This is a genomic window from Thermithiobacillus tepidarius DSM 3134 (assembly GCF_000423825.1).
Classification (GTDB): Bacteria; Pseudomonadota; Gammaproteobacteria; order Acidithiobacillales; family Thermithiobacillaceae; genus Thermithiobacillus; species Thermithiobacillus tepidarius.
Genome location: NZ_AUIS01000008.1, coordinates 70567 through 126658, shown reverse-complemented (window position 1 = coordinate 126658; position 56092 = coordinate 70567). Strand labels below are relative to the sequence as shown.

Annotated in this window: 55 protein-coding genes (1 of these 55 cut by a window edge); 25 read left to right on the top strand and 30 right to left on the bottom strand. The window is 69.2% G+C overall.

Annotated elements, in window-relative coordinates:
- From G579_RS18160 to G579_RS0106100, 3 genes are all read right to left on the bottom strand, one after another.
- Positions 1-187 carry the 5' end (the start) of a PAS domain S-box protein gene (locus tag G579_RS18160; RefSeq protein WP_051180976.1) on the bottom strand. The gene continues 2240 nt to the left of window position 1, outside the view, so 187 of the gene's 2427 nt are visible here — the first part of the coding sequence; the start codon lies at positions 185-187; its stop codon lies off the left edge, out of view.
- Positions 188-326: 139 nt separating this feature from the next.
- Positions 327-2195, bottom strand: coding sequence for an adenosylcobalamin-dependent ribonucleoside-diphosphate reductase (locus G579_RS16155; protein WP_081662619.1), 1869 nt, complete (start codon positions 2193-2195; stop codon positions 327-329).
- An 81-nt stretch (positions 2196-2276) separates the two neighbouring features.
- Positions 2277-2528 (bottom strand): HypC/HybG/HupF family hydrogenase formation chaperone, encoded by a 252-nt coding sequence (locus G579_RS0106100; RefSeq protein ID WP_028989474.1) that lies wholly within the window; start codon positions 2526-2528, stop codon positions 2277-2279.
- A gap of 157 nt (positions 2529-2685) precedes the next feature.
- Between G579_RS0106100 and G579_RS16150 the strand changes: the two genes are divergently transcribed.
- From G579_RS16150 to G579_RS0106050, 10 genes are all read left to right on the top strand, one after another.
- The gene (locus G579_RS16150; protein WP_211218668.1) at positions 2686-3072 is read left to right on the top strand and encodes a HyaD/HybD family hydrogenase maturation endopeptidase; all 387 of its coding nucleotides are present in this window, start codon (positions 2686-2688) and stop codon (positions 3070-3072) included.
- An 83-nt stretch (positions 3073-3155) separates the two neighbouring features.
- The gene (locus tag G579_RS19465; RefSeq protein WP_230973808.1) at positions 3156-3611 is read left to right on the top strand and encodes a hydrogenase expression/formation C-terminal domain-containing protein; all 456 of its coding nucleotides are present in this window, start codon (positions 3156-3158) and stop codon (positions 3609-3611) included.
- A 21-nt stretch (positions 3612-3632) separates the two neighbouring features.
- Positions 3633-4808, top strand: coding sequence for a nickel-dependent hydrogenase large subunit (locus tag G579_RS18155; RefSeq protein ID WP_051180971.1), 1176 nt, complete (start codon positions 3633-3635; stop codon positions 4806-4808).
- Between the two features lies 1 nt (position 4809).
- Positions 4810-5142: a hydrogenase maturation nickel metallochaperone HypA gene (gene hypA, locus G579_RS0106080; protein ID WP_038018467.1), complete on the top strand. Its 333-nt coding sequence runs from the start codon at positions 4810-4812 to the stop codon at positions 5140-5142.
- A 9-nt stretch (positions 5143-5151) separates the two neighbouring features.
- Entirely contained in the window at positions 5152-6012 is an 861-nt protein-coding gene (hypB, locus tag G579_RS0106075; protein WP_028989472.1) for a hydrogenase nickel incorporation protein HypB, read from the top strand.
- Positions 6013-6099: 87 nt separating this feature from the next.
- Entirely contained in the window at positions 6100-8478 is a 2379-nt protein-coding gene (hypF, locus tag G579_RS0106070; protein WP_051180968.1) for a carbamoyltransferase HypF, read from the top strand.
- A 180-nt stretch (positions 8479-8658) separates the two neighbouring features.
- Complete coding sequence (locus G579_RS0106065) at positions 8659-8886, top strand: HypC/HybG/HupF family hydrogenase formation chaperone (RefSeq protein ID WP_028989470.1); 228 nt, start codon at positions 8659-8661, stop codon at positions 8884-8886.
- 119 nt (positions 8887-9005) lie between these two features.
- Positions 9006-10187 carry a hydrogenase formation protein HypD gene (gene hypD, locus G579_RS0106060; RefSeq protein WP_230973807.1) on the top strand — a complete coding sequence of 394 codons (1182 nt, stop codon included), beginning with the start codon at positions 9006-9008 and terminating at the stop codon, positions 10185-10187.
- Positions 10184-11230, top strand: a complete 1047-nt coding sequence (gene hypE / locus G579_RS0106055) for a hydrogenase expression/formation protein HypE (RefSeq protein WP_028989468.1) — start codon at positions 10184-10186, stop codon at positions 11228-11230. The genes hypD and hypE overlap by 4 nt, the downstream gene beginning before the upstream one ends.
- Before the next feature lie 532 nt (positions 11231-11762).
- On the top strand, positions 11763-14441 hold the full coding sequence (locus tag G579_RS0106050) for a bifunctional acetate--CoA ligase family protein/GNAT family N-acetyltransferase (protein WP_028989467.1): 2679 nt from the start codon (positions 11763-11765) through the stop codon (positions 14439-14441).
- Positions 14442-14445: 4 nt separating this feature from the next.
- Here the strand turns inward: G579_RS0106050 and G579_RS16135 are convergent, their stop codons facing one another.
- From G579_RS16135 to G579_RS0105980, 14 genes are all read right to left on the bottom strand, one after another.
- Positions 14446-14910: a hydrogenase maturation protease gene (locus G579_RS16135; RefSeq protein ID WP_038018452.1), complete on the bottom strand. Its 465-nt coding sequence runs from the start codon at positions 14908-14910 to the stop codon at positions 14446-14448.
- The gene (locus G579_RS0106040) at positions 14907-16193 is read right to left on the bottom strand and encodes a Ni/Fe hydrogenase subunit alpha (RefSeq protein ID WP_028989466.1); all 1287 of its coding nucleotides are present in this window, start codon (positions 16191-16193) and stop codon (positions 14907-14909) included. Before G579_RS0106040 ends, G579_RS16135 begins: the two co-directional genes overlap by 4 nt.
- Entirely contained in the window at positions 16190-16816 is a 627-nt protein-coding gene (locus tag G579_RS16130; protein ID WP_155989751.1) for an endonuclease domain-containing protein, read from the bottom strand. Before G579_RS16130 ends, G579_RS0106040 begins: the two co-directional genes overlap by 4 nt.
- Positions 16813-17670: an NADH-quinone oxidoreductase subunit B family protein gene (locus G579_RS16125; protein WP_230973806.1), complete on the bottom strand. Its 858-nt coding sequence runs from the start codon at positions 17668-17670 to the stop codon at positions 16813-16815. Before G579_RS16125 ends, G579_RS16130 begins: the two co-directional genes overlap by 4 nt.
- 2 nt (positions 17671-17672) lie before the next feature.
- Entirely contained in the window at positions 17673-18521 is an 849-nt protein-coding gene (locus G579_RS0106025) for an FAD/NAD(P)-binding protein (RefSeq protein ID WP_028989465.1), read from the bottom strand.
- On the bottom strand, positions 18518-19633 hold the full coding sequence (locus tag G579_RS0106020; RefSeq protein ID WP_038018450.1) for a 4Fe-4S dicluster domain-containing protein: 1116 nt from the start codon (positions 19631-19633) through the stop codon (positions 18518-18520). The genes G579_RS0106025 and G579_RS0106020 overlap by 4 nt, the downstream gene beginning before the upstream one ends.
- A gap of 78 nt (positions 19634-19711) precedes the next feature.
- Positions 19712-20167: a GFA family protein gene (locus G579_RS0106015; protein ID WP_028989463.1), complete on the bottom strand. Its 456-nt coding sequence runs from the start codon at positions 20165-20167 to the stop codon at positions 19712-19714.
- A gap of 21 nt (positions 20168-20188) precedes the next feature.
- A complete protein-coding gene (locus tag G579_RS0106010) occupies positions 20189-20401 on the bottom strand; it encodes a heavy-metal-associated domain-containing protein (RefSeq protein ID WP_038018448.1) in 213 nt (70 codons plus the stop codon).
- A gap of 837 nt (positions 20402-21238) precedes the next feature.
- Positions 21239-22324: an AmmeMemoRadiSam system radical SAM enzyme gene (gene amrS / locus G579_RS0106005; protein ID WP_028989461.1), complete on the bottom strand. Its 1086-nt coding sequence runs from the start codon at positions 22322-22324 to the stop codon at positions 21239-21241.
- Positions 22317-22901 carry an AmmeMemoRadiSam system protein A gene (gene amrA, locus G579_RS19265; RefSeq protein WP_028989460.1) on the bottom strand — a complete coding sequence of 195 codons (585 nt, stop codon included), beginning with the start codon at positions 22899-22901 and terminating at the stop codon, positions 22317-22319. Before amrA ends, amrS begins: the two co-directional genes overlap by 8 nt.
- Positions 22898-23710: an AmmeMemoRadiSam system protein B gene (amrB, locus tag G579_RS19260; protein ID WP_028989459.1), complete on the bottom strand. Its 813-nt coding sequence runs from the start codon at positions 23708-23710 to the stop codon at positions 22898-22900. The genes amrA and amrB overlap by 4 nt, the downstream gene beginning before the upstream one ends.
- A gap of 77 nt (positions 23711-23787) precedes the next feature.
- Entirely contained in the window at positions 23788-24402 is a 615-nt protein-coding gene (locus tag G579_RS16120; RefSeq protein ID WP_211218667.1) for a hypothetical protein, read from the bottom strand.
- An 87-nt stretch (positions 24403-24489) separates the two neighbouring features.
- The gene (locus tag G579_RS16115; RefSeq protein WP_051180965.1) at positions 24490-26157 is read right to left on the bottom strand and encodes a multicopper oxidase family protein; all 1668 of its coding nucleotides are present in this window, start codon (positions 26155-26157) and stop codon (positions 24490-24492) included.
- Between the two features lie 258 nt (positions 26158-26415).
- Positions 26416-26688, bottom strand: coding sequence for a hypothetical protein (locus tag G579_RS0105980; RefSeq protein WP_028989458.1), 273 nt, complete (start codon positions 26686-26688; stop codon positions 26416-26418).
- Positions 26689-26867: 179 nt separating this feature from the next.
- Between G579_RS0105980 and G579_RS16110 the strand changes: the two genes are divergently transcribed.
- Together G579_RS16110 and G579_RS16105 are read left to right on the top strand one after the other, a co-directional pair.
- Positions 26868-27458 (top strand): DUF502 domain-containing protein, encoded by a 591-nt coding sequence (locus tag G579_RS16110; RefSeq protein ID WP_051180961.1) that lies wholly within the window; start codon positions 26868-26870, stop codon positions 27456-27458.
- Between the two features lie 64 nt (positions 27459-27522).
- The gene (locus tag G579_RS16105; protein WP_051180954.1) at positions 27523-28659 is read left to right on the top strand and encodes a L,D-transpeptidase family protein; all 1137 of its coding nucleotides are present in this window, start codon (positions 27523-27525) and stop codon (positions 28657-28659) included.
- On the opposite strand, the gene G579_RS16100 is transcribed toward G579_RS16105, so the two are convergent.
- The 4 genes from G579_RS16100 to G579_RS0105950 form a co-directional block, all read right to left on the bottom strand.
- Positions 28589-29227: a DUF938 domain-containing protein gene (locus tag G579_RS16100; protein ID WP_051180951.1), complete on the bottom strand. Its 639-nt coding sequence runs from the start codon at positions 29225-29227 to the stop codon at positions 28589-28591. The genes G579_RS16105 and G579_RS16100 overlap by 71 nt on opposite strands.
- A gap of 514 nt (positions 29228-29741) precedes the next feature.
- Positions 29742-31133: an oxygen-independent coproporphyrinogen III oxidase gene (hemN, locus tag G579_RS0105960; RefSeq protein ID WP_038018444.1), complete on the bottom strand. Its 1392-nt coding sequence runs from the start codon at positions 31131-31133 to the stop codon at positions 29742-29744.
- A 133-nt stretch (positions 31134-31266) separates the two neighbouring features.
- Positions 31267-32526, bottom strand: coding sequence for a porin (locus G579_RS0105955; protein ID WP_038018441.1), 1260 nt, complete (start codon positions 32524-32526; stop codon positions 31267-31269).
- A gap of 260 nt (positions 32527-32786) precedes the next feature.
- Positions 32787-33716, bottom strand: a complete 930-nt coding sequence (locus G579_RS0105950; protein WP_211218666.1) for a LysR family transcriptional regulator — start codon at positions 33714-33716, stop codon at positions 32787-32789.
- A gap of 160 nt (positions 33717-33876) precedes the next feature.
- Between G579_RS0105950 and G579_RS0105945 the strand changes: the two genes are divergently transcribed.
- On the top strand, positions 33877-34230 hold the full coding sequence (locus G579_RS0105945; RefSeq protein WP_028989454.1) for a DUF6130 family protein: 354 nt from the start codon (positions 33877-33879) through the stop codon (positions 34228-34230).
- Positions 34231-34232: 2 nt separating this feature from the next.
- Complete coding sequence (locus G579_RS0105940; protein ID WP_028989453.1) at positions 34233-34646, top strand: hypothetical protein; 414 nt, start codon at positions 34233-34235, stop codon at positions 34644-34646.
- Between the two features lie 10 nt (positions 34647-34656).
- On the opposite strand, the gene G579_RS0105935 is transcribed toward G579_RS0105940, so the two are convergent.
- Positions 34657-35856 (bottom strand): FAD-dependent oxidoreductase, encoded by a 1200-nt coding sequence (locus G579_RS0105935; RefSeq protein WP_028989452.1) that lies wholly within the window; start codon positions 35854-35856, stop codon positions 34657-34659.
- Positions 35857-36073: 217 nt separating this feature from the next.
- On the opposite strand from G579_RS0105935, the gene ubiB reads away from it, so the two are divergent.
- Positions 36074-37744, top strand: a complete 1671-nt coding sequence (gene ubiB / locus G579_RS0105930) for a 2-polyprenylphenol 6-hydroxylase (RefSeq protein ID WP_028989451.1) — start codon at positions 36074-36076, stop codon at positions 37742-37744.
- A 444-nt stretch (positions 37745-38188) separates the two neighbouring features.
- On the opposite strand, the gene G579_RS16095 is transcribed toward ubiB, so the two are convergent.
- From G579_RS16095 to G579_RS16085, 7 genes are all read right to left on the bottom strand, one after another.
- Positions 38189-38521, bottom strand: coding sequence for a hypothetical protein (locus G579_RS16095; protein ID WP_211218665.1), 333 nt, complete (start codon positions 38519-38521; stop codon positions 38189-38191).
- Positions 38522-38648: 127 nt separating this feature from the next.
- Positions 38649-38825 carry a CsbD family protein gene (locus G579_RS0105920; protein ID WP_028989450.1) on the bottom strand — a complete coding sequence of 59 codons (177 nt, stop codon included), beginning with the start codon at positions 38823-38825 and terminating at the stop codon, positions 38649-38651.
- A 104-nt stretch (positions 38826-38929) separates the two neighbouring features.
- Positions 38930-40363 carry a nitrogen regulation protein NR(I) gene (ntrC, locus tag G579_RS0105915; protein ID WP_028989449.1) on the bottom strand — a complete coding sequence of 478 codons (1434 nt, stop codon included), beginning with the start codon at positions 40361-40363 and terminating at the stop codon, positions 38930-38932.
- A 69-nt stretch (positions 40364-40432) separates the two neighbouring features.
- A complete protein-coding gene (gene glnL / locus G579_RS0105910; RefSeq protein WP_081662618.1) occupies positions 40433-41548 on the bottom strand; it encodes a nitrogen regulation protein NR(II) in 1116 nt (371 codons plus the stop codon).
- A gap of 145 nt (positions 41549-41693) precedes the next feature.
- Positions 41694-42197, bottom strand: a complete 504-nt coding sequence (locus tag G579_RS16090) for a DUF4124 domain-containing protein (protein WP_051180949.1) — start codon at positions 42195-42197, stop codon at positions 41694-41696.
- Positions 42198-42338: 141 nt separating this feature from the next.
- Complete coding sequence (glnA, locus tag G579_RS0105900) at positions 42339-43754, bottom strand: glutamate--ammonia ligase (protein ID WP_028989447.1); 1416 nt, start codon at positions 43752-43754, stop codon at positions 42339-42341.
- A 195-nt stretch (positions 43755-43949) separates the two neighbouring features.
- The gene (locus G579_RS16085) at positions 43950-45107 is read right to left on the bottom strand and encodes a cation diffusion facilitator family transporter (RefSeq protein ID WP_051180946.1); all 1158 of its coding nucleotides are present in this window, start codon (positions 45105-45107) and stop codon (positions 43950-43952) included.
- Between the two features lie 163 nt (positions 45108-45270).
- Between G579_RS16085 and G579_RS0105890 the strand changes: the two genes are divergently transcribed.
- A complete protein-coding gene (locus tag G579_RS0105890; protein ID WP_028989446.1) occupies positions 45271-45729 on the top strand; it encodes a rhodanese-like domain-containing protein in 459 nt (152 codons plus the stop codon).
- 584 nt (positions 45730-46313) lie between these two features.
- On the opposite strand, the gene G579_RS0105885 is transcribed toward G579_RS0105890, so the two are convergent.
- Positions 46314-47105, bottom strand: a complete 792-nt coding sequence (locus G579_RS0105885; protein ID WP_028989445.1) for a DNA-formamidopyrimidine glycosylase family protein — start codon at positions 47103-47105, stop codon at positions 46314-46316.
- 257 nt (positions 47106-47362) lie between these two features.
- On the opposite strand from G579_RS0105885, the gene leuS reads away from it, so the two are divergent.
- The 9 genes from leuS (at position 47363) to G579_RS0105840 (ending at position 55994) form a co-directional block, all read left to right on the top strand.
- Positions 47363-49915, top strand: a complete 2553-nt coding sequence (gene leuS, locus G579_RS0105880; protein ID WP_230973805.1) for a leucine--tRNA ligase — start codon at positions 47363-47365, stop codon at positions 49913-49915.
- Positions 49916-49962: 47 nt separating this feature from the next.
- Positions 49963-50508 (top strand): LPS-assembly lipoprotein LptE, encoded by a 546-nt coding sequence (locus G579_RS0105875; protein ID WP_162142975.1) that lies wholly within the window; start codon positions 49963-49965, stop codon positions 50506-50508.
- Between the two features lie 67 nt (positions 50509-50575).
- The gene (holA, locus tag G579_RS0105870; RefSeq protein WP_028989442.1) at positions 50576-51595 is read left to right on the top strand and encodes a DNA polymerase III subunit delta; all 1020 of its coding nucleotides are present in this window, start codon (positions 50576-50578) and stop codon (positions 51593-51595) included.
- A gap of 74 nt (positions 51596-51669) precedes the next feature.
- Positions 51670-52938 (top strand): glutamate-5-semialdehyde dehydrogenase, encoded by a 1269-nt coding sequence (locus G579_RS0105865; protein ID WP_028989441.1) that lies wholly within the window; start codon positions 51670-51672, stop codon positions 52936-52938.
- Positions 52939-52963: 25 nt separating this feature from the next.
- Positions 52964-53647 (top strand): nicotinate-nucleotide adenylyltransferase, encoded by a 684-nt coding sequence (gene nadD, locus G579_RS0105860; RefSeq protein ID WP_038018436.1) that lies wholly within the window; start codon positions 52964-52966, stop codon positions 53645-53647.
- A gap of 92 nt (positions 53648-53739) precedes the next feature.
- Complete coding sequence (gene rsfS, locus G579_RS0105855) at positions 53740-54087, top strand: ribosome silencing factor (RefSeq protein ID WP_038018433.1); 348 nt, start codon at positions 53740-53742, stop codon at positions 54085-54087.
- 13 nt (positions 54088-54100) lie between these two features.
- Positions 54101-54577 carry a 23S rRNA (pseudouridine(1915)-N(3))-methyltransferase RlmH gene (gene rlmH, locus G579_RS0105850; RefSeq protein WP_028989438.1) on the top strand — a complete coding sequence of 159 codons (477 nt, stop codon included), beginning with the start codon at positions 54101-54103 and terminating at the stop codon, positions 54575-54577.
- Positions 54578-54661: 84 nt separating this feature from the next.
- Positions 54662-55114 carry a hypothetical protein gene (locus tag G579_RS0105845; RefSeq protein ID WP_028989437.1) on the top strand — a complete coding sequence of 151 codons (453 nt, stop codon included), beginning with the start codon at positions 54662-54664 and terminating at the stop codon, positions 55112-55114.
- A 10-nt stretch (positions 55115-55124) separates the two neighbouring features.
- Positions 55125-55994, top strand: a complete 870-nt coding sequence (locus G579_RS0105840; protein ID WP_028989436.1) for a hypothetical protein — start codon at positions 55125-55127, stop codon at positions 55992-55994.
- The last annotated feature ends 98 nt before the right edge of the window (positions 55995-56092 follow it).

Below are 56092 nucleotides of genomic sequence, written 5' to 3'. Positions count from 1 at the left end.
GCAGGCCCGGCCCCCAACCGCCGAAGAGCGCGCTCAGGAGCACGCCGATCAGGAAGGGCGACAGCAGGGTGTTGGGGGCCAGCAGGGGAGCAAGATAGAAGTTGGGCAGCAGGGCGAGCGCGGTGAGCGCGAACGGCAGGGCATAGCGCCACGCGCTGGTGCTGAGGAGCAGTCTTCGGACGGGCATGAACGCACTCGGCAAACGCGCGCCAGGGCGCCACGGGCGCATGCCGTGCTTCATGCGCTGGTCCCGGGCGCCCTGCCGCAGCTTGTTGTTGGAATTGTGGGCGACAAGGTAAATAGGCGCTTTGCGCGGCCTTGCAAGTTCAGTTGTCCGGATAGACGTCCGGGCCGGCGCAGGCCGGGCAGCGCGGGTTCAGGTGGGCGATGAGGTCGATGGCGTCGCTGGCGGGCGGCGCTTCGTGTTCTTGGCCGGCAACGGCCGGCGCGGCCGCCGACAGCACCGCGCCGGTGATGGGGTTGGGCCGGAAGGTGGCCAGTCCCTTCAAGCCGGCCTGCCAGGCCTGCAGGTAGAGGTCCTTGAAATCCTCGTAGGGATAATCGGCCGGCACGTTGACCGTCTTGCTGACCGCGGCGTCGATGCAGGGGGCGATGGCGGCCACCATGGCCTGGTGGTCGCGCGCCGCGATCTCCAGCGCGGTCACGAAAGCGGGCGGCAGCTGTTCCGTGTCGCCGCCCTGGGCCCGGTACAGGCGCCAGGCGTGGTCCTCCACGATGAATTCCTGCTGGCCGCCGCCGGCGCTGCGCTTCTTGCGGGTGTAGCGCCAGGCGTAGGGCGGCTCGATGCCGTTGCTGACGTTGTCGGCGAAGGCCAGGCTGATGGTGCCGGTGGGCGCGATGCTGAGCAGATGGCTGTTGCGGATGCCGTGCCGGCGGATGGCCTGGCGGATGGGCTCCGGCAGGCGGCGGGTGAAGCCGGCGGCCAGATAGCGCTCGGCGTCGAAGCGCGGGAAGGCGCCCTTTTCGCGGGCCAGTTCGACCGAGGCGCGATAGGCCGTGTCGCGCATGATCCGGCTGAGCTCCGCCGCCTGGCGGCGCGCCGCTTCCGTGTCGTAGCGCAGGCCGAGCATGATCAGGGCGTCGCCGAGGCCGGTGAAGCCGAGTCCCACGCGGCGCTTGGCCAGGGCCTCGCGCTGCTGTTCCGGCAGGGGCCAGACGGTAACGTCCAGCACGTCGTCGAGCATGCGGACGGCGGTCTGCACGACCTGGGCGAAGCCGGCGAAGTCGAAGGCGGCCCGGGGTGAGAAGGCATTATCGACGAAGCGGGTCAGGTCGATGCTGCCCAGACAGCAGCAGCCGTAGTCCGGCAGCGGCTCCTCGGCGCAGGGGTTGGTGGCCTCGATGGTTTCGCAGTACCAGAGATTGTTCTCGCCGTTGATGCGGTCGAGGAAGAGCACGCCCGGCTCGGCGTGGTCGTAGGTGGAGGCCATGATTTGCCCCCACAGCTCGCGGGCGCGGATGCGCCGGTAGACCCACAGCCCGTCCTTGCGCCGGAAGGCGCCGGCCTGCAGCAGATCTTCGCCGGGCGCCGCCCGGTGCACCAGCTCGAAAAAGTCGTCCGCCTGCACCGCGCCCATGAAGGCATCGGTGACGCCGACGGAAATGTTGAAGTTGGTGAGCTGGCCGGGCTGATCCTTGGCACGGACGAAGTCCTCGATGTCCGGATGGTCCACCCGCAGCACGCCCATCTGCGCGCCGCGCCGCGCGCCGGCGGATTCCACCGTCTCGCAGGAGCGGTCGAAGACCTGCATGTAGGAGATGGGGCCGCTGGCGCGCGAGCCGGTGCCCTGCACCAGGGCGCCCTTGGGCCGGATGGCGGAGAAATCATAGCCGACCCCGCCGCCGCGGCGCATGGTCTCGGCGGCCTGCAGGAGGGCGACGTAGATGCCCGGCTTGCCGTCGATGGTTTCGGAGATGCTGTCGCCCACCGGCTGCACGAAGCAGTTGATGAGGGTGGTCTGCAGGCGGGTGCCGGCGGCACTGTTGACCCGCCCGCCGGGGATGAAGCCGGCCTGCTGGGCCTGGAAGAAGGCGGCCTCCCAGCGCGCCGGGTCCTTTTCCGCGGCGGCCAGGGCGCGGGCCACTCGGCGGCGCACGTCGTCGGCGCTGCGCTCCTCGCCCTTGGCGTATTTCTGGCGCAGGACTTCCTGCGAGATTTCCTGTTCGGGCAGCATCGCGGTCTCCTCCGGCAAGAGGAGTCATTCTAACCCAAGTGGGGCGTCGGGGCTGCGTCCGGAGGGCGGAAGGTGCGGCGTTCAGTCCGGCAACGGGCGGGCGGCCGCTGCCGGAAAGGCGAGGATTTCGTCGCAGAGCGCCCAGGCGAGCTGCGCCTCCTCGGTGCTGACCTTGCGCACCGCGTGGTCCAACTGCACCATCACGTAGTCGCCCACCGCCAAATCATCCTCCTGCAGCAGCCACAGGCTCACGGTGCGCTCGCTGCCGCGCGCCGCGCAGCGGGCGCGGTAGCCGCTGATTTCCATGACTTGCATGGGGATGGCGAGACACATGGCCGTTCCTCGTGCGATCGCTTTCCGGGCATTCTAGTACGGCCCGCCCGCCGCGCCCCCCTACCATGGTTGGATTTACCCCGGACCAGTGATTGCCGACAGTGACGGATACGAATCGATAGCGACCTACTGCGGTGGCCTCGGGAAGAATGGAAACATGCCGGACAAGACCTTGGTGCTGGGCCTGGGCAACACGCTGCTGAGCGACGAGGGCGCCGGCGTGCACGCGGTGCATGTCCTGCAAAGCGCCTTGACCGGGCGGCCAGAGGTCGAATGCCTGGACGGCGGCACCCTCAGCTTCACCTTGGCGGTGCCCATCGGCGAGGCCGCCCGCCTGATCGTCATCGACGCGACCGAGCGGCAGGCGCCGCCGGGCACCGTGCGCGTCTTCGAGGACGCGGACATGGACCGTTTTCTCGGCAGCAATCGCAAGCGCAGCGTGCACGAGGTCGGGCTCCTGGACCTCTTGGCGGTGGCCTGCCTGGGCGGGCAACTGCCGGCGCGGCGGGCGCTGATCGGCATCCAACCGGCCGTGCTGGACTAGGGCGACGCCCCCAGCCCGGCGGTGGCGGCGGCCATCCCGCAGGCTTGCGCCATCGCCAAGGCCTTGATCGGGAGGTGGGCGGCATGAGCGGACTGGACGGCATCAAGGTCAAGGTGGTGCCGGCGGACCCGGCGCCGGCCGCGGCGGATGGCCTGTCGGGCAACGGCCTGGCCCTGCTCCACGAGATCGCCGGCGCGCTGCAGGCGCTGCTCGACGGGGGCGGCACGGGGGTCATCGATCTGCGCGGCGTGCCCATGACGCCGGCGGACTACGCATGGCTGCAGGCGGCGCTGGGCCAGGGCGAGGTGGAGGCCAGCATCGAGGCGGCGGGCACCAGCACGGTGCGCGAGACCGCCTACCCGGGCGTGTGGTGGGTGACGCACCGCAACGGCGGCGGCGACATCGCCGCCGAGCTGATCGAGATCACCCATCTGCCCGAGATCCTGCGCACCATCCACAGCTTCGATCCTTGCATCGCCTGCGCCGTACACCTGACCGACCCGGATGGCGAGGAGCTGATCCAGGTCAAGGTCCGCTGACGCGGCCGGCGGCATCGGTCCATGGGAGAGCCGCGCAGCGCCGGCATCGAAGGCCGGCTGCACCTGAACGTGCTTTGGGACGGGCGCCGGGCCGCCGGGGCAGCGGTCCGCTCGACCCGCCCGCTGCACGCCAGCCGCGTGCTGGAGGGCCGGCCGCTGGCCGAGGCCCTGGCGCGGGTGCCGCTGCTCTTCGGCGTCTGCGGACAGGCCCAGAGCGTGGCCGCCGTGCAGGCCGCCGAGGCGGCCCTGGGCGCGGCGCCGAGCCCGTCGGCCCGGCGCGGGCGCACGCTCCTGCTGTTGGCCGAAGTGATGCAGGAGCATCTGTGGCGCCTGTGGCTGGACTGGCCGCCCCTGTACGGCCTGCCGCCGGCCGCGCCGGCCTTTGGCGCGTGGCGCCGGGCCCAGGCCACGGCGGCCGCCGCCCTGCTGGCGGCCCCCGGCTGGCGCGTGCCGGGCGGCGAAGTGCCGGCCGCCGTCTTTGCGCCGTGGGTGGATTTGTGCGATGAATGGGAAGCGCGCCTCGGCGCGCAAGTGCCGGACCCGGCGCTGACGGACCCGGCGGCGTTGGGGCGGTGGCTGCAAACGGCCGATGCGGACAGTACGCGCCTGTTGCGCGCCGTGTGGGCGGACGGGCGCTGGGGCGCGAGCGCGGTGCCGCTCATGCCGCCGATGCACGCCGCGCTGCTGGCCGAGCTGCTGACTGAGTTGGCGGCGGACGAGTCCTTCGCCGCCCACCCCCACCGGCAGGGCCAGCCGCTGGAGACCGGCGCCCTGGCCCGCCGCCAGCGGCATCCGCTGCTGCAGGCCCTGCTGGCGGCGGAGGGCAATACCCTGCGGCTGCGGGTCCTGGCGCGGTGGCTGGAGCTGGCCGCCGCGCTGCGCGCCATGCGGGAGTGCCTGGCCGGCGAGACGGCGGACGACTGGAGTGGGGCGCTGGCCCTGGGCGGCGCCGGCGCGGCCTGGGTGGAGACGGCGCGCGGCCTGCTGCTGCACCGGGTCGCCCTGGACGGCGAGCGCGTCGGTCGTTATTGGATCGTCGCCCCGACCGAGTGGAATTTCCACCCGCACGGCGCCTTCGTGCAGGGCATGGCCGGCCTCGCCGCCGCCGACCGCGACGCGCTGGCGCGCCAGGCCCGCCGGTTGGTACTGGCGCTGGACCCATGCGTGGCCTACGATCTGGAGTTGCAGGATGCATGAGATGTCGCTCGCCGAGCGCGTCGTGCAGATCATCGAGGAGCAGGCGAGCCAGCAGGCTTTCCGGCGGGTCCGCGAGATCCGCCTGGAGATCGGCCGCCTGGCCGGGGTGGAGGTGGAAGCCTTGCGCTTCGCCCTGGAAGTGGTGAGCCGCGGCACCCTGGCCGATGGCGCCCGGATCACCATCATCGACAAGGCGGGAGAAGGCTGGTGCCTGAGCTGCGCCGCTGCCGTGCCCCTGGCTGCGCGCTTCGATCCCTGCCCCCATTGCGGCGGCTACGGCGTGCAGCCCACGGCGGGCACGGAGATGCGGATCAAGGAACTGGACGTGGAATAGGAGCTGGCTATGTGCACGGTATGCGGCTGCGGCGCGGGCGAGGGCCGGATCGCGGGACACGGGCAGGGGCTGATCTTCGGGCCGCTGCAGCGACGCCATGGACAGGCGCCGGGCGGGCAGGGCCACCATCATCTGCACTTCGGCGAAGGCCCCGCCCGCGCCCATGCCCCGGGCCTGAGCCAGGCGCGCATGATCGAGATCGAGCAGGACATCCTGTCCAGGAACGACGCCCTGGCCGCGGAGAACCGCCGCCGGCTGGCCGCGCGCGGCATCTTCGCGGTGAACCTCGTCTCCAGTCCCGGCTCCGGCAAGACCACCCTGCTGACCCGCAGCATCGAGCTACTCAAGGGGCGTCTGCCGGTAGCGGTCATCGAGGGCGACCAGCAGACCAGCTTCGATGCCGAGCGCATCCGCGCCACCGGGGTGCCCGCGGTGCAGATCAACACCGGCAAGGGCTGCCATCTCGACGCCGCCATGGTGGCCAGCGCCCTCGACCGGCTGCGGCCGGCGGACGACAGCGTGCTCTTCATCGAGAACGTGGGCAACCTGGTCTGCCCGGCCGGCTTCGATCTTGGCGAGGCGCACAAGGTGGCGGTGCTCTCGGTCACCGAGGGCGAGGACAAGCCGCTCAAGTACCCGGACATGTTCCACGCAGCCGATCTGATGCTGCTCAACAAGACCGATCTCCTGCCCTATGTGCCCTTCGACGTGGCGCGCTGCATCGATTACGCCCGCCGGGTGAATCCGGACATCCAGGTCATCCAGCTCTCGGCCACGACCGGCGACGGCATGGACGCCTGGCTGGCCTGGATCGAGGCCGGCCGGCGGGCCGCCGCGGCGGCCCGGGAGGGCGCGGATGCGCTGGGCTGAGCGGAGCGGCGGCCGCCCATCCCGACCCATCCGCCTGGAAAGCGCGAGCTGGCACCTGCCACCCTCTCCCGCCGGGAGCCGGCCGGCATGAATCCGGCATCCTTGCCCCAGGCCGAAGCCAGCGCGCCGCTCGTCCGCCGCCATTTGCGCGTGCGCGGCCAGGTGCAGGGCGTGGGCTTCCGGCCTTTCGTCTACCGCCTGGCCGGGGAGCTGGGCCTGAGCGGCTGGGTGCGCAACGACGCCGAAGGGGTGGAACTGGAGGTGCAGGGCACGGCGGCGGCCGTCGCCCGCCTGCACGAGCGCCTGCAACGCGAGGCGCCGGCCCTGGCCCGCATCGCGGCCGTGGAGCAGGCGTCCCGGCCGCCGCGGGCCGGCGAAGCGGGCTTCGCCATCGTCGCCAGCCGCGGCGGCCACGTCACGACGGGCATCGTGCCGGACGCGGCCGTCTGCGCGGACTGCCTGGCCGAGCTCTTCGATCCCGCCGACCGCCGCTACCGCTATCCCTTCATCAATTGCACCCACTGCGGGCCGCGCTACACCATCACCGCCCGCCTGCCCTACGACCGGCCGCAGACCAGCATGGCCGGCTTCGATCTCTGTCCCGCCTGCCGGCGCGAGTACGAAGCCCCCGCCGACCGCCGTTTCCACGCCCAGCCCAACGCCTGTCCGGCCTGCGGACCGCGGCTGGTCCTGCACGGGGCCGACGGCCAGGCGCTGGCGGTGGATGACGTGCCGGCCGAGGCCGCGGCGCGCCTGCGCCGGGGCGAGATCCTGGCCATCAAGGGCCTGGGCGGCTTTCACCTGGCCTGCGACGCGCGCAATACCGAGGCCGTGGCCCGCCTGCGCGCCCGCAAGCGGCGCGGGGAGAAGCCCTTCGCCGTGATGGCGGCCAATCCCGCCTCCGTCGGGCGCTGGGCGGAGTGCACGGCGGCGGAACGCGCGGCCCTGGCATACCCGGAGCGGCCCATCGTGCTGCTGCGCAAGCGCGCCGGTTGCGATGCCGCCTTGGCCGGCGTGGCGCCGGGGATGAATCGGCTGGGCGTGCTGCTGCCCTACACGCCCCTGCACTGCCTGCTTTTCCACGAGGCGGCGGGGCGGCCAGCGGGCACGGAGTGGCTGACGCAGCCGCAGGAGATGATCCTGGTGATGACCAGCGCCAATCCGGGCGGCGAGCCGCTGGTCATCGGCAACGACGAGGCGCTGCAACGGCTGCGCGGCATCGCCGACGCCTTCGTGCTGCACGACCGCCCCATCCTCGCGCGCTGCGACGACAGCGTGGTGCAGCTGCGGGACGATGCGCCGGCCTTCGTGCGCCGCGCCCGCGGCTACACGCCCCGGCCGATCCGGCTCGCCCGCGCCGGTCCGCCGGTGCTGGCCTGCGGCGGCTGGCTCAAGAACGCGGTCTGCCTGACCCGCGGCGACGAGGCCTTCCTGTCCCCGCACATCGGCGACCTGGGCAACGCCGCCGCTTGCGAGGCGCTGGAGGAAGCGGTGGAACACGCCATGCGGGTGCTGGAGGTCGAGCCTGCCGGCGTGGCCCACGACCTGCACCCCGACTTCTTCAGCAGCCGCTTCGCCGCCCGCCTCGCCCGGGAGCGGGGCCTGCCGCTGATCGGCGTGCAGCACCACCACGCCCACATCGCCGCCGTGCTGGCCGAGCACGGTATAGCCGGACCGGTGCTGGGTCTGGCCCTGGACGGGGTCGGCCTGGGCGCGGACGGCGGCCTCTGGGGCGGCGAGCTGCTCTACGTGGACGGCGCCGCGTGCCGGCGCCTGGGCCATTTGCAGCCTCTGGTGCTGCCGGGCGGCGACCGGGCCGCGCGCGAGCCCTGGCGCATGGCGGCCAGCGCACTGTACGCTTTGGGCCGGGAGGCCGAGATCGCCGGCCGCTTCCGGCAACCGGCGGCCGGGCTGCTCGGCCAGATGCTGCGCCAGGGCGTCAATGCGCCGGCGAGCAGCAGCGCCGGGCGGCTCTTCGATGCGGCGGCGGGCCTGCTCGGCATCTGCGCGATGATGGATTTCGAAGGGCAGGCGGCCATGCGGCTGGAAAGCCTGGCCGCCGGGCACGGCGCCGTCGAGCCGATGGCCGGCGGCTGCACGCTGGCGGCGGACGGCACCATCGGCTTCCTGCCCCTGCTCGACCGGCTGGCGGATCTGGACGATCCCGGCTACGGTGCCGCGCTCTTCCACGCCACCCTGGCCGCCGGGCTGGCGGACTGGGTGCGGCGCGCGGCCGCCGCGCAGGGGATCGGGCACGTGGCCTTCGGCGGCGGCTGCTTTTTGAACCGCCTGCTGAGCACGACCCTGCGCGATGCCCTGCGGGTGTCCGGCCTCACGGTGCTGGAAGCCCGCGCCGCGCCGCCCAACGATGGCGGCCTGAGCCTGGGACAGGCCTGGGTGGCGCTGCACCGGCTCGAAGCGCAGGAAACGGCTTCCGCTGGAACATGTCCGAGTGCTGAGTGCTGAGTGCTGAGTGCTGAGTGCTGAGTGCTGAGTGCTGAGTGCTGAGTGCTGAGTCGGGCTTGGCACGGCATAGAACCCTCTCCCTCCGGGAGAGGGCAGGGTGAGGGCAAGCCCTGCTATTGTATTCCGGCCTTCTCCCCACGGGAGGAAAAGCCGGTTTTGGAACAACCGAGGAGATCGACCATGTGTCTGGCCATGCCGGCGCGGGTGGTGCAAGTGCTGGAGGACGACAACGCCCTGGTGGACATCGGCGGCGTGCGCAAGACCATTTCCCTGGGCCTGGTGGACGGCGTGGGGGAAGGCGACTACGTCATCGTCCACGTGGGCTACGCCATCAGTCGCCTGGACGCGGCGGAGGCGGCGCGCACGCTGGCGCTGTTCGAGGAGTTGCAGGCGTTGGAGAAGGCTTAGCCGCCCTCACCCGGCGGGAGAGGGCGCACAGGAAGGTAGGTTGGGCTGAGCGCCGCGAAGCCCAACGGGGCGCCGTTGAAGCAGTCCTCATCCAGCCCGCTCAGCAGGGAGCGGGCTGGATGAAGAAAAAGCAAGGGCAAAGACCACGACAGCACGAGGAGCAGCCCATGGGCATTCCCTATGTGGACGAGTTTCGCGACGGCCGCCTGGCCCGCAAGATCGCCGCGGCCATCGCCGCGGCGGTGCGGCCGGCGCGCCAGTACCGCTTCATGGAGTTCTGCGGCGGGCACACCCATGCCATCTACCGCTATGGCCTGGAGGATCTCCTGCCGGCCAATATCCAGATGATCCACGGCCCCGGCTGCCCGGTCTGCGTGCTGCCCATGGGCCGCATCGATGACGCCATCGCCCTGGCGCGCACGCCCGGGGTGATCCTGGCGAGCTATGCCGACATGCTGCGCGTACCGGGCTCCAACGGCACGAGCCTGATGAAGGCGCGGGCGGCGGGCGCGGACGTGCGCATGGTCTACTCGGCGAGCGACGCCCTGCAGCTCGCCGTCGCGCATCCGGACCGGCAGGTGGTCTTCTTCGCCATCGGCTTCGAGACCACCACGCCGCCGACGGCGGTGGTCATCCGCGAGGCGGCGCGGCTGGATCTCGACAACTTCAGCGTCTTCTGCAACCACGTGCTGACCCCGCCGGCCATGCGCGCCATCCTGGAAACGGGCGACGAGCTCGGCCTCGATGGCTTCGTCGGCCCCTCGCACGTGAGCGCCGTCATCGGCACCCGGCCCTACGATTTCGTCGCCGCCGACTACCGGCGCCCGGTGGTCATCTCCGGCTTCGAGCCCCTGGACGTGCTGCAGTCCGTGCTCATGCTGGTGCGCCAGGTCAACGACGGCCGCGTGGAGGTGGAAAACGAGTTCAGCCGGGCGGTGGACGCCGAGGGCAACCGCAAGGCGCAGGCCCTGATGACGGAGCTCTTCGAGCTGCGCCCGAGCTTCGAGTGGCGCGGCCTCGGCCAGATCCCGGCGAGCGCGCTGCGCATCCGCGCCGCCTATGCGGCCTTCGACGCCGAACAGCGCTTTCCGGTGCCGGCCCAAGCGGTGCCGGACCACAAAGCCTGCGAGTGCGGCGCTATCCTGCGCGGCGTCAAGCGGCCGCGCGACTGCAAGGTCTTCGGCACCGCCTGCACGCCCGACCAGCCCATCGGCGCCTGCATGGTCTCCAGCGAGGGCGCCTGCGCGGCCTACTACAATTACGGGCGCTTCAAGGACGTCGCCGTGGCGGGGCAGGCATGAGCGCGGCCAAGGACTACATCCGCCCCATCGACTTCAAGCGCGGCCGCGTGGATCTGACCCACGGCAGCGGCGGGCGCGCCATGGCGCAGCTCATCGACGAGCTTTTCCTGGCCGCCTTCGACAACGACTGGCTGCGCCAGTTGAACGATCAGGCCTGCTTCTCCGTGCCGGCCGGGCGCCTGGTCATGGCCACCGACAGCCACGTGGTCTCGCCGCTCTTCTTCCCCGGCGGCGACATCGGCTGCCTGGCCGTGCACGGCACCGTCAACGACGTGGCCATGGCCGGCGCGAAGCCGCTCTACCTCTCGGCCGGCTTCATCCTGGAGGAGGGCTTTCCCCTGAGCGACCTCAAGCGCATCGTCGAGTCCATGGCCGCCGCTGCCCGCCAGGCCGGCGTGCCCATTGTCACCGGCGATACCAAGGTGGTGGAGCAGGGCAAGGGCGACGGCGTCTTCATCACCACCACCGGCATCGGCGTGGTGCCGGCCGACGTGCGGGTGTCGGGCGATCGTGCCCGGCCGGGAGACAAGATCCTGCTCAGCGGCACCCTCGGCGACCACGGCGTGGCCATCATGTCCCTGCGCGAGAACCTGTCCTTCGGCACCAGCATCGCATCGGACACCGCCGCCCTGCACGAACTGGTGGCCGCCATGCTGGCCGCCGTGCCGGACATCCATTGCCTGCGCGACCCCACCCGCGGCGGCCTCGGCGCCACCCTCAACGAACTGGCCCGGCAGTCGGGCGTGGGCATGCACATCGACGAGGCGGCCCTGCCCATCCGCACCGAAGTGGCCGCCGCCTGCGAGTTCCTCGGCCTCGATCCCCTCTACGTGGCCAACGAGGGCAAGCTCGTCGCCATCTGCGCCCCGGAGGATGCCGACCGCCTGCTCGCCGCCATGCGCGCGCACCCGCTGGGGCGCGAGGCGGCCGTCATCGGCGAGGTTCGGGCCGACCCGCACCACTTCGTGCAGATGACCACCAGCTTCGGCGGCAGCCGCATCGTGGACTGGCTGAGCGGGGAGCAGTTGCCCAGGATCTGTTGAGATGGCGCCCGGCGCGCCGGCCGGCGGTGAGCGCGCAATGGCCAGCTCGCTTCTGCATCTCCCGCCGGCCCTGCGCGATGCGGCGGGACGATGGGGTAGCACGGCATCCCCAACCCCCGTTGGGCTTCGCTGCACTCAGCCCAACCTACATAGGTTGCCGCCACTGGCTGCAGGAGCGGGCTGGCCCGCGATTGCTCGGCTTGTGGACACAGCGGATCGCGGGCCAGCCCGCTCCGACAAGCCAGCATGCCGGCCCGCCAGGCCTTGGCGCGGCACCGCACCCGCCCGGAGCGGGCAGGGTGAGGGGCCGATAGGGTGAGCGTCCCGGTATTATCCTTGGGTCGCGCCACAGCCGCCGGCCGCAGGCGCGAGCTGGCTCGCGATCCGCCGTCGCTGCTGCGCGCAGCCGCTGCCGCCGCCGGTCCGGCCCGCGGCTGAAGCGCTTCTGCGCAACCGGCATGCAAGCGAGAATGAACCGGTCCGCGATCCGGGATTCAAACTCAAGAAGCAGACCACACCCACGGGTATTCCCATGAGCATCCGCAATCTCAAGCACCTGTTCCGCCCCCGTTCGGTGGCGGTGATCGGTGCTTCCAATCAGGCGGACAGCGTCGGCGCCGTGCTGATGCGCAATCTGCTGCAGGGCGGCTTCGCCGGGCCGGTGATGCCGGTCAACCCGAAGTACACGGCGGTGGCCGGGGTGCTGACCTATCCGGACGTGGCAAGTCTGCCGCTCACGCCCGACCTGGCCGTCATCGCCACGCCGCCGGCCGCGGTCCCGGCGCTCATCGGCGAGCTGGGCGCGCGCGGCACCCGCGCCGCCATCGTGCTCACGGCCGGGCTGTCCCAGGCGCGCGACGAGGCCGACCGGCCGCTCACCGAGGCCATGCTGGCGGCGGCCCGGCCGCACACCCTGCGCATCCTCGGCCCCAACTGCATCGGGCTCCTGGTGCCCGGCCTCGGCCTCAACGCCAGCTTCGCCCATATCGACGCCCTGCCCGGCAAGATCGCCTTCGTCTCCCAGTCCGGCGCCCTGTGCACGGCGGTGCTGGACTGGGCGCGGGCCAAGGGCATCGGCTTTTCCCATTTCGTGTCGCTGGGCGACAGCGCCGACGTGAACTTCGCCGACGTGCTCGACTATCTGGGCTCGGACCCCGGCACCCGCGCCATCCTGCTCTACATCGAAGCGGTGCGCGAGGCGCGCCGCTTCATGTCCGCCGCCCGCGGCGCGGCGCGCAACAAGCCGGTGCTCGCCATCAAGGCCGGGCGCATGGCCGAGGGAGCGAAGGCGGCCACTTCCCACACCGGCGCCCTGGCCGGCGCCGACGACGTCTACGACGCCGCCATCCGGCGCGCGGGCATGCTGCGCGTCTTCGAGATCGACGAGCTCTTCGACGCGGTGGAGACCGTGGCGCGGCTGCGGCCCCTGCGGGGCGAGCGGCTGGCCATCCTGAGCAACGGCGGCGGGCCGGCGGTGATGGCCACCGATGCCCTGGTGGCCGGCGGCGGCCGCTTGGCCGAGCTGGGTGAGGACACCGTGCGCCAGCTCGATGCCGTGCTGCCCGCCACCTGGTCGCGCGGCAATCCGGTGGACATCATCGGCGACGCCGACGCCCGGCGCTACGCGCAGAGCCTCGAAATCCTGCTCAAGGCGCCCGATGTCGATGCCGTGCTGGTCATGCACGTGCCCACCGCCATCGCCCCCGGCGAGGCGGCGGCGCAGGCGGTGGCCGAGGCGGCGCGCCGCAGCGAGCGCACCGTGCTCGCCTCCTGGATGGGCGACTACGCGGCGGAGCGGGCACGGGCCGTGCTGGACGCCGCCGGCATCCCCAACTTCGATACCCCGGACCAGGCGGTGCGCGGCTTCCTGCACCTGGTGCGCTATCGTCGCAACCAGGAGCTGCTGATGGAGACGCCGCCCTCGGTGCCGAGCGAGTTCACGCCCGCCACCGCCACGGCGCGCCTGCTGGTGCAGCAGGTGCTGGCGAGCGGACGCGACCAGCTCAGCGAGCCCGAGGCCAAGGCGGTGCTGGCCGCCTACGGCATCCCCATCGTCGAAACCCAGATCGCCGCCAGCCCCGAGGACACGCTGCGGGTGGCCCGCGAGATCGGCTTTCCGGTGGCTCTCAAGATTCTGTCGCCGGACATCATCCACAAGTCGGACGTGGGCGGCGTGGTGCTCGACATTGCCGACGAGGCGGCCCTGCAGGCGGCGGCGGAAGCCATGCAGGCGCGCCTGCGGGCCATCTTCCCCGAGGCGCGCCTCACCGGCTTCGCGGTGCAGCGCATGGCGCGGCGCCCGGGGGCGCACGAGCTCATCGTCGGCATGAGCACCGACTCCGTCTTTGGCCCGATCATCCTCTTCGGCCAGGGCGGCACGGCGGTGGAGGTGATCGGCGACCGCGCCGTGGGCCTGCCGCCCCTGAACATGACCCTGGCCGGCGAGATCATCCAGCGCACCCGGGTGGCGCGGCTCCTGCGCGGCTACCGCGACCGCCCGCCGGCCGATCTGGACGCCATCCGCCTGACCCTGATCCAGGTCTCCCAGCTCATCGTCGACCTTCCTGAGATCGTCGAGCTGGACATCAATCCACTCATCGCCGACGAACACGGCGTGCTGGCCCTGGACGCCCGCATCCGTATCGCCCCGGCCGCGCAGCCGGGCCCGGCGCGCCTCGCCATCCGTCCCTATCCGCGTGAATTGGAGGAAAGCGCCGTCCTGCGCTCGGGCCGCCAGGTCCTGCTGCGCCCGATCCGTCCCGAGGACGAGCCGGCCCATGCGGCCTTCATCAGCCGCCTGACGCCCGAGGACATCCGCTTCCGCTTCTTCGGCCTGGTCAGCGAGTTTCCGCACAGCGAGATGGCCCGCTTCACCCAGAACGACTACGACCGCGAAATGGCTTTCATCGCCACCGCCCCCGATGCCCACGGCCAGCCCGAAACCCTCGGCGTGGTGCGCTCCATCGCCGATCCGGACAACCAGCGTGCCGAATTCGCCATCGTGGTGCGTTCAGACCTCAAGGGCCAGGGCCTGGGACGCATCCTGCTCGACAAGATGATCCGCTACTGCCGCGCCCGCGGCCTGCGCGAGCTGGTGGGCCAAGTGCTGGCCGACAACACGGCCATGCTGGGCTTGGCGCGGCGCTTCGGCTTCGAGCGCCACGCGACGCCCGATCCCGAGCTGGTGGAAGTGCGCTTGGCCTTGGAGTGATCGGCTAGCCGGCCTGGCGCCAGGCGTGCAGCTGGGCGCGCGCCGCATCCAGCAGGGCGGGCAGGGCCGCCAAGACCGGCGCACTGGGGGCGGCCGCGGGTTGGCTGGCGGCAATCTCCACGCCCAGGAGGCAGAGTCGCCGCGGCAGATGACCGAGCGCCGCCGCCAGGGCCAGCGCCTCGGCCACGCCGAAGCCATGGGTGGCCAGGGGTGCGCGGGCGCAGGCGGCGACGGTCGGGCCGGCGACGCGGTGCAGCCGGCCGGGCGTTCCGCCGCCCTGCACGGCGTCCAGCAGCAGCACTGCTTCGGCGTCGCCCAGATGGGCGACCAGGGTCGCGCCCGGGCGGTCCAGCACGCGGATCTCCACCGCGGCGTCCGTCACCATGGGCCGCAACGCCTCGGCGGCCAGCCAGCCGATCCGGTCGTCGCCCCAGGGCGAACCGATGCCGAGCACGCGGACGGGCGTCACGCGCGCTCCACGGTGAGCCGCAGGAAGTGGGTGGAGCAGGAGATGCAGGGGTCGTAATTGCGGATGTCCGCCTCCAGGCGCGCGCGCAGCGCCGTGTCGTCGAGGCCCAGGTTTTCCTGAACGCTCGCGCGCAGGTCCGCTTCCATCTGCGCCTGGTTCTGGCTGGTGGGCGGCACGATGCGGGCGGCGCGCACCAGACCCTGCCCGTCCAGCTCGTAGCGGTGCCAAAGGATGCCGCGCGGCGCCTCGGTGGCCGCCATGCCGACCCCGGCGCGCGGGCTCACGTCCACGTAGCCCTGGCGCAGCGGCCGGTAGCCCGCCAGGAGGCCGATGGCCTCCACCAAGGCCAGATGCATCTCCACGGCGCGCGCCACGATGCTGTGGTAGGGGTTGGCGCTCGGCCAGCGGATGCCGGTCTCGGCCAGCAGGCGCGCGGTGGCCGGCGGCAGGCGGTCGAGATTGTTGTTCAGGCGCGGCAGGGGCCCGACCCAGTAGGGTTGGCCGTGCAGCTGGGCGTGCAGGGCGGTTGAGTGGGGCACCTGGAACTCGGCGAAGTGCGCCTCGTAGTCGCGGGCGTCGATGTCCAGCCCCTGGCTGGACACGATCCGGCCCGCGTTCATGGGATATTCGTGGTCGTGGCGCAGGGAGACACAGGACACGTCCCGGTCGACCGCCGGCACTTTCAGGCCCGCCGTCCAGCGCAGCAGGGCCTCTGCCTCGGGCAGCAGCGCCTCGGCCCGCGCCTGCAGCGCGTCCATCTCCCGGCGCGTCGGCGCCCGGTAGAAGCCGCCCACCCGCGCGCCCACCGGATTGACCGGCCGCCCGCCGAAGAGACGCACGATGTCGTTGCCCAGGCCCTGCAGGGCCATGCCGCGGCGCAGCAGATCAGGGTAATCCTTTGCCATGCGCATGGCGTCGGGATAGCCCAGGAAATCGGGCGCGGCCAGCAGGTGGATATGCAGGCCGTGGCTCTCCAGCCACTCGCCGCAGTAATAGAGGCGGCGTAGGGCCCGGATCTCGGGTGTGATCTCGACGCCAAAGGCCTGCTCGATGGCATGTACCGCGCTCATCTGGTAGGCCACCGGGCAGATGCCGCAGATGCGCGCCACCGCGTCCGGCACCTCCTTCCAGCTCCGGCCCTCCAGGAATTTCTCGAAAAAGCGCGGCGGCTCGAAGATGCGCAGGCGCAGGTCGGCGACCTGCTCCCCCTCGATGCGCACGAACAGCGCCCCCTCGCCTTCGACGCGGGTGAGGACCGGGACGTCGATGCGGCGCTCGGTCATGGGCTCACCTCGCTGCCCTCGCCCTGCCCTCTCCCGGAGGGAGAGGGTTCACCGGGGCGGTCGTTGCCGTGTGCCCCGTGGGAGCTGCTTTCCACGCAGTCGCGCTTTAACTCCCTCTCCCTTTGGGAGAGGGGCGGGGTGAGGGCTGCTGCGGCGTGCTCCACAGTCACTTTGTTCCCCTCCCTCTGTGAGCGGGCGCTTTGAGGTGTCTTCGGACCCGGTTTGCTCCGGTTGGCCCCGCCGCGCTCCCTCTCCTTCGGGGAGCGGGCTGGGGTGAGGGCCGTCGCCAGGATGGCCGACAGCACGCCGTCCATGTTCTGCAGCACGTCCAGGTTGCCGAAGCGCAGCGTCCGAATGCCCTGCGCCTCCAGAAACCGGCGCCGGGCCCCGTCCCGCCGCGCGCCCGCCTCCAGGTAGTGCTGCCCGCCGTCCAGTTCCACGCACAGCCTCGCCTCGTGGCAGTAGAAATCCAGCACGTAGGGCCCGACGGGGTGCAGGCGGCGGAATTTGAGGCCGTCGAGCTGGCGGCTGCGCAGATGACGCCAGAACCGGCTTTCGGCGTCGGTCTGCCGCTGCCGCAGTTCGCGGGCAAACTGGATGGAGGTGGTCTCGCTGTTTTTCATGCCCCCTCACCCTGCCCTCTCCCCGACGGAGAGGAGTTGTCCGTACCCGAAGTCGGAAGCGGCCCCATCCCCGGCCCCGGGTTCTCCCACGCCTTCGAGCCTTCGCGGAAGGCCGGCGCCCAGTTGTAGATGAAGCGGTAGCGGCGCACGATCTCGGGCGGCGTCAGGCCGATGTCCGGTGCGAGGAAGCGCCGCCCCAGGGCGGTGGTATTGCCGCCGCCCTGCGGCCCGAAGCAGCCGTAGCAGTCGCGTTCCTGCTGCGGGCACAGGGCGCCGCAGCCGGTGCGGGTGACGGGGCCGAGGCAGGGTTCGCCCCTGGCCACCAGCACGCAGACGTTGCCGTCGCGCTTGCACTGGAGGCAGACCGCCTCGGTCGGCACCCAGGGCGGGACTCCGGCCAGCAGGTCGGCGATCACCCGCTTGAGCTGGCCGGGGTCGGGCGGGCAGCCGTAGAGTTCGGCGTCCACCTTCACGTGCTCGGAAAAGGGGGTGGACTGGGCCAGGCTGTCGATGGTCTCGGGCGTGGCGTAGACCGCGTGCAGGAAGGCCTCGTGCCGGCCCCAGTTGCGCAGGGCCTGGATGCCGCCTGAGGTGGCGCAGGCGCCGATGGCGATGAGCAGGCGGCTCTCGGCGCGGATGCGCCGGATGCGCTCGCGCTCCTCGTGGGTGGACACCGAGCCCTCCACGAAGGAAACGTCGTAGGGCCCCGGCAGGACCGTGCTGGAGGCCTCGATGAAGTTCGCGATCTCCACCCGCTCGGCCAGGGTGAGCAGGTCCTGCTCCATGTTGAGGAGCTGCATCTGGCAGCCGTCGCAGGAGGAGAACTTGTGGACGGCGACGCGCAGCTTGGCCATGCTCAGTACCCCCTGACCCGCATCAGGCCGCGCACTTCCCCGTAAGGGAAGACGGGCCCGTTCTTGCAGACGAAGTCCTTGCCGAACTGGCAGTTGCCGCAGTGGCCGAGGGCGCACTGCATGTTGCGCTCCATGGAGATGAAAATGTCCTCGATCCGCATGCCGCGCTTCAGGAGTTCCTCCGCGGTGCCGCGCATCATGACCTCGGGCCCGCACATCATGGCCATGCCCCGGAACATGGCCGGGTCGAGTTCGTCCAGGAGCACGGTCACCAGGCCCACTTTTCCGCGCCAGCCGGGGCCGGCCTGGTCGGCGGTGAGCAGGACCTGGGTATCCGGCGCAGCGCACCAGGAGTCGAAGCGCTCGCCGTAGATCAGGTCCTCGGGGCGCTTGACGCCGTGGGCAATGGCGATGCGGCCGTAGGCATCGCGCCGCTGCAGGGCGTACTGGATGGCCGAGGTGGTGGGCGCGCAGCCGAGGCCGCCGGTGACCATGAGCAGGTCGCGGCCCCTGGCCTGCTCCACCGGCCAGCCGCGCCCGAAGGGGCCGCGCAGGCCCAGGGTGTCGCCGGGCCCCAGCCGCGCCAGGCCCTCCGTCACCCGTCCCACGGCGCGGATGGTGTGGTCGATGAGCTCCGGGTCCTCGGGATCGGAGACGATGGAGATCGGCACCTCGCCCACGCCGAAGAGATAGAGCATGTTGAACTGGCCGGGCTGGAAGCGGTAGGCCGCCCGCCGCGCGGGGTCCTTCAGGCGCAGGCGGAAGGTGAAGATGCCCGCCGCCTCCTCCCGGCGCGCCACGATCTCGGCCACCTGCGGCAGATAGGGGATGGGGCGGACGGCCGCGTTCATGCCTGCAGCCCCGGCTGCGCGCGGATGGCGGCGACCTCCTCGGTGAGGTCGATGCCGGTGGGACACCAGGTGATGCAGCGCCCGCAGCCGACGCAGCCCGAGACCCCGAACTGCTCGATCCAGGACGCCACCTTGTGGGTGAGCCACTGGCGGTAGCGTTGGCGGATCTGCGGGCGCAGCGGGCCGCCGTGCACGGAGCCGTGTTCCAGGGTGAAGCAGGCGTCCCACTGGCGCACGCGCCGGCTGGACTGACCGTCCAGGGCGGCCGCATCGTGCTCGCGGTGGCAGAAGCAGGTGGGGCAGACCATCACGCAGTTGGCGCAGGACAGACAGCGGCTCGCCACGTCGTCCCAGCGCGGGTGCTCCAGGTTGCCGAAGAGGAGCTCGACGATGCCGCTCTGGTCCAGGCTGCGAACCTGCGCCCGGGCGGCGGCGTCAATGGCGGCGTCGGCGGCCTGGGTCTCGGCGGGGCTGGCGGGGCGCAGGGGCAGTCGGGCGGCAATGGCCTCGCCGGCGGGGCTGCCGGTCTCCACGAGGAAACCGTCGTCCAGCTCCGTCAACGCCAGATCGAAGCCCGTCCGCGTCCGCGGCCCGGTGTCCATGGACGCGCAGAAGCAGGTGGGCGCGGTCATGGTGCAGTTCACCGCCACGATGAAGAGATGCTCGCGGCGGGCGGCGTAGTAGGGATCGGTGAAGGGGGACCATGGGCCGGCCAGGAAGGTGCGGTCTTGTACGAGCATGCCGGCAATATCGCAGGCGCGGGCGCCGATGACGGCGGTGGGCCGGGCAGCCGGCAGGGTCTCGTTGAAGCGGATCTCGCCGTCCCGGTCCACGGTCCAGAGGCTTTCCTCGGGGGCGAAGAGCAGGCGCTTGAGGGATTCGGGGCCATGGACGTAATCGAAGAGGCGCGCGCTCCCGGTCTCGACCAGGCGGTAGTGCCCCGGCTGCTGCTCGCTGCGCAACCCGCGCGGCAGCTCGTCGGCGCTGCCGATCTCGTCCCAGACGATGGCCCCGGTCCGGGCCTGCGGACCGAGGACCCGGTAGCCCTGGGTGATCAGTGTCTGGATCAGGAAATCGAAGGCCGTTCTGTCCAGCAACGCTGCCTGTGCCATGGCGCCGCCTCGGGAAGAAGTGCTTGTTGCAAGCTTAGCCCAGGGCGGCAGCCAAAGCCAATGCCGCGCGGGGCTGGCTCAGTCCGGCCCCGGCAGCCAGCCCATCCGTTCGTGAAAGGCGTCGATGGACAGCTCGGGATAGGTGTCATACTGCGCTCCCGGCGTGCGGATGGGATACCAGGGCACCTTGCTGCGCACGAAGATGTGCACCTGCTCCGAGCAGCGCGGCAGGGGCGTGTCGATGGCGGCGGCATTGGGCCAGACGCCGTCCGGCCATGCGTCGTCGAGGATGAAGAGCTGCGAGCCGCATGTGCCGCAGAAGTAGCGGTCGACGGACACGGCCCGGTACTTCTTCAGGTGCTCCTCGCCCTGCAGGATGCGGAAATCCGCCTTGCGGCCCTTGATGTTGCAGGCGAAGGCCGAGCCGTTGGTCTTGCGGCAGATCTCGCAGAAGCACCACTGGTAGGGGTAATGCCACGCCGTGTCCAGCTCGAAGCGGACGCGCTGGCAATGGCAGGAGCCGGCAAGCCGCATGGCCGCACCCGGGCCGGGCGGTCAGTCCGCCAGCGGCTGGGCGCCGAAGCCGGCCTCGCCCAGCGCCCGCATCAGCAACTGCGTGGACAGGTGCGGCGCCATCTCCACTTCCGCCGTGCCTTCCTGGAAATTGACCTGCGCGTGCTCGACGCCATGAACCTGGCGCAGCGCCTGCTCCGCGGTCTGCGCAGCCTGCTCGTCTTTCATGCCGATGATCTGCAGCTTGGCATACATGGCTCTCTCCTGCTTGGCTGTGGGGGTGTCGTGGTGCCTGGGCTTTTAAATTGGACGGGAGAGCGGGGGAAAAGTTGCTTGGGGGATCGGGGTGAGCGGGGCATCGCCGGGCCGCAGGGAGCCCCAGCCATCAAATGCTTGGCCGGCGTTGCTTCGAACGCAGCATCCCTTTGACCTCGATGGGATGTCCAGTTGCAGGAGCGGGCCAGCTCATGCAACTCGCGGCGCGCAGACAGGCGCTCGCCCGTTGCTGCCGCCATTGACGGTAGGAGCGAGCTGGCCCGCGATGGCTGGCCTGGCGGCACAGTGGATCGCGAGCCAGCTCGCTCCTACATCTCCCGCCGGCCCTGCGCGACGCGGCGGGACAACTGGGTGGAAAAAGCAAGACCCGGAACCCCGCTGCCGCCACTGGCTGCAGGAGCGGGCTGGCCCGCGATTGGTGGGTTTGTGGACACAGCGGATCGCGGGCCAGCCCGCTCCTACAAGCCAGCATGCCGGCCCGCCAGGCCTTGGCGCGGCACCGCACCCGCCCGGAGCGGGAGGGTGAGGGGCCGATAGGGTGAGCGTCCCGGTACTGTCCTTGGGTCGCGCTGCTGCCGCCGGCCGTAGGAGCGGGCCGGCTCGCGATCAATCATGTCAGCCGCCCGGGCATCGCGGGCCAGCCCACTCCTACAGTGCCTGGTTGTCGATGACACAGCACCATACGCTCCCATGCCCTCTTTTACCGCGAGAAAGCAGGATGAGGCCGCTGTTTGCTGCCGATCGACGGCCGCCGTCGCTTGGACCAGCTGCGACCAACAGGGCGGCTTGGCAGCCGCCCCGGTTCGGCGCGTGCTTTCAGCGCGCGTTGATGGCGATGGGGATGCGGCGCTGGCCGAAGTGCCCGGCCTGGTCGGCGAAGCGGCCGGCGATGGCGTGGCCGCATTGGGGGCAGCGGCCGTCCGTGCTCAGGCGGTAGTCCAGGATCCGGTACCAGTCGCGGATGATGAGCGCCGTGCCGCAGCCGGGACAGGCGGTGGTATCGCCGGCGACATCATGCACGTTGCCGGTATAGACGTAGCGCAGGCCCGCGTTCATGGCCATGCGCCGGGCCCGCTGCAGGGTGCTCTTCGGCGTGGCCGGGATGTCCTGCATCTTGTAGTCCGGGTGGAAAGCCGAAAAGTGCAGGGGCACATCGGGGCCGAGCTTGTCCATGATCCACTCGCTCATGGCGGCGAGTTCCTGGTCCGAGTCGTTCCGGCCGGGAATGAGCAGGGTGGTGATCTCGAACCAGACGTCGGTCTCCTGCTTCAGGTACTCGAGCGTTTCCAGCACCGGCTGCAGGTGCGCGCCGGTGAGCTTGTAGTAGAAATCATCCGTGAAGGCCTTCAGGTCCACGTTGGCGGCGTCCATCTTGGCGTAGAAGTCGCGGCGCGGGGCATCGTGGATGTAGCCGGCCGTGACCGCCACCGTCTTGATGCCGTGCTCGTGGCAGGCGTCGGCCACGTCCATGGCGTACTCGGCGAAGATCACCGGATCGTTGTAGGTGAAGGCCACGCTCTTGCAGCCCAGGGCCTCGGCGGTGCGGGCGATGGCTTCGGGGCTGGCCTGATCCTGCAGGCGGTCCATCTCCCTGGACTTGGAGATATCCCAGTTCTGGCAGAATTTGCAGGCCAGGTTGCAGCCGGCGGTGCCGAAGGACAGGATGCTGGAGCCCGGATAGAAGTGGTTCAGGGGCTTCTTCTCGATGGGATCCACGCAGAAGCCGGAGGAGCGGCCGTAGGTGGTCAGCACCATGGCGTCGTTGACCCGCTGGCGCACGAAGCAGGCGCCGCGCTGGCCCTCGTGCAGCTTGCAGTCGCGCGGACAAAGGTCGCACTGGATGCGGCCATCGTCGAGCCGGTGCCAGTAGCGGGCGGGATGATGAGTTTCGTGTTCAAGCATGGCTTGCTTCCTCGGCGCGGAGCTCGCTCTCGCGCCATTTGCTGACGGTGTAGCGGTAAAGCCGCAGCTCGGCGGCCCAGAAATCGGCGGGCAGGCCGGCCTTGCGCTTGAGATGGGCCAGGAACCGGTCGGGTTCCGGCAGTTGCTCCCAGACCTGGGGCAGGAAGGTGCTGCGGTAAGGACCGTAGTGCAGCACCAGGCCGTCCACGTGGGGCCGCAGCTGCGCCAGGGCGTCGGCCTCGTCCGCCGCGGGCAGGGGTGCCATGGGCGAGAGCAGCGAGACCTCGACCTCGGTGCGCCGCAGCTCCTGCGCGCGCAGCGCCGGGAAACGCGGGTCCTCGAAGGCGGCGGCGCGGGCATTGGCGCGCACGTCCTCCAGCAGCGGCCGGTGCGGCTCCAAGGTGCCGATGCAGCCGCGCAGCTCGCCGCCCTGGGTCAGGGTGACGAAGCAGGCGCCCGGCTCCAGCAGCCAGGCGGCATCCGGCGCGGCGGCAGGCGGCGCGCCGAAGGCGCTTTCGATGCTGTTGCGGGCCAGGTGCAGCAGCACAGGGCCGTCGTGTCGTGCTTCGATGCTCACGCTTTCTCCTCGTCTTCATAAAAGGCAAAGGCGCCGTAGCCGACCACCTGGTCGCGCGGGCCGGCGGTGTCGCCGGAGTTGCGCAGATCCAGCAGCTCCGGGCGCAACCGGCGCTGGCTGGCGCTGAGCAGCAGGCCGTTCACCGGCGTGGCCCCGCAGGCCTCCTCATGGCTCAGGCCGCCGTGCAGGGCCAGAATGGACTGCGCCGTCTGGCCGTCCACCTGCCGGGCCGTCGGGTAGGGCAGGTAGTGGGACAGATCTGAGCTGACCAGGATCACGGTCTCCGGCCCGCCCCACACCCGCTCCAGCACCTCGGCCACTTCCGCCGGGCGGGCGCTGCCCACCGCCAGGGGCAGCACCTGGAAATCCCCCAGCACCACCTGCAGGAAGGGCAACTGCACCTCCAGCGCATGCTCCCAGGCATGGGCCGCGGCATTGCGCTGCACTTGGGGCACGTCAGCGATGGCGCGCGCCGCCTCCGCATCCACCGGCACGATGCCGAGCGGGGTCTCCAGGCCGGACGCCTCGGGCAGAGCCAGGCCGCGCACCGGCACCCGGTGCACCGGCCCCAGCAGCACCACCCGCCGCACCTGACCGCGTGCCGGCGCCAGGCGCGCATAGGCCGCGGCCGCCACCGGGCCCGAGTAGATGTAGCCGGCGTGCGGCACGATCAGGGCCTTGGGCCAGGTGTCCTGGCCGGGCGCCTGCCCGGCCGCTTCGGCCAGGTAATCCTCGATCTGGCGGCGCAAGTCTGCGGCGAGCCCGGGATAGAAAGCCCCGGCGACGGCTGCCGGACGAATCGCTTGCATAACGGTCTCCTTGCCCACGGGAACATGGGTTGACGAAGAGATGTGGTGGTGTGGGTTTGTTTGGAAAAATTGCTGATTTATAAAAGTTTAATCAAGTTATCCACAAGCGCTTTGATCGAAAAAAAACGGATAGGTTCCGCCTTCGGGCCTGGGTTTAAGCCGGCGCCGCGCGGATTTTCCAGGAACTCGGCCAGGACCTGCTCGTAGCGGGGCAGGGCGGCGGGGTCCAGGCCCAGACGGCGGGCATAGTCCGGGTGCTGCTTCAGGTAAAAATAGTGCTTCAGGATCTCGGCCTGCTGCTCCAGGTTGTAATGGCGCAGCCGCTTGTCCGGCGCCAGGACGTAGGCGTAGGGATTGCGCCGGCCAAGGAGCGCCAGGCCGGCCTTGAGCATGACCGGCTCGCCGCTGTGATGCTGCCAGACATGGGCCATTTCATGAATGAACAGCCCCGTCAGCGCCAGGTCCGGGCAGTTGGCGTAGCAGTCCGCGTACAGGGGACTCCGGGGGTGCAGATAGAGATTGCCGTTGGGCGCCATCGCCACGTTGGGCAACTGCATCCCGAAAGGCAGGAAGCTGCGGCGGAAGATGCCGACCCGCGGGTAGTCGATGGCATCGGCAAAAAGCTGCGCGGCCAGGTCGATTTCCGCGTCGGTCAACGGACGGGCGGCGGGTGGCCGGCGGGGTGGGGCCATGGATGCTCAAATCCTGCAAGATGTGTACGGCCTTGGACCATCGAGGCCCCACACGGATTCCCCCGCGACCGATCGGCGCCGTGATCGCTAGACCACCTTGTAGTTGATCATCATGCCCATGTCCTCATGCTCCAGATTGTGGCAGTGGAAGAGATAATGCTGCTCGCCGGCGAAATTGTGGCTGAAGTCGATGGCGATGCGGACGGTTTCGCCCGGCCAGACCAGCACCGTGTCCTTCCAGCCCAGATCGGTGACCAGGCGGCCGTTGCCGTCGATGGCGAGACTGCCGACCTGTGCCGGGCTGCCCTGGCGGCTCAGCACCTGGAACTGGAAGCCGTGCAGGTGCATGGGGTGCGGCATGCTCACCGCGCTGTTGGCGATCTCCCAGATCTCCACCGCCCCCCGGTTCACGGACACGGGGAAGGCGTCCATCTGATAGGTCTGCCCATTGATGAGCCACTGGCCGTTTTCAAAGCTCAGGGCGAAGCGCCGGGTGCCGGCGCCGGCCGTGGCGATGGGCGTGATGGCCGACAGCGTCCTGGGCATGGACTCGAAGCAGGGCACTCGGTGCTTGACCACCATCTTCATGAGGTAATACGCCGCGCCCACCGGCAAGGCGGCGCTGGCCATGTCGGTGCTCGGCGGGGGGCTGGGCGGCGGCGTGCTGCTCATGTTCATCATGGGATCGAAGGCCAGGCTCTTCATGAAGAGGACGTCGCCGGGCCGGTACTGCCGCAGGTCGAGCACGATGTCGAGGCGTTCGGCGGGCGCCAGGAAAGCCTCCGTGACCTGGTGGGCGCGTTCCAGCAGGCCGCAATCGGTGCCCACCACATAGTAGGGCACCGGGACGTCGTTCCGGGTGAAGGCCAGCTTGAAGGTCCGGGTGGAGGAGGCGTTCAGCAGCCGCAGCCGATAGAAGCGGGTGTTGACTTCCCACACGGGATTGGCAGTGAGGTTGACCAGCGGGAGGTTGCCCGCCGAGCGGGGGACGTAGCGGATCTGGCCCTGTTCGTCGAAGCGCTTGTCTTCCAGCAGCAGCGGCATTTCCGCTTCCCCGAAGCGGAGATTCAGCGCCCGCCGCAGGTAGAGGTCGTCGCGGTCTTCCACGATGAAGAAGCTGGCCAGGCCGTTGAAGGTCTGCTTGGCCGTCAGCATGTGCACATGCGGATGGTACCAGTAGATGCCGCCCCGGTCCTGCACGGTGAAGGTGTAGTTGTAGCTTTCTCCGGGAGCGATGGCGTGATGCGGGTTGCCGTCCATGCGCCAGTCATTGTGCAGGCCGTGCCAATGAATGTTGCTCGCCTCCTGCAGATCGTTTTGCAGGCGGGCGGCAAAGCTGTCGCCGCTGTTGATGCGGATGATGGGATTCTGGTACTGCTTGCCTGCGTACTGGGCCTGGAAGAACAGAATGGGAGTGCTCCTGCCGGCCAGGATCTGGGTGCTGGCGGCCTGGGTGCGGATGTCCAGGGTCCCGGCGCGTATCTCCAGTGCGCCGAGCAGGCCTTCCTGGCCGGGCCGGTACAGCGGCGTCGTGAAGTTCTGCGCCAGCCGGGGATCGAAATTCTGGTAACTCAGGGGCTCGGCAGTGCTGGCGGCCTGCGTCGTAGCGTTGCGCGGGCCCAGGCCGAGCTGCGTGCCGGCGCCGGGCTGCTGCTCGGGTGAGCATCCCTCCAGCAAGGCGCCGAGTCCCCCTGTCGTCAAGGCATAGCCGGTCGCTGCGGAGTATTTGAAAAAGGTTCTTCTGCTGATACCCATTTACCCTCCTTTTGGAAAGAAGATCGCCATCTCGTGTGAAGCGCGTGGGTACGTACAGCTTTGACGTGCAGCGGCTAAGGGCTGGCCTGGCAGCGGGAACGGCAAATTCCAGGGCCCTTGTTAACACTATAAACAATGAGAAGCGGCAAGGGCTGCCCGTTTCCGACCAAGGGCCGTGCACCTTGAGGCTCAACAAGCCGTTGCAGATGGGCGATGGGAGGTCGGTTTTCGAGAGATGATTCGGCCAGGGAAAGTGCGCTAGTCCGGCCCGGGCGGCCAGTGCCGCTCCTGGCGCCCAGGCTTGTCCGCGCCCCGGTTGCGCCGGTAGCTCCAGCCGAGAATGGTGGAAATGAGCGAGACGACGAGCGCGACCGCCAGCCACAGCCACAGAGTGCCGTCCGGCCGGGCTTGGCTGGCGGTCGCGCTCCTGGCTGCCGATACCGCCGGCGCGGCGGCCTGCACCGGGTCCGGCCAAACCAAGCCCGGTTGGAGCAGCAGGAGCAGTGCCGTTATGGCTGGCCGGACGCGCATGGCAGTGTCGTGCTTCGCAGGGTGGGGGATCCATTGTCGATCTGCCCGGCCGGAGCGTCCACCGGCCAAAGTCCCACGCCGCCGCGTGCCGGGAGGCTGTGTGTTTGTCCGCCGAACGGGTATCATGCGCGCTGGATCCCGGCGCGCCGGCCCGGACGTCAATCAGCATAGGGAAAGTTATGAAGAACCTCGGTCGCTATTTCGTCAAGGGTCTCCTGCTCATCCTGCCCATCGTGCTCACCCTCTACCTCACCGTCTGGGTGGTGGAGGCCATGGACGGGCTCTTCCAGGGCGTGGTTTTCCTGCTCTTCGGCCAGCACATCCCCGGGCTCGGCCTGCTGCTGACCGCCGGCTCCATCGTGCTCGTCGGCGTGCTCGGCTCCCATGTGGTGACCCGCTCCTTCTTCGACTGGCTGAACCAGCTGATGGCCCGCATTCCCTTCCTGGAATCCGTGTACGGCACCATCCAGGAGGCGGTCAGCTTTCTGATCGGCGATCGGGAAAACGGCTTCCAGACCGTGGTGCTGGTGAAGCAGCCGGGCGACCTGGGCTACACCATCGGCCTGCTCACCCGCCAGCAGCTGCCGGAGCTGACCACCTTGCAGGGCGAGGACCGCATTGCCGTGTACGTGCCCATGAGCTATCAGATCGGCGGCTTCACCTACCTGGTGCGGCGCGACCAGATCATCGAGCTGCCCGAAATGACGCCCCAGCAGGCCCTGCGTTTCGCCCTGGTGGGCGGCCTCGGGAAGGGGCACAAGGTCGGATAGGCGGCAAACTTGCCTTCCCCGTTGCGGTCACAATGCTTACACCAACGACAACAGGGGAGTGCTGATGACGCGATTGCTGTTGGCCGTGCTCGGTTTCGTTCTTTCCGCCCAAGTCCTCGCCGCCCAAACCCATCCGCCCGTTCCTGCCCGGGAAAGCTTCCGCCAGATCCAGCCCGTCAACGTGAACATCGCGAGCGTGCGGTTGCCGGTGGGTCCCGGCATGGCGGGACCGTCGGTGCTTGCCGCCCAGATTCTGCTCGACCGCGTCCGCTTCTCACCGGGCGTCATCGACGGGCATTGGGGCAAGAATACCGCCAAGGCCGTATTCTGGTTCCAGAAGGCCAACGGCCTGCCGGCCACCGGCAGCCTGGACGCGGCCACCTTCCGCCTCCTGGCGCAGAAGGCGGCGGTGCCGCCCGATGGCCGGCTGATCGGCATCTACACCACTGGCCCGGCGGACGCCGCCGACCGCTTCCGGCGCTTGCCCCGGGACATCTACGCCCAGGCCCGGCTGAAGGAGCTGGGCTATGAGTCGGCGGCGGAGGCCCTCGGCGAGCACTTTCACAGCACGCCGGCGCTGCTGCAGCAGTTGAACCCGCGAGTCGATTTCGCCCGCCTCGGCCCGGGCGTGCGGCTGAACGTGCCGCTGGTGGCTGCGCCGCCGCCCGCCAACGTCGCCAAGCTCGTGAAAAAGATCGTGGTCTCGGCCCAGGGCTTCTATACCCATGCCCTGGACGCCCAGGGCCGCATCCTCTTCCACTATCCCTCCACCCTGGGTTCGGAATACGATCCCCTGCCGCCCGGCGACTGGAAGGCCAACGGCGTGGCCTTCTATCCGGACTTCCACTTCCAGCCGCGGCTCTTCCACGACGTGCCCGACTCCAATCCCGAGGCCCTCGTGCCGCCCGGCCCCAACTCGCCCGTGGGCCTGGTCTGGATCGACCTCAGCAAGGAGCACTACGGCATCCACGGCACCTCGGAGCCCCAGACCATCGGCTACACCAGCTCACACGGCTGCGTGCGGCTGACCAACTGGGACGCCTGGGAACTGGGCAAGTACACGGCGCCCGGCACGCCCGTCACCTTCATGGAAGGGGGCGAGACCCTGCCGGCGCCGGCCCGCCGCGCCGTCAGGCCCGCGCCGGCGCCTGCTCCTGCGGCTGCTCCGGTGCCAGGCGCGACGTCCGCGCCCACCAGATGAGCCGGTTGTTGGCCGGCATGGCCCGGTCCTCCACCAGCCGCAGGCCCTGCGCTTGGGCCAGGGCATCCACCGCCTCGAAGTCGCGGATGCCGCTCGCCGGATCGCGCGCCTTCAGCCAAGTGTCGAATTGGGCATTGCTGGCGCTGGTATAGCGGCCGCCGTAGTTGAAGGGGCCGTAGAGGCACAGGATGCCCCCGGGCGCGAGCACGCGCCCGGCCCCGGCAAAGAGCCGCTCGACCCCCGCCCAGGACACGATGTGGATGGTATTGGCGCAGAACACGGCCTCGATCCGGGCCACGGGCCAGGGCTCATCGAAGAGATCCAGCGCCAGCGGCGGCCGGACGTTGGGCAAGCCGGCCTCATCCAGCCAGGCCTGGATGCCAGGCAGGTTGTGGGGCAGGTCGCTGGGCTGCCAACACAGGTGCGGCAGGTGGGCGGGGAAATAGGCGGCATGCTGGCCAGTGCCGCTGCCGATCTCCAGGACCTCGCCGACCCCGGCGAAGATCTCCCGCAGCGCCTCCAGGATGGGCTCGCGATTGCGGACGCAGGCTTCGGAAAAAGGTTTCATTCGTGCGCGTCGAGTGGTGGGGTGATGGGTGTTGAGACTGGGACAGGCTGTGCGGGCTGTCAAGTTGGTGTGGGAGCGGGCTGGCCCACGCTTGCTTGCCCATCGGCACGGCGGATCGCGGGCAAGCCCGCTCCTACACACCAACCCGCCAGGCTTGGCACGGCACCGCAGCCGCCCGGAACACCCTCTCCCTTGGGGAGAGGCAGGGTGAGGGACAACATGGCGAGCGCCCGGGCATTGCTTCCGTCGCGCTGCTGCCGCCGGCCGTCGGAGCGGGCTTGCCCGCGATCAAGCAGGCCAGCCGCCCGTGCATCACGAGCCAGCTCGCTCCTACCCTCCCGTGAACCCGCGCGATTCAGCGCGTTGCCGGGGCGGCGCTGGCATCGCGCCCGCGCCCCCGGACACCCGCTCCCGCCGGGCGCGGGCAGGGTGAGGGCGCTGTTGGACTTTTAGCGGGTTGAGTGTGGGGCTCGGGCATGCCGTCCCTTGGTCCCGCCAGGATGCCGTTGGCTTGCTAGATCACCTTGGAAAAGCGCACCGGCTCGCCCCGGCGCAGATACACATCGAAGACCATGCAGATGTTGCGGATGAGCAGGCGGCCGCGCGGCAGCACGTCGATGCGGCCGTCCTCCAGGCGCAGCAGGCCGTCGGCGGCCATGTCGCGCAGGCGCTGCAGCTCTGCGGTGAAATAGTTCGCGAAGACGATGCCGTACTGCCGCTCGATGGCGGCGAAATCGAGGCTGAAATCGCAGATGAGGCGGGTGATGACGTTGCGGCGCAGGCGGTCGTCGCGGCTCAGTTCGATGCCGTGCGCCACCGGCAGCTGGCCCGCGGCCAGCCGGGCGTAGTATTCGTCCAGCCCGTGCACGTTCTGGCTGTAGCTGTCGCCGACCTGCGAAATGGCGGTCACGCCCATGGCCACCAGATCGCAGTCGGCATGGGTGGAGTAGCCCTGGAAATTGCGGTGCAGGGTGCCTTCGCGCTGGGCGCGGGCCAACTCGTCCTCGGGCAGGGCGAAGTGGTCCATGCCGATGTAGACGTAGCCCGCCGCCGCCAGCTGCTCCATGCTGCGCGCCAGGATGGCGAGCTTGGCCTCCGGGCTCGGCAGATCGGCGGCGTTGATGCGCCGTTGCGGCTTGAAGCGCTCCGGCAGGTGCGCGTAGTTGAAGATGGCCAGGCGGTCCGGCCGCGCGGCGATCACCCGCGCCAGGGTGTGGGCAAAGCTGTCCTCGGTCTGCAGCGGCAGGCCGTAGATGAGATCCACGCTCACCGAGCGGAAGCCCAGTCGGCGCGCCTCCTCCAGCACGCCGAAGGTCAACTCCTCGCTCTGGATGCGGTTGACCGCCCGCTGCACCGCCGGGTCCAGGTCCTGCACCCCGAGGCTCAGGCGGTTGAAGCCCAGTTCGCGCAGCAGCGCCAGCGTGCCGGGCTCCACCTCGCGCGGATCGATCTCGATGCTGTATTCGCCCGCATCGTCGTCCAGCAGGGTGAAGTGCCGGCGCGTCTGCGCCATCAGCGCCCGCATTTCCTCGCCGCTCAGGAAGGTGGGCGTGCCACCGCCCCAGTGCAGCTGCGTCACCGGCCGGCTGGGGTCGAAGCGCCCGCCCAAAAGTTCGATCTCGCGGAAGAGATGCTGCAGATAGACACCCGCCTTGCTGCGGTCCTTGGTCACCACCTTGTTGCAGGCGCAGTAGAAGCAGACCGTGTCGCAGAAGGGGATGTGGAAGTAGAGGGACAGGGGGCGTTGCGGGCATTCGGCGTTGGTGGCGGCGATCTGCCGTTGCAGGGCATCGGCGTCGAAGCCGGGATGGAACTGCGGCGCCGTGGGATAGGAGGTGTAGCGCGGGCCAGCGGTGTCGTACTTGCGGATCAGCGCGGAATCGAAGGTGACGGATTGATCCAGCATGGGCAGTCTCCTGTGCTCCGCACATTTTAGCGCCGCGGCTATCGAGTGACAACCGGATGTGCAAGTCCGCTTTGTTGCCAAAAAGAGGCGCCCCGCGGGGCGCCCCTGTGCATCAGCGGTGCGGCAATGCGGCTCAGAAGGTGACCACCGCCTGGGCGAGCATGCGGTCGGCCATGGCGTCGGCGATGCGCCGGGCATCGGCATTGCCCTGCGGCGCTTCCAGATCGCGGAACTCGTAGTTGACCATGAGCCGCGCCTTGGGATTGAAGAGGTACTGGCCGCCCACGGTCCAGGTCTTGAAGACGCGCTCCTGGGCCGCATTGTCGTACTGGCGGTTCAGGGTATCGTAGCGCAGGTTCAGCTCCCAGTTGGGCGTCAGCGTATAGGAAGTCTGCACGTACCAGCCCTTCGCCTTGCCGGTGGGCGCGACATTCGGCGTGCCGCCCTGGAAGGCCGGGTTGATGCCCGCGTCGATCATGCCGGCGGCATGCACGTACTCGCCGCGCACCCGCCACGGCGCCCGGTTGTAGTGGATGCCCACGCCTTGGCGCAGGCGCCGGTAGGAGTCGCTCTGGTAATCACGCTTGCCCTCGCCGCGCCAGACGAAGGCCGACAGCTCCTGCCGGTGGGCACCGTACAGCGGGCCCTGGAACACGTAGCTGGCCTGCAGGCGGCCAGTCACGTCCTTGTCGTCGTTGTCGTCCGTGCCGATGCTGGGCGTGCCGTTGCTCACCGCCAGCGCATAGGTGTACTCCATCTGGCCCTGGCGGAACCAGTCGAAGACCTGCACGCCGACGTCGCGGAAGGCGGAGTTGCCACCGATAAAGGCGTTTTCTGCCGGCGTGGCGCCGGCCTGAACGCGGTTTTCCTGCACCAGTTGGGCGGCGATGGCGCTGAAGTTGATGAAGTCCGCCGCGAAGGGGTTGCCCTCCAGGGCCTCGTCCATGGTCGGCATCTTGAAGCGGCCGGCGCGCAGGCGCGCGCCGGGCAGATAGTTGAAGGTCACCGAAGCGTCCGTCAGCGCCACGGAATCGACGCGGGTGATGGCATTATTGCCGAACTCCGCCATCAGGAAGTAGTTGATCTTGGTATCCTCCAGCGCGCCGCGGACGCCCAGGCGGGCGCGGCGGATGTTGAAGGTGGAGGTCGACTCGTCGCCGCCGAAGGTGTTGAAGATCGCCTGGTGGCCGTTGTGCGGGGCCAGGTTCGAGCTCGTCAGGCCGGTGACGGGATCACCAAAGCTCTGTTCGTAGGTGCCCTGGATGAAGCCGAAGAGCTTGACGGGCTTGGCGTCGGCGGGCTCGGTGCCCTGGATGGCGATCCAGTTGGCGGCGTGGGCGGCAGGCGCGAGGCCGGCCAGCAGCAGAAAAGCGAGGGTCTTGCGGATGGGCATGGCTGAATTCTCTGAACTCCAGGCAAAAACAGGCGGGCTGCGGCCCGCGTGACGGTTGATCCTTGTGCGGCCAAGCCGGATGCGCGGCGCCGACGCGCAAGCGCGTGCGGGGCGGGCAAATCCGGGCTGAAAAGCGGGGTTTCCTGAGCGGCTGGACAGCTACATTAGAATCTTTGGATATGGTGAAAGGCGGGCATTCTAATTTCTGCGCCCGTTTCAAACAAGCGCGCCGAGGCAGCGGCCTCGTGCCGGCGCCCGGGTCAGGCGGCCTCGCCCAAAGGCCGGATGCCGCGCAGCTGCGCGAAGCTGACCGTTCGCACCGTATCCAGGAAGTCCCGCAGATAAGCGAGTTCCGCCTGCTCCCGCGTGCAGGCCGCGTAGAGTCGGTTCCACAGGCCCTGGGGCCCGAGGGGCTTGGCGATCACGTAGCCCTTCTCCACATAGCCTTCCACCGCCCAGGCGGGCAGGGCGGCCACGCCGCGGCGCGATGCCACCAGTTGCAGGATGGCGACGGTCAGCTCCGCCGTCCGCCGGCTGGCCGGCTGGATGCCCGCCGGGCGCAGGAAGGCGCGGATCACATCCAGGCGCTCCTCCTCCACGGGATAGGTGATCAGGGTCTCGTCTTGCAGGTCCTCGGGCCGCAGATAGGGGCGCTCGGCCAGCGGGTGGGACTTGCTCAGCAACGCGAGGATCTCGTAGCGGAACAGCGGGTGGAAAACCGCGCCGGGCAAGTCCTGCAGCTCCGAAGTGATGGCCAGATCCGCCGCATCGGTCAGCAGGCCCGGCACCGGATCGCGCTGGAAGCCGGATACCAGGTCCAGCTCCACCTCCGGCCAGTGCTCGCGGAAGGCGTCCATGGCCGGCATCAGCCAATCGAAGCAGGTGTGGCACTCCACGGCGATGCGCAGGCGCCCGGCCTGTCCTTGGGCCATGCGGGCCAGATCGCGCTCGGCCGCCTTGACCTCGGGCAGCACGGTCCGCGCCAGGCGCAGCAGGCGCTCCCCGGCCGCCGACAGGCGCAAAGGCGTGCTCTTGCGCTGGAACAGGGAAACGCCGAAGGCGTTTTCCAGCGCTTTGATCTGATGGGAGAGGGCCGACTGGGTCAGGTGCACCCGCTCCGCCGCCGTCGACAGGCTGCCGGTTTCCGCAAGGGCGAGCAGGGTGCGCAGATGACGTAGTTCGATAGACATGATCGGGTTCAATGAAAAACATTCATGATCATGCATCATATCCCAAGATGGCCAGGCGGATCAAAGTCCCACGGCGCCGCCTCGAAAACGTCTTATCCTTGACAGGGACATGTCCTGTGCTACTAGTCATGAATGTAATGGTCCCTGCCAGGAGGTCGCCATGTATCGGTTTCTCGCCCTTCCCGCCCTGTCTGCGGCGCTGCTGCTGGCCGGCGTCGCCCCGCTGGCCCAGGCGGCCGAGCAGGCCTATGTGAAAATCCTGTCTCCCGCCAATGGCGCCAAGCTCGATGCCATGGCGCAGAACAAGATCACCTACGAGGTTCAGCCGGGCCCGCGCGGCGACCACGTGCACGTGTACGTGGATGACAAAGAGGTCGGCATCCTGCGGCAGTTGAAGGGCAGCTATACCCTGGAAACCCTCTCGCCCGGCAATCACGACGTCTGCATCAAGGTAGTCAACAAGGCTCACGTGCCCATCGGCGTGGAACGCTGCATCAAGGTGAGCCTCGACTAGGCATGGACCTGCAGAACCTGCTCTACGCCTCGGTGCAGGTGGTGCACAACTTCGGCGCCGCCGCCGTGGTCGGCGGCACCGTTTTCGCCCTGTGGCCCCGACGCCAGGGCGAGGAGGTCCGCCGCGCCCTGGCTTGGCTGGTGCTGGTCGCTTGGTCGGCCCAGGCTGCCAGCGGGCTGGGCTTTGGCTTGGTCAGCCAGTACTACTATGGCCGCCCGCCCGACATCCACGGCGTCGCCGTCGTGGCGCTCGGCATCAAGGTCGTCTGCGCCGTGCTGGGCTTCCTGCTGGCCGCCTGGTATCTCGCCAGTGCCGCCAAGTGGCCCGAGGGGCGGCGTCTGGCTTTGTGGCGCGGCATCGGCGCCCTGGGCGTGATCGCGCTGACCGCCGCCGCCTTCCTGCGCTGGTTCTCCTGAGCCGGATGCCTCATCCCCACGGAATAAGTCTCCGGCCCAGGTTTCGCCAAGCCCGGCCCAGCAGGCGCAATGCATCGGCGGGGAATTGGCCGATTTCCGCCGGAGGCCGGCCGGCGGCGAGGCCGAGTTCCAAGAGGTATTTGTGTTGGGCCAGCGCGTCCAGCACTTGGGCGCCCATCCCTTCGAAGAAGGCCTGACGTTGCGGCTGCGACGGCGAATTGAGCCAGGCGATGCCGTCCCGTGGGCCCAGGCGGACGACGCCGCCCAAATCCGGCGCGCCGAGCGGCGCCGGCTGCCCGCCCCGCCGCTGGCGCAGAAAGTTGTCGGCCCATTGCCGGCCGTGGCCGGCGGCGCGCTGCGCCGTGCTGGGCAGCCGAGGCGCCGCCGCGAACACGGATACATCCCCCAGGGCGTACAGCCCCGCCACCCCGGGCACCTGCCCATGCGCGTCCACCAGGATGCGCTGGCTCCCCGCCAGCGTCGCCACCTGCTCCCGCCACGGGCCCAGCAGGTCGCGCAAGGCGGGTGCGTCGTTGCGCAGTCCCGTGGCCGACAGGCGCACCGTGCGGGCCGGGGGCGGCATGTCGCCGGCCAGGGCGCTATGCAGGTGGACGGCAATGCCCTGCTGCCGCAGCGCCCGTTGGGCGTAGCACCCCGCCGCTTCGGGCAAGGCCGGCAGAAGGCGCCCGCCCCGGGCGTGGATCTCGATGCGGGCAGTCGGGTAGCGGATGCGCAGGGCGCAGGCCAGTTCCACTCCGTGGGGGCCGGCGCCGGCGATCTGGATGCCGGCGGGCCGCCAAGCATCCAGGCGGCGCAGGGCCGCGCGGGCACCTTCGTAGGAGCTGAGCGACAGCGCGGCCGATGACGGTGCCGTCAGGGCGCCGGTGGCGAGGAGAAGCGCGGGGCTGCGCAGTTCGATCTCCGTGCCTTCGGCGGCAACGAGCACTTGAAAGCGGGAGGGCATCCGTTCGTCCCGCCCGGCCAGGCGGCCGTGGCCGCGGAAGAAGCGCAGCGCGGGCGGCAGCAGCGCGCGGTAATCGATCAGCGGATTCCGGCCGTTCTCGATGAATTCATAGAGCAGCGGAGTGTAGGTCTGCTGGCCGCGCTCGTCGACGAGCGCGATGGCCAGGTTGCGCGCCTGGCGCGCCAGATGGATTGCCGCGCTCAGGCCCGCGAATCCCGCCCCGATGATGATCACATCGACGTCCATGCCGACCTCGCGCGTTTTCGAGCAGCCATTGTAAGCCAGCCCAGCGGGCGTGCCGCTGTGACCTTGGTTGGAGCGCTCGTGCCAGCGGACTGAGCACGTGTTAAGCTTGTGCCACCTTCAGCGCCGGGGATGCCTTGCGATGCCCCTGTCGGGCGGCAAGCGGGGTCCCGGGCAACGGCGCGTCACCGGACGGACAATCGTCACCACGAGGTAGGGCTTGAGGCAAACCGCATATCGTACGCTGCGCCTGCTGCGCATCACCCGGGTCCTAGTCAAGCACGGTCTGGACGATCTGTTGTTTTCCGTGCGCTGGCTGCGGCCGTACCGCTTCATCCTGGCCCTGAATCCCATCTACTGGTTCCAGCGGCGGGCCGAGGGCACCACCGGCCAGCGGCTGCGCCGCGCCCTGGAAGAGCTCGGGCCGACCTACATCAAGCTCGGGCAGATGCTGTCCACGCGCCGCGATCTCCTGCCCGACGAGATTACCCGGGAGCTGGCCCGGCTGCAGGACGACGTGCCGCCCTTCCCCGGCGAGGCGGCGCGCGCCATCGTCGAAGGGTCGCTGGGCCGCTCTCTGGACGAGCTCTTCCAGGACTTCGATCCCGTGCCGGCGGCGGCCGCCTCCATCGCGCAGGTGCATTTCGCGCATCTGCGCGACGGCCGCGAGGTGGCGGTGAAGGTGCGCCGGCCGGGCATCGAGCGCATCGTCGAGCAGGATTTCGCCATTCTGTCCTTCCTGGCGGAGCTGGCGGAGCGCTACTCGGCCGAGGCCCGGCGCCTGCGGGTGCGGGCAGTGGTGGAGGAGTACGCCAAGACCATCGCCGGCGAAATGGACTTCCTGCGCGAAGCCGCCAACGCCAGCCAGTTGCGGCGCAACTTCGCCGAGCACACCGATCTCCTCTATGTGCCGGCGGTGTTCTGGGACTATTGCAGCGAGGGCGTGCTGGTCATGGAGCGGGTGCATGGCATTCCCATCAGCCAGCGCGAAGCCCTGGCCGCGGCGGGCATCGACTTCGACCAGCTGTCGCGGCGCGCCGCCGAGATCTTCTTTCGGCAGGTCTTCGTCGACGCCTACTTCCATGCGGACATGCACCCCGGCAACATCTTCGTCGATCCGGACACGGGCCGCTTCATCGCCGTGGACTTCGGCATCATGGGCACCCTGGACCGCGACAGCCAGCACTATCTGGCGGAAAACATGTCGGCCTTCTTCGACCGCGACTACGAGCGCGTGGCCGAGGCCCACGCGGCAGCGGGCTGGATCCCGTCCGGCACCAACCTGCAGGACTTCGAAACCGCCCTGCGGGCCATCGCCGAGCCCATCTTCGAGCGCCCCTTGAACGAAATCTCCGTGGGCAACCTGCTGCTGCGCCTGTTCCAGACCACCCGCCGTTTCAACATGCAGACCCAGCCGCAATTGCTGCTGCTGCAAAAGACCCTGGTCAACGTCGAGGGCATTGCCCGCAACTTCAATCCCAACCTGAACATCTGGGAAGTGGCCGCGCCCATGCTGGCCACCTGGATGAACCAGCAGCGGGGCCCGCTGGGCTGGGCGCGCGAGGTGCGGGAGAACCTGCCCAAGTGGGGCCTGAACCTGCCGCAGATCCCCAACTTGCTGCACACCGCTCTGGATCAGATGGTGCAGGGACGCCTGGAGCTCTATCTCAAGAGCGAGCAGATGGAAATCATGCGCCAGGAGCTCCGCTTCGGCCTGCATCGCATCTTCATGGCCATCGTCGGCGTATCGCTGCTGATCTCCGCCGCCATCATCGCCGATCAGGAAAACGGCATCTTCGGCAGCCTCGCCGGCTTGTCGCCGGTGTCGTGGGTGTTGGGGCTGGTGGGCGCGTACATTTTGTTTTTGGGGTGGCCGCGGCAGCCGGATTAGGGGATCTGGGCGGGCTTGGTTCAGCCCGGCGGCAATTTGCAGCCCGGGTTGGATGCCGCGAAGCCCAACGGGTTTAAGGCAGGAGCGAGCCAGGGTGCCAGCTCGCCAGGGGTTGGCACGGTACCGCGCCCGCGCCCCGAGTACCCGCGCCGGTCGGGCGCGGGCCGGGTAGGGGCCGATAGGGCGGGCGCCCCGGCAGCAATCTTGGATCGTGTTCTCGCCTCTGGTTTGTAGGAGCAGGTAGCCCGCGATCAACCATGCCAGTCGTCCCTGCATCGCGAGCAAGCTCGCCCCTACAGCCCCGGAGCCAGCCCCTCAGCGCTTGGCACGGTGCCGCGCCGGCCTGCCCCGGACATCCGCTCCCGCCGGGAGCGGGCAGGGTGAGGGTGCGGCGTTGCGGGGGATCGGCGTGGCGACTGGCGTGCGGTGCCGTCTGGCCGCGCCTCAAATGCTGATGCCCCGGCCCTGTCCTTGGGGATCGTCCGCATCGAAAGGATCACGCAGCTGGATGGCTTGCGAGTTGCCCCAGGCCGCCAGATCCGCCACTTGCACGCCCAGCCAGTAAAAAGGCCCGACGCTGTCGTGATCGTGGCCGCCGATCAGAGTCTGGTCGGCTTCGAGCAGAACGTTCCGGGCAAAGTCCAACGCCTCGCCCCGGCTGCGAAAAGTCTTCCACAACACGACCCGTTCCTGCTGCGGGTCGGCCGGCAGCGGCACGGGCCGGTCCAGGGCGGCCTTGACCGTCATTTCCCTTGCTTCATTGTGGTAACGATGCATGCCTGCTCCTTTCGGCGCAGCCTTGCCATCCGCGGTCTGATCAGATGGCTCGCGCCGTGCTTGGCGAGAGAGGGATGATCTGCGTGGAGGTCGGCCCCGCTCGGCGGGGCCGCGATCAGGCGTGATGCTAGCGTGGGTTGCGAATATCCTCTTTGGCGTCGCCGTACGCCTTCTGCACTTTGCCGGCGGTCTTCTGGGCGGTGCCCTTCAACTCGGTCTTCTCGTTGCCGGTCGCCCGGCCGGCCGCTTCCTTGACTTTGCCGGTGGCCTCCCGGGCGCGGCCCTTCACCTGGTCTTTGTTCATGGCAGGCTCCTTTCGTGAATAGCTTCCTGCCTATTCAGACGCCGGCTGGACAGGGGAGTTCGCCCCGCCGGCCCGTTGTGCGACCTTGGTCCCGGTGCGATGCTTCAGCCCGCCAGGTCGTGCTCCGCCTCCTCGTCGCTTTCCAGGCCGAGTTCCTTGAGCTTGCGGGTCAGGGTGTTGCGTCCCCAGCCCAGTTTGCGGGCGGCTTCCTGCTTGTGGCCGCGGGTATGGGCCAGGGCGGTTTCCAGCAGGATGCGCTCGAAGCGGGGCAGGGCTTCGGCCAGGAGATCGTCCTGGCCCTGGCTCAGGCGCTGCCGGGCCCAGTCGGCCAGGGAGCGATCCCAGTCCAGGGCGGCCGGCGCCGCCGTTTGCGCCTGGGTGCTGGCCGGGCCCTGCAGCTCCGGCGGCAGGTCGTGCGTCTGCACGATCTGACTGGGCGCCATGACCGTGAGCCAGCGGCACACGTTTTCCAGCTGGCGCACGTTGCCGGGCCAGGAAAAGTGCGTCAGGACCTGCTCCGCGGCCGGACTCAGGCGCTTGCGCTCCACCCCCAGTTCGGCGGCCGACTGGCTCAGGAAGTGGCGGGCCAGCTGCGGAATGTCTTCGCGCCGCTCGCGCAACGGCGGCAGGTGGATGCGGATGACATTCAGCCGGTGGAAGAGGTCTTCGCGAAATTTGCCCTCGCGCACCAGCCTTTCCAGGTCCTGGTGGGTGGCGGCGATGACGCGCACGTTCACGCGCACCGGATTGTGCCCGCCCACCCGGTAGAACTCGCCGTCGGCCAGCACCCGCAACAGGCGGGTCTGCAGGCCGGCGGGCATGTCGCCGATTTCATCCAGGAAGAGGGTGCCGCCATTGGCCTGCTCGAAGCGGCCATGGCGCTGGCTGACGGCGCCGGTGAAGGCGCCGCGCTCGTGGCCGAAGAGCTCGGATTCCAGCAGCTCCGCGGGAATGGCGGCGGTGTTGATGGCGATGAAGGGGCCGCCGGCGCGCGGGCTGTGGCGGTGCAGGGCGTGGGCGACCAGCTCCTTGCCGGTGCCCGATTCGCCGTTGATGAGTACGTTGATGTGGGAGCGGGACAGCCGCCCGATGGCGCGGAACACCTCCTGCATGGCCGGCGCCTCGCCGATGATCTCCGGGGCCGGCGACGGCTCCGCCGCTTCCTCGGGACGCTGGCCGCCGTGCTCCATGGCCCGCCGGGTCAGGCTCACCGCTTCGTCCACGTCGAAGGGCTTGGGCAGGTACTCGAAGGCGCCGCCCTGGAAAGCCGCCACCGCGCTGTCCAGGTCCGAATGGGCGGTGGTGATGATGACGGGCAGCTGCGGCCAGTGTTTCTGGATGCGCTGCAGCAGGTCCAGCCCGTTCATGCCCGGCATGCGCACGTCGCTGATGATGGCAGCCGGCTGCTCGCGTTGCAGCCGCTCCAGGACGCCCTCGGCGCTGGCGAAGGTCTGCACGGGAATGCCCGCGGTCTCCAGCGCCTTCTCCAAAACCCAACGGATGGAGCGGTCGTCATCGATGACCCAGACGGATTTCATGGGCTTGGCACTCCTTGGCCTATGCGCACAGCCTGCTCTCCACGGATACGGCGTCCGGCCCGCGGCCCATCACCCATCGGTGAGCAAGGGCAAGTACACCCCGAAGCGGGTGCGCCCCGGCTCGGAATGCAGCTCAACCAGGCCGCCATGGCCGGCCACCAGCGACTGCACGATGGAGAGGCCCAGGCCCAGGCCGTCGGGGCGGCCAGTGACCAGGGGCAGGAAGATCCTCGACTGCAGTTCCGGCGGCACGCCTGGGCCGTTGTCCTCCACCTCGGCGCAGAGCGCCAGGCGGTGGCGGCGCGTGCCGATGGTGAACTGGCGCTCCACCCGGGTGCGCAGGGTGATGCGGCCCTCCTGCCCCAGCGCCTGCATGGCGTTGCGCACCAGGTTGATGAAGACCTGGATCAGCTGCTCGGCGTCGGCCATGAACTCGGGAATGGAGGGGTCGTAATCGAAGCGCAGGTCGATGCCGGTGGGCAGGTCGGTTTGCGCCAGGCGCCTGACGTGCTCCAGCACGTGATGGATGTTGGTGGGCGCCAGCCGCGGCCGGGCCTGGGCCCCCTGCAGGCGCGTCAGGAGCCGGCTGAGGCGATCGGCTTCCTTGATGATGATGCCGGTGTATTCCTTGAGCGCCGGATCATCCAGATGGCGCTCCAGCAATTGGGCGGCGCCGCGCAGGCCGCCCAGCGGGTTCTTGATCTCGTGCGCCAGGCCGCGCACCACCTCCTGGGTGACGGCATGCTGGTTCAGCAGCAGCTCCTCCTGGGTGATGCGCAGATGCCGGTCCTGACGCACCAATTCCAGCAGTACGCCCGGCTCCGGTAGGCTGCGGCCGCCGCCCGCCGGCAGGGTGACGGGCGAAATGGCGGCGTCCACCATCACCTCGCCCCAGTGGGAAACGCGCAGGTGCTGGGCCCGGTCGGTCACCGGCGCCTGGCCGGCCAGCGCGCCGCGCAGGCGCTCCCGCAGGGGCGGCGGCAGTTCCATCAAGGCGTCGACCGGTTGGCCGAAGCCGTAGCGCAGGCTGGTCTTGAGAAGATCCTCGGCCGCCGGGTTCAAATAGCAGACCCGCAGGTCGCCATCCAGCACCAGGATGGCCGTGGTCATGCCGTCCAGCACGGTTTCGACCGGCAACTGCTGCGGGTCGGTGATCAGGGGGGAGGTAGGCGCGTAGTGGACCATGTCAGAGTTTAGCAATAAGCGTGCCCGTGCAAGCGCGGCGGGATTGGCCGCGAAACTCAGGGGCTTGAGCGGAAAAGAGCGGCATTTGCACCAAAATAGTGCAAATGCCGCTCTTTGAAAAGCCGGCGGGAAAGCGTAGGCGTGCTTAGCGGGCTTCCGTCGGCGCGCTGCCCGCCGACAGGCTGTCGATCTGGCGGTCCAGCAGCAGCACCCGTTCCTGGGCGGTGTGCACCCGCTCTTCCAGGGCGTTCACCCGGTCCTGGTAGCGGACGTAGTTGCGCTCGCTGCCCAGCCGCACCGCCTTGCCCTCCTCGTACTCCTTGATGGCGTTCAGCAGCTCAAGGCGCGCCAGGTCGCGCTGCTGCTGCAATTCCTGCAGCCGTTGCGCTTGAACGTCGGGCGCCTTGGGCTTGGGGCTGGCCGGTTCGGTCGCGGCCCCGGGCTTGCTGCCGGCGGCACCGCTGCCGGACGGCGCGGGGGCTGCGCCCGTGTGGCTGTCCTGGAGGATGGGGCGCAGCTGCTTGGCCTTGGCCGGGGGCTTGTTGCCATAGTGCACCATGCCCTGGCTGTCCACCCAGCGGTAGATCGTGTCGGCCTGTGCGACGGCGGGCAGGAGCCCCGCGAATAAGACCCAGATGAGCCAAGGCATGGCGGCCTCCGCTGGTGAATGGGTGGAAAATAATATTCTATTTTAGACGATGACGCGCAATAAGCATGGTGCCGGGGTCGGATGCGCCGCAAAAAACAAGGCCCCGCGCGGGGCGGGGCCTGGTCGCTGCGGCGGTCGCCCTTAGAGGCTGTAGTACATGCGCATTTCCACCGGATGCGTGGTCATGTTCACTTCCTGCACCTCGGCGCGCTTCAGTTCGATGAAGGCGTCCAGCATGCTGTCGGTGAACACGCCGCCCTTGGTCAGGAAGGCGCGGTCGGCGTCCAGGGCGTCCAGCGCCTCGGACAGGGAACCGCAGACCTGCGGAATGCTCTTCTTCTCCTCGGCCGGCAGGTCGTAGAGATCCTTGTCCATGGCCTCGCCCGGATGGATCTTGTTCTGGATGCCGTCCAGGCCCGCCATCATCATGGCCGCGAAGGCCAGGTAGGGGTTGGCGGTGGAATCGGGGAAGCGGACCTCGATGCGCCGCGCCTTCGGGTTGGTCACGAAGGGGATGCGGATGCTCGCCGAGCGGTTGCGCGCCGAGTAGGCCAGCATGACCGGCGCCTCGAAGCCGGGCACCAGGCGCTTGTAGCTGTTGGTCGACGGATTGGTGATGGCGTTCAGGGCCTTGGCGTGCTTGATGATGCCGCCGATGTAGTAGAGCGCCAGCTCGGACATGCCGCCGTAGCCGTCCCCGGAGAAGAGATTCTTGCCGTCCTTGGCCAGGGACATGTGCACGTGCATGCCGGACCCGTTGTCGCCGACGATGGGCTTGGGCATGAAGGTGGCGGTGTGGCCGTAGGCGTGGGCGACGTTGTGGACCACGTACTTGAGGATCTGCACTTCGTCGGCCTTGCGGGTCAGGGTGCCGAAGGCCACGCCGATTTCGTTCTGGTTGGCAGTGGCCACTTCGTGGTGGTGCACCTCGACCTTGATGCCCATTTCCTCCAGGGCCAGGCACATGGCGCTGCGGATATCCTGGCTGGAGTCCACCGGAGGCACGGGGAAGTAGCCGCCCTTGACGCTGGGACGGTGAGCCATGTTGCCGCTTTCATACTCCTTGCCGGAGTTCCAGGCCGCTTCCTGGGAGTCGATCTTGTAGGAGCAGCCCGACATGTCGATGCTCCAGGTCACGGAGTCGAAGATGAAGAACTCGTTTTCCGGGCCGAAGTAAGCGGTGTCGGCGATGCCGGTGCTCTTCAGGTAGGCCTCGGCGCGCTTGGCGATGGAGCGAGGATCGCGCTCGTAGCCTTCGCCGGTGGCCGGCTCGATGATGTCGCAGCGGATGATGAGCGTGTTCTCGTCCATGAAGGGGTCCATCACCGCCGAGCTGGGGTCCAGCTTCAGGATCATGTCGGATTCATTGATGTGCTTCCAGCCGGCGATGGAGGAGCCGTCGAAGGCCTTGCCCTCCTCGAAGGCGCCCTCGTCCAAGGCGTGGGCGGGCATGCTGACATGCTGCTCCTTGCCCTTGGTGTCGGTGAAGCGCAGGTCAATAAACTTCACATCGTTTTCTTCGATCAGTTTGAATACGTCTTTAACGGCGTCAGCCATCGTGAACTCCTGGTTGCGGCGGGTGCTGAGTGGGTCGTCGGGGAATAGCAGAATTTGTGCCAGGCGCGCGCGTTTGTCAACGTGCCGGTTTTCTGCGCTTGGCGGCCAGTGCGTTGGGTGAAGAGATTGCTCTTGTGCACCATTTTGGTGCTTGTCGGTCTTTTATGCACCATTGTTGGGCAATTCGGGTTGGGCTCAGGCGCCGCGTGAATGATGCCAGAAAAAGCGTAGCGGGTGGGCGACGCCCGCCTGCGCGAGCGCATTACGGATGTCCTGTTCCAGGCGGTGCAGGTCCTGGATGCTGCCGGTCGCCGGCAGGGGATAGCAAAGATCCAGTTCCAACTGTTCTCCCTGATAGTGCAGGGTCACGGCCTGCGGCAGCGGCAGGCCGCGGTCGCGCAGGGTGGCGCGCAGGCGCGCCTCGATCTCGCTGCGCGGCGGCAGCAGTTCGCCGCCGGCCTCGTCGTCCTCGCTGTCGATGTGGATGGTGGCCTCGCCCAGGCCGGGCATGCCGGCCAGCAGGGCGCGGCGCACTCGCTCGGCGATCTGGTGGCCTTCCGACACGCTCAGGTAAGGCGCCACCTGGATGTGCACCTCGGCCAGCACCTGATGCCCCATGCGCCGGGTCTTCAGGAGGTGCAGGTCGGTGACGCCCTCCACGCCGTTGATGATCTCGCGGAGACGCTGCAGATCGGCCTGATCCAGGCCGCGGTCCACCAGCTCCTGCAGCGCCTCCCAGGCGGCCATCAGGCCGACGCGCACGATGATGACGCCCACCAGGATGGCCACCATGGCGTCCAGATAGGGAAAGCCCAGCAGGCTGCCGCCGATGCCGATGAAGACGATCACGCTGGAAATGGCATCGGAGCGGTGATCCCAGGCGTTGGCGCGCAGCGCGGGGGAGCGGGTGAGGCGCGCCACGCGGATGGTGTAGTGGTACATGGCCTCCTTGACCAGGACGCCGATGGCGGCGGCGATCAGCGTGTAGCTCTCCGGCGTGAGGATCTCGCCGCTGTAGAGCCGCTGCGCGTTGTGGAGGGCCACCCAGGCGCCGTTGATGGCCAGCGTGGTGCCGATGGCCAGCGCCGCCAGCGTCTCGAAGCGCTCGTGGCCGTAGGGGTGCTCCTCGTCGGGCGCCTGGCGGCTGAAATGCATGGCCAGCATCAGGCCGAAATCATTGAGCAGGTCCGACAGCGAATGGATCGCGTCCGCCACCAGGGCCTGCGAATGGCCGAGCAGCCCGACGATCAGTTTGACGAGCACCAGGAAGAAGTTGAACACGGCGCCGACGAAGGTGACGCGCATGTTGATCTGCCCGCGTTCCTCGCGGCTCAAGCTGTGGGTGTGGGCCATGAATTCTTCTGCAAGCGGACACGTCGGAGAGCGGCCATCATACCGCAATGTTCCCGACGTGGTCACGTCTGCGCGGAGGGATTGACCTGTCCCCGCAAGCCGGAAATCATAGGAATGCCGGGTGCCGCCGGCTGCCGATTTACCCGAGAGCGAGGGAAAAGAAATGACGACGCCTGACATTGCCGAGATTCTGGAGCGCGCCGCTGCGCGGGCGCAGGCTGCCGGCCGCCCTTATGCGGGCGATCTGACCCCGCAGGAGGCCTTTGCCCTGTGGAACGCCCTGCCGGGCTGCAAACTCATCGACGTGCGCACCCAGCCCGAGCTCGAGTTCGTCGGCTATGTGCCCAACAGCCTGCAGGTGATTTGGCAGCTCTACCCGGACATGCAGGTGAATCCCCGCTTCGCCGAGGAGGTGGCCAGCCAGGCCCGGCCCGAGGAGCATCTGCTCTTCCTGTGCCGCACCGGCGGCCGCTCGGCGGCTGCCGCCGCCTTCATGACCGAGCGCGGCTACCGCAACTGCTTCAACGTCCTGGAGGGCTTCGAAGGCCGGAAGGACGCCCAGGGCCACCGGGGGACGGTGGAGGGGTGGAAGGTGGCGGGCTTGCCTTGGATGAATAAGTGACGAAGGGGCAGCCTTTGTTGGGTGCGCAAGGAGCGGCTGCGGCCGCGAGCTGCTCCCCGGCGCCAGCGGAAGGTAAGGGCGGTGGCCTGGGCTGAGCGCCGCGAAGCCCAATGTTGTTGAGCCAAGAGGTGGGCTGGCGGCTGCAGCTGCTTGGATGCCGGGAGCGGCCCGACAGCCGGTTGCTTTTGCCGCTCGCTGCGCTCGTTTGCCGCGCCCGGGGTTTGCGCGCGGCAACACCGGCACGGCGCAAGCCCTCCGCCTGTCGCATCCGGCCGCAGGAGCGGGCTGGCTCGCGATCAACGGGAGCGGCCGCTCCCGTTGATCGCGAGCCAGCCCGCTCCTACACGTCCTCACCGGTGTCCGCTCAGCCTCCGGCGCCCGCCGGGCGAGGGGATGGTGTGGCAGGATCCCGGCAGCGGGTTGGTTCGTGCTGTCGCCGCCAGTCGTAGGAGCGAGATGGTTCGCGATTATTCGCTTATCGGCACGGCGGATCGCGAGCGAGTTCGCTCCTACAGTACAGGATCCCGGCCCGGCAGGCACGGCACCGCGCCCGTCCCGGCCTTTGACTCAGCCCCTCGCCCCCATCAAACCTGGCATTTCGGACAGAACAGCGCTCCCTTGCTGCCCCCTTCCAGGGTTTCCAGCGGGCCGCCGCAGATGGGGCACAGCTGATCGTCGTGGCGGTGGCGGGTGAGGAAGTTTTGGGGCAGGAGATTGGGCTTGGCTTGGCAGCGCACGGCGCGGTCCAGTACCTTGGGCAGGTTCTTGAGCAGGCGCTCCCGCTCCTGCGGGGTGAGCTCCGGCACCAGGCGGTCGGGCCGGATGCGGGACTGGAACAGAATTTCGTCGGCCCAGGTGGGGCCGATGCCGGCCACGAGGTTGTCCTGCATCAGGGCGGCGCGCACATGGGTGCGGCGGCGGCCCAGGGCGGGCGCGAGGTGCGTGGCTACCTCGCTATCCAGCAGGGGGTCGGGGCCCAGCTTGGTCAGGTAGTCCACGTCCGCCTCTTCGTCCAGGAGGCGGACGCGGGCGACCAGGTTGGGGGCGCTGAGCAGCAGCTGGAACCCTCCCTGGCAGCGCAGCAGGAGGGCATTGTGCTCGGGAAGGTCCAGGCGGCCGCGCTGCAGCTGCACGTCTACTTCGCCGGCCAGGTTGAGGCTGAGGATGCCTTGTTCCTCGAATTCCAGGAACAGGAAAGTGCCGTAGCGGGCCACGTCGGTGATGCGGCAGCCTTGCAGGCGGGCGAGGGCGGATGCCAGGGCTTCTTCCTGTTCGTTGCCGCGGCCACCCTTGAAGGCAATGTCCTCCAGGCGCTTGTTCAGGGCGGCGCTGCGCAGCTTCTCCGCGATCAGTTCGGTTTCGGGCAATTCGGGCATAGTTCAACCTGCATGATGACGTTGAGGACAAAAGGCAGGCCCGCGTACGGGAGCGCGCGGCATCCTGATGGATGCCGGTGCTGCAACCGTTCGCCGGTCTGCCTCACCTGTTCTGCGTCACAACGGCGGGCGTTGTGAACTGTAGAATTCGTGCGGCAAATGATGATCCGGTGCGTATCATTGCACGGACTACCCCCCCTGTGGCAACCTTTAAAACCTTTATTTTACCCTCACCGCATCCGTGCAGGTGTCCAAAGATGAGTTCAGTAGAGCGCGAACACGAAAAACCGTCCCACAACGCGATGGGTGACAGTGCGAACATGCCGCGGCACGAGGCCGCCGGGCGCGATTACCAGCCCGCCGAGCTGGAGGACGCCGTCCAGCGCCGCTGGGAGGAGCGCCAGCTGTTTCGCGCGGTCGAGGATGCGGATCGCGAGAAGTTCTACTGCCTGTCCATGTTCCCTTATCCCTCCGGGCAGCTGCACATGGGCCACGTGCGCAACTATTCCATCGGCGACGTGATCGCGCGCTACCAGCGCATGCGCGGCAAGAACGTGCTCCAGCCCATGGGCTGGGACGCCTTCGGCCTGCCCGCCGAGAATGCCGCTCTCAAGCACGGCGTGGCGCCGGCGGCGTGGACCTACAGCAACATCGAACACATGCGCGGCCAGCTCAAGCGCCTGGGCCTGTCCTACGACTGGTCGCGGGAGATCGCCACCTGCAAACCTGAATACTACCGCTGGGAGCAGTGGCTCTTCGTCCAGCTCTGGAAGAAGGGACTGGTCTATCAGAAGAAGTCGCCGGTCAACTGGGACCCGGTGGACCAGACGGTGCTGGCCAACGAGCAGGTGGTCGACGGCCGCGGCTGGCGTTCGGGCGCCCTGGTGGAGCGGCGCGAGATCACCCAGTGGTTCATGAAGATCACCGATTACGCCGAGGAGCTGCTGGATGACCTGGAGCGCCTGCAGGACGGCTGGCCCGAGCAGGTGATCACCATGCAGCGCAACTGGATCGGCCGCTCCGAGGGCGCCGAGGTGGTCTTCCCGCTGGCGGACGCTTCGGCGGCGGTCAAGGTCTTCACCACCCGTCCCGACACCCTCATGGGCGTGACCTATCTCGCCCTGGCGCCGGAACACCCGCTCGCCGCCCGGGCGGCCGAGCAGCGGCCTGATCTCGCGGCTTTCATCGAGCAGTGTCGCCATACGGCGGTGGCGGAAGCGGCGGTGGAGACCCAGGAAAAGCTCGGCATGGACACGGGACTCAAGGCCGTGCATCCGCTGACCGGCGCGGAGCTTCCGGTGTGGGTGGCCAACTTCGTGCTCATGGGCTACGGCGAGGGCGCGGTGATGAGCGTGCCCGCCCACGACCAGCGCGACTACGAGTTCGCCCGCAAGTACGATCTGCCCATCCGGGTGGTGATCCAGCCCGAGGGCGAGGCCGCGGATCCGGCGGCGCTGGTGGCCGAGCAGGCCTACACCGAGCCCGGCGTGCTGGTGGACTCCGGGTCCTTCAGCGGCCTGCCCTCGCCCGAGGGCAGGCGCGCCATCACCGAGGCCCTGGAGCGCGGCGGCAAGGGCCGCAAGACGGTGAACTACCGCCTGCGCGACTGGGGCATCTCGCGCCAGCGCTACTGGGGCACGCCGATTCCCATGATCCATTGCGAGCACTGCGGCGTGGTGCCGGTGCCGGAAGCCGATCTGCCGGTGACGCTGCCCGAGGACGTGGTCCTGAACGGTCCGCGTTCGCCGCTGCACGACGACCCGGCCTTCTACCGGGTGGACTGCCCGCAGTGCGGCGGCCCGGCCCGGCGCGAGACGGACACCATGGACACCTTCGTGGAGAGCTCCTGGTATTACGCCCGCTACGCCTGCCCGGACCAGCACGAAAAGATGCTGGATGAGCGCGCGCACTACTGGCTGCCGGTGGACCAGTACGTGGGCGGCGTGGAGCACGCGGTGCTGCACCTCCTCTACGCGCGTTTTTTCAACAAGCTCCTGCGCGACGTGGGTCTGCTGCCCGCCGAGCCGCGCTTCGACGAGCCCTTCGCGCGCCTCTTGACCCAGGGCATGGTGCTCAAGGACGGCGCCAAGATGAGCAAGTCCAAGGGCAATACGGTGGACCCGCAGGCGCTGATCGATCGCTACGGCGCGGACACGGCGCGGCTCTTCATCCTCTTCGCCGCGCCGCCGGAGCAGTCGCTGGAGTGGTCCGACGAGGCCGTCGAAGGCGCGCACCGCTTCCTGAAGCGGGTCTGGCGCCTGGTGCACGACTATGGCGGGCCCATCCCGCCGTTGCCGGCCGAGCTGTCGCCCGCCGCCGCCGACCTGCGCCGCGTGGTGCACCAGACCATCCAGCGGGTCACGGCCAACGTGGAGCGCTACCACTTCAATCCGGCCATCGCCGGCATCATGGAGCTGTCCAACGCCCTTGGCCGCGAGGTGGCGGCGCGGGAGGCGGACATGCGGGCGGTGGTGGGCGAGGGACTGCGGGTGCTGGTGCACCTGCTGGCGCCCTTCACCCCGCACATCTGCGAGCGGCTGTGGGCGGTGCTGGGGCAGGACACGGAGCTCAATTTCGCGCCTTGGCCTGAGGCCGATGCCGCGGCGCTGGAGCAGAGTACCCTGACCCTGGTGGTGCAGGTGAACGGCAAGCTGCGCGACCGCATCGCCGTGCCCGCCGACGCCAGCCAGGCGCAGGTGCGGGAACTGGCCCTGGCCAGCCCGGCGGTGCAGCGCTTCCTGGAAGGCGGCGAGGTGAAGAAGGTGATCGTGGTGCCGGGGAAGCTCGTCAACATCGTGGGCGGCAAGTAACGGGTGGCAGCGGACCAAACGTGGAGATCCCAAGGACAGGATGCATCGTGAGTTACTCGTTTAAGGCAGCGAAATTCAGCCGCGCTTTGCTCTTCGTCGCGGTGTTGCTCGTCCCGCTCGGCGGCTGCGGCTTCCACTTGCGCGGCGCCGAGCCGCTGCCGGCGGCCTTGGCAGGGGTGCGCCTGCAGCCGGCCGGACAGAACGACGAGGCCCTGGTGCGCGCCCTGCGCCAGCGCCTGATGATGGCCTCCCAGTCGGTGGAGACGGCGCCCAACGCGCCGGTGCTGGTGGTCAGCGGCACCAACATCGAGCAGCGGGTGGCCAGCATCGATCAGCAAGGCGTGGCGCGCGAGTTCCTGCTCATCCTGCATACCCGCTACCGGCTGCGCGCGGCCTCGGGCGAGGACCTGCTGCCGGAGCAATCCATCGAAATCCAGCGCGACTACACCTATACCAGCACCAACGTCCTGGCCACCGATATCCAGGCCCAGTCCCTGCGCGACGAGCTGCTGCGCGACGGCGCCGAGCAGATCCTGCGCGCGCTCAGCTACTACAAAGGCAGCGCGCAGCCGGCGGCGCGCGGCGGGCAGTGAGACGCCGTCCGGTGCTGGCCGGCCCCGCCCGCCGCGTAGTATCCATCCTGGCCGCCCTCCCTCAGCCATGCGTCTGAAGCCGGAGCAGTTCGCCACCCACCTGCAGGGCTCCCTGGCCCCCCTCTATGGCCTCTTCAGCAGCGAGCCGCTGCTGCTGATCGAGGCGGAGCAGGCCGTGCGCGGGGCCGCGGCGCGGGCGGGCTTTGCCCAGACCGAGGTTTGGACCGTGGAGCCGGGTTTCGACTTCCGGCGCCTGGAGGAGGCGCAGCACAGCCTGTCCCTCTTTGCCGAGCGGCGGCTGCTGATCCTGCGTCTGGGCGCGGGCAAGCCCGGGGATGTGGGCGGCAAGCTGCTGCAGGCCTGGGCGGCGCAGCCGCCCGCGGAAGTCCTCCTGCTGGTCACCGGCGAACGGCCCGATGCCGCCGCCCAGAAGGCCGGCTGGTTCAAGGCCCTGGAAAGCGCCGGCGCGGTGGTGCTGTTCTACCCGCCGGAGCCGCGCCAGTGGCCCCAATGGGTGGCCGGGCGCCTGCGCCAGGCGGGCCTGCGTGCCAGCGCCGAGGCCCAGGCCCTGCTCGCGGAGCGCACCGAAGGCAATCTGCTGGCCTGCGTGCAGGCCATCGACCAATTGCGGTTGCTGTCCGCGGGCGCGGAAGTCGCCCCGGCGGACGTGCTGGCCGTGATCGGCGACAGCGCCCGCTACAGCGTCTTCGACCTGGCCGACGCCGCCTTGCGCGGCGAGGCGCGCCAAGCCCTGCATATTCTGGACCATCTGCGCCTTGAGGGCATCGAGCCTATACTGGTATTGTGGGCCTTGACCCGCGACCTGCGCCTGCTGATCGCCCTGCAGGGGCGTCGCACCGATCCGGCGGCGCTGTGGCGCGAACACAAGATCTTCGGTCCGCGCCAGGAGTTGTTGCAGCGGGTCGCCCGCAGCCGCCGCAGCGAGGACCTGATCCCGGCCCTGCGCCTGTGCGCCCGCCTCGACGAGGCGCTGAAGGGGCGGGCGGCCCTGCCGGTCTGGCCGACCCTGGCGGAGGTGGCCCTGAGACTGGCCGGACAGCATGGATTGGTGAGACGTGAGACGTGAGACGAGGCCGCCGACTGTTTTTCACGCCTCACGTTTCACGAGTCACGTCTCACCGCGAAGAGGAGTTCGTAAAGATGGAAAAGCACACTCCTGTTGAGACCCAGGTCCGCGGCCTGGCCGAGCGCGCCCGCGCCGCCGCCCGCGTCCTGCAACAGGCCGACACCCGCGCCAAGAACGAGGCCCTGCTGGGCATGGCCGAGTTCATCGTGCGCGACAGCGAGGAAATCCAGAAGGCCAACCGCAAGGATCTGCGCAATGCCGAGGCGGCGGGCCTGGATGCGGCCAGCCTGGACCGGCTCACCCTGAGCGAGCCGCGCCTGCAGGCCATGGCCGAGGGGCTGCGCGAAATCGCCGCCCTGCCCGATCCAGTGGGCGAGATCGCCGATCTCAAGTTCCGTCCGAGCGGCATCCAGGTGGGCAAGATGCGCATGCCCATCGGTGTGATCGGCATGATCTACGAGTCGCGTCCCAACGTCACCGCCGATGCCGCCGGACTGTGCCTGAAGTCGGGCAATGCGGTGATCCTGCGCGGCGGCTCCGAGGCCTTTCACAGCAATCAGGCCATCGCCGAGCGCCTGCGCGCCGCCCTCGGCCGCGCCCGCCTGCCCCTGGACGCCATCCAGGTGCTGGATACGCCGGACCGCGCCGCGGTGGGGGCGATGATCCGCATGCGGGGGCTCATCGACATCATCATCCCGCGCGGCGGCAAGAGCCTCATCGAGCGCATCAGCGCCGAGGCCACCGTGCCGGTGATCAAGCACCTGCACGGCAACTGCCACGTCTACGTGGACGAGTTCGCCAACCTGGACAAGGCCGTGAGGATCGTGGTCAACGCCAAGGTCCAGCGCCTGGGCACCTGCAACACCGCCGAAAGCCTGCTGGTGCACCAGGCGGTGGCCGGCGACATGCTGCCGCCCATCGCCGCCGCCCTGCGCGAGAAGGGCATCGAGTTGCGCGGCTGTCCGGAGACTCTGAAGCTTCTGCCAGACCTTGCCGTCGCCACGGAGGAGGACTATTACACCGAGTATCTGGGCCCCATCATCTCCGTCAAGGTGGTGGACAGCCTGGACGCGGCCATGGACCACATCGCCCAGTACGGCTCCGGCCACAGCGAGGCCATCGTGACCGAGGATTACAGCCACGCCCGCCGCTTCCTGCGCGAGGTGGATTCCAGTTCGGTCATGGTCAACGCCTCCACCCGCTTCGCCGACGGCTTCGAATACGGGCTCGGCGCGGAGATCGGCATCTCCACCGACAAGCTGCACGTGCGCGGCCCGGTGGGCCTGGAGGGACTGACCACGCAGAAGTGGATCGTGCTGGGCGACGGGCATGTGCGGCAGTGAGCCGCGCAAGCATGCAAGGTGAAGCGTGAAGCGTGATACGACACGGCGGGGGATCGCCATCCTTGGCGGGACCTTCGATCCGATCCATTTCGGCCACCTGCGGCCGGCGGAGGAAGTGCGCCAGGCACTGGGCATCGAGCAGGTGCTGCTGGTACCCGCCGGCCAGCCGCCACACCGCCGCCAGCCCCACGCCGACGCCGCGCACCGGTTGGCCATGACGCAGCTGGCGGCGGCGCCGCACCCGGTTTTCACGGTGCTGGACTGGGAGGTGCGCAAGGTCAGCCCCAGCTATGCCGTCGAGACCCTGGCGCGGCTGCGGGCCGAGTACGGCGACACGCCGCTGTGCTTCATCCTGGGCACCGACGCCTTCCTGCGCTTCGATACCTGGCACCGCTGGCGCGAGATTCTCGATCTGGTGCACCTGGTGGTCACCTGCCGGCCCGGCTGGAACAACCCGGAGCTGCCGGAAGTGCTGAAGCTCGAGGTGCAGGCGCGCCAGATGGAGACGCCGGCGGCCCTGCTGGCGCGGCCGGCGGGCGGCATCCTGTTCCAGACGGTGACCGCCCTGTCGATTTCGGCCACCCAGATCCGCGACCTGGTGGCCCAGGGCGCCAGCCCGCGCTTTCTGCTGCCGGACGCGGTGCTGGCCTACATCGGGCAGCATGATTTGTATCGCCGCGAGTGCGGCTCGCTGCCAGGTGACGCGTGATTCGTGAAACGTGAAAAGAGGCAAATCGCCCGCTTTTCACCAATCACGTTTCACGAATCACGTCTCACCCCAACAAAGGAGCCAATGGATACGTGCTAAACGCCGAAGAGTTGAAGCAAGTGGTCGTCGATGCCCTGGAGGATCGCAAGGGCGTGGACATCAAGGTGCTGGACGTGCGCGGCCAGACGGATATCACTGATTATCTGGTCATCGCCACCGGGACTTCCGATCGCCACGTGCGTTCGCTGGCTGACAGCGTGGTCGAAAAGGCCAAGGAGCGTGGGGTGCGGCCCTTGGGCGAGGAGGGGCAGGAGACCGGCGAGTGGGTGCTGGTGGACCTGGGCGACGTGGTGGCCCACGTGATGCGCGCCGAGACCCGCGACTACTACAACCTGGAGAAGCTCTGGTCCACCGTGGGCGCCAGCCGCGGCGCCTCCTGAACCGCGCGTCCTCGTGAAGCTGCACGTGCTGGCCATCGGCCAGAAGATGCCGGCCTGGGTGGAGGCGGCCGTGGCCGAGTACAGCGCGCGCATGCCGGCCCACTGCGTCCTGCAGTTCACCGGTTTGCCGGCCGGCAAGCGCGGTAAGGGCGCCGACCTGGCGCGCATCACCCGCGAGGAGGGTGCCCGTCTGCAGGCCGCCACGCCCAAGCAGGCCTATGTCGTGGCGCTGGACGTGCGCGGTCAGGTCGTCTCCACCGAAGTCCTGGCGGAGCGCCTCCAAGGCTGGCTGGCCGAGGGCCGCGATGTGGCACTGTGGGTGGGCGGCCCCGAGGGCCTGAGCGAAGCATGCCTGGCCCAGGCCCACTGGCGCTGGTCCCTGTCGCCCCTCACTTTCGCCCATCCGGTGGTGCGCGTGATCCTGGCGGAGCAGTTGTACCGCGCCTGGAGCGTGGTGGCCGGCCTGCCTTATCATCGGGGGAACGAATAGCATGCATGCCGGTGTCGGGCAGGCGCCACGCACCGACCAGCTGCAGCACCTGGATCAAAGCAATTTTCATCGAGTGGTACGAGCATGACGGCAAGCCCATTTCATCGTTTCATCCTGGCCGGTTGCATCCTGAGCCTGGCCGCTTGCGCCAGCACCGGCGGCGACCAAGCCATGCAGCAACTGGACCTGCAGAGCGCGCGCGCCAAGGTGCTGGCCATCGGCGTGGAAAAGCCGGCCGATGCCGCTGCCGCCAGCAGCGATCCCCTGGACGAAGAGGCCCGGCGCGCCCTGCAGGCCGCCCGCCGCGCCCTGGAGAGCGGGCGCCAGGCGCTGGCGGCCAAGGATTACCGGACGGCCCAGCGCGAGGCGGAGCGGGCGCGCGTCCAGCTCGATCTGCTGGAGGCCGACCTGCGCGCCAAGCCCAACCGGGACAAGCAGCATAGCCTGGAACAGGAAATCGCCGGACTGGAGCAGCAGCTCGCGGAAATGCGGCAGTCCGTGACCCAGCTGGAATCCACACTGCGTGAGCTGAACTGAAGAAAGCGCCATGTCCAAGTCCATTTTCATGTCCGTTGTATTGGCCGGCATGCTGCTCGGCGCCGGCGCGGCCGCCCGGGCGGCCAATCCGGAACTGCAGACCTTCCAGCAGCGCCTGTCCGCGCTGAGCCAAGGCCAGGCGGCGCAGGCGGCGCCGCAAGCCCTGGCCGAAGCGCGGGCCGCCCTGGAGGCCATGAGCAAGGCAGCGCCGGGCTCGCCGGAATACGCCTTGCAGAAAGACCGCTTCGAGAGCAAGTCCCGCGAGGCGGAGCTGCTCGCCCAGGCGGCCGAAGACGCCGGGCGCGTGCAGGCGCTGACCCAGCGCCGGGACGCGCTGCTCGGCGAACTGCAGCAGCTGCAGGCGCGGCGGGCCGAGCTGCAGGACCGCATCGCCCGCCGTCGTCAGGAGATGGCGCAGCGGCTGGAGCTGAACGAGGAAATCGAGCGCCAGCGCCGGGCGCGGCTGGAGGCGGAGTCCCGCCTCGCGCAGCTGGCGCTGGAGAAGCAGCGCATGGAGGCGGGCCTCAACGCCCTGCTGAGCCGCGCGGCCCAAGTGCAGGACGACAGCGAGGGCAAGCACCTGCGGCTCGACGGCGCGGCGCTCTTCCGCGGCCAGCAGATGACGGCGGCGGGACAGCGGCAGGTGCAGAGCCTGGTGGCGCTGGTGCGGGCATTGCCCGACCGCCGCTATACGGTGCGGGTAGCACCGGAGCAGCCGGGAACGGAAGCCGTGGCCGAAGCGCGGGCGCAAGCCCTGGCCCAGGCGTTGATCAAGTACGGCCTGCCGGCCGAAGTCGTGGACAGCGCCGTCGAGGCCGGCCTGCCGGCCGGGCAGGTGGAAGTGCTGATGCGCAGCGCTCCGGGGGCGGGTGGGACGTGAGACGTGAATGGTGAAACGTGAAACGGCTTGCGCGGCGGCGCGGGCCGCGCCACACTCGCGCACGAATCACGAATCACGAATCACGAATCACGAATCAC

Coding starts and splice junctions, on each gene's coding strand:
- G579_RS16155 (WP_081662619.1), bottom strand. CDS start 2,195: ATGCTGCCCGAACAGGAAATCTCGCAGGAAGTCCTGCGCCAGAAATAC.
- G579_RS0106100 (WP_028989474.1), bottom strand. CDS start 2,528: ATGTGTCTCGCCATCCCCATGCAAGTCATGGAAATCAGCGGCTACCGC.
- G579_RS16150 (WP_211218668.1), top strand. CDS start 2,686: ATGCCGGACAAGACCTTGGTGCTGGGCCTGGGCAACACGCTGCTGAGC.
- G579_RS19465 (WP_230973808.1), top strand. CDS start 3,156: ATGAGCGGACTGGACGGCATCAAGGTCAAGGTGGTGCCGGCGGACCCG.
- G579_RS18155 (WP_051180971.1), top strand. CDS start 3,633: ATGGGAGAGCCGCGCAGCGCCGGCATCGAAGGCCGGCTGCACCTGAAC.
- hypA (WP_038018467.1), top strand. CDS start 4,810: ATGTCGCTCGCCGAGCGCGTCGTGCAGATCATCGAGGAGCAGGCGAGC.
- hypB (WP_028989472.1), top strand. CDS start 5,152: ATGTGCACGGTATGCGGCTGCGGCGCGGGCGAGGGCCGGATCGCGGGA.
- hypF (WP_051180968.1), top strand. CDS start 6,100: ATGAATCCGGCATCCTTGCCCCAGGCCGAAGCCAGCGCGCCGCTCGTC.
- G579_RS0106065 (WP_028989470.1), top strand. CDS start 8,659: ATGTGTCTGGCCATGCCGGCGCGGGTGGTGCAAGTGCTGGAGGACGAC.
- hypD (WP_230973807.1), top strand. CDS start 9,006: ATGAAGAAAAAGCAAGGGCAAAGACCACGACAGCACGAGGAGCAGCCC.
- hypE (WP_028989468.1), top strand. CDS start 10,184: ATGAGCGCGGCCAAGGACTACATCCGCCCCATCGACTTCAAGCGCGGC.
- G579_RS0106050 (WP_028989467.1), top strand. CDS start 11,763: ATGAGCATCCGCAATCTCAAGCACCTGTTCCGCCCCCGTTCGGTGGCG.
- G579_RS0106040 (WP_028989466.1), bottom strand. CDS start 16,193: ATGACCGAGCGCCGCATCGACGTCCCGGTCCTCACCCGCGTCGAAGGC.
- G579_RS16130 (WP_155989751.1), bottom strand. CDS start 16,816: ATGAAAAACAGCGAGACCACCTCCATCCAGTTTGCCCGCGAACTGCGG.
- G579_RS16125 (WP_230973806.1), bottom strand. CDS start 17,670: ATGGCCAAGCTGCGCGTCGCCGTCCACAAGTTCTCCTCCTGCGACGGC.
- G579_RS0106025 (WP_028989465.1), bottom strand. CDS start 18,521: ATGAACGCGGCCGTCCGCCCCATCCCCTATCTGCCGCAGGTGGCCGAG.
- G579_RS0106020 (WP_038018450.1), bottom strand. CDS start 19,633: ATGGCACAGGCAGCGTTGCTGGACAGAACGGCCTTCGATTTCCTGATC.
- G579_RS0106015 (WP_028989463.1), bottom strand. CDS start 20,167: ATGCGGCTTGCCGGCTCCTGCCATTGCCAGCGCGTCCGCTTCGAGCTG.
- G579_RS0106010 (WP_038018448.1), bottom strand. CDS start 20,401: ATGTATGCCAAGCTGCAGATCATCGGCATGAAAGACGAGCAGGCTGCG.
- amrS (WP_028989461.1), bottom strand. CDS start 22,324: ATGCTTGAACACGAAACTCATCATCCCGCCCGCTACTGGCACCGGCTC.
- amrB (WP_028989459.1), bottom strand. CDS start 23,710: ATGCAAGCGATTCGTCCGGCAGCCGTCGCCGGGGCTTTCTATCCCGGG.
- G579_RS16120 (WP_211218667.1), bottom strand. CDS start 24,402: ATGGCCCCACCCCGCCGGCCACCCGCCGCCCGTCCGTTGACCGACGCG.
- G579_RS16115 (WP_051180965.1), bottom strand. CDS start 26,157: ATGGGTATCAGCAGAAGAACCTTTTTCAAATACTCCGCAGCGACCGGC.
- G579_RS0105980 (WP_028989458.1), bottom strand. CDS start 26,688: ATGCGCGTCCGGCCAGCCATAACGGCACTGCTCCTGCTGCTCCAACCG.
- G579_RS16110 (WP_051180961.1), top strand. CDS start 26,868: ATGAAGAACCTCGGTCGCTATTTCGTCAAGGGTCTCCTGCTCATCCTG.
- G579_RS16105 (WP_051180954.1), top strand. CDS start 27,523: ATGACGCGATTGCTGTTGGCCGTGCTCGGTTTCGTTCTTTCCGCCCAA.
- G579_RS16100 (WP_051180951.1), bottom strand. CDS start 29,227: ATGAAACCTTTTTCCGAAGCCTGCGTCCGCAATCGCGAGCCCATCCTG.
- hemN (WP_038018444.1), bottom strand. CDS start 31,133: ATGCTGGATCAATCCGTCACCTTCGATTCCGCGCTGATCCGCAAGTAC.
- G579_RS0105955 (WP_038018441.1), bottom strand. CDS start 32,526: ATGCCCATCCGCAAGACCCTCGCTTTTCTGCTGCTGGCCGGCCTCGCG.
- G579_RS0105950 (WP_211218666.1), bottom strand. CDS start 33,716: ATGTCTATCGAACTACGTCATCTGCGCACCCTGCTCGCCCTTGCGGAA.
- G579_RS0105945 (WP_028989454.1), top strand. CDS start 33,877: ATGTATCGGTTTCTCGCCCTTCCCGCCCTGTCTGCGGCGCTGCTGCTG.
- G579_RS0105940 (WP_028989453.1), top strand. CDS start 34,233: ATGGACCTGCAGAACCTGCTCTACGCCTCGGTGCAGGTGGTGCACAAC.
- G579_RS0105935 (WP_028989452.1), bottom strand. CDS start 35,856: ATGGACGTCGATGTGATCATCATCGGGGCGGGATTCGCGGGCCTGAGC.
- G579_RS16095 (WP_211218665.1), bottom strand. CDS start 38,521: ATGCATCGTTACCACAATGAAGCAAGGGAAATGACGGTCAAGGCCGCC.
- G579_RS0105920 (WP_028989450.1), bottom strand. CDS start 38,825: ATGAACAAAGACCAGGTGAAGGGCCGCGCCCGGGAGGCCACCGGCAAA.
- ntrC (WP_028989449.1), bottom strand. CDS start 40,363: ATGAAATCCGTCTGGGTCATCGATGACGACCGCTCCATCCGTTGGGTT.
- glnL (WP_081662618.1), bottom strand. CDS start 41,548: ATGGTCCACTACGCGCCTACCTCCCCCCTGATCACCGACCCGCAGCAG.
- G579_RS16090 (WP_051180949.1), bottom strand. CDS start 42,197: ATGCCTTGGCTCATCTGGGTCTTATTCGCGGGGCTCCTGCCCGCCGTC.
- glnA (WP_028989447.1), bottom strand. CDS start 43,754: ATGGCTGACGCCGTTAAAGACGTATTCAAACTGATCGAAGAAAACGAT.
- G579_RS16085 (WP_051180946.1), bottom strand. CDS start 45,107: ATGGCCCACACCCACAGCTTGAGCCGCGAGGAACGCGGGCAGATCAAC.
- G579_RS0105890 (WP_028989446.1), top strand. CDS start 45,271: ATGACGACGCCTGACATTGCCGAGATTCTGGAGCGCGCCGCTGCGCGG.
- G579_RS0105885 (WP_028989445.1), bottom strand. CDS start 47,105: ATGCCCGAATTGCCCGAAACCGAACTGATCGCGGAGAAGCTGCGCAGC.
- leuS (WP_230973805.1), top strand. CDS start 47,363: ATGAGTTCAGTAGAGCGCGAACACGAAAAACCGTCCCACAACGCGATG.
- holA (WP_028989442.1), top strand. CDS start 50,576: ATGCGTCTGAAGCCGGAGCAGTTCGCCACCCACCTGCAGGGCTCCCTG.
- G579_RS0105865 (WP_028989441.1), top strand. CDS start 51,670: ATGGAAAAGCACACTCCTGTTGAGACCCAGGTCCGCGGCCTGGCCGAG.
- G579_RS0105845 (WP_028989437.1), top strand. CDS start 54,662: ATGACGGCAAGCCCATTTCATCGTTTCATCCTGGCCGGTTGCATCCTG.
- G579_RS0105840 (WP_028989436.1), top strand. CDS start 55,125: ATGTCCAAGTCCATTTTCATGTCCGTTGTATTGGCCGGCATGCTGCTC.